Raw genomic sequence first — 57,167 nt, forward strand, 5'->3', positions numbered from 1 at the left:
CTATACTTTTCTATACACCGATTTGTAAAAAATAAAACCGAAGCCCAAGAATAACATTACATGGAAAATTAACATTCCAGAATCAAAAGGCATGTACCATTCATTTGCGGCAAACAATGTTTTAGCATTAAACGTGTAATTGGTGTTTTTGTCGTTTTCTCCAATATAACGTACCAACCATGCACTTACAATTCCAAATAAGAAATAACAACATAAAATCCCTTCGTAAACCACATTCTTAGAAGGTTTTTTACGAATGTATTTGTTGTTTTTCCAATTATCAGCTAAGGATTTAATATTGAATTTAGGTGTACGTACAAATTCACTTCTTTTTCTTCTGTGTCCCTCTATTACCGCTCCTGAATTATTTAAAGACAATCCCATAGCAACACTAAAAAAGGTAAAGAAGGTTCGTGTATATTTTACAAATAGTTTTAACCCTTTTTGCTGACGGATATTTTTGTACACATGCCAATAACAGATAAAAAAGATCAACGTACTAAGAGCAAAGAAACTCATGGCAATAAAGTAGACCTTAAAATCTGAGTAGTAATTTTTAATGTAAAGCATTGGTACGCTTAGAATACCCACTACAAATACATTTAAGAACATAGTACTGTTTAATAAGTGTAGTACACAATGTGCTTTGGTTTTAAAAGACAAGTCTGAGCTTACAATCTTGCGGAACATTTTTTGGAAATTTTCTGCTCCTCCTTTGTTCCATCGGAATTGTTGAGAACGTGCAGCACTAATTACAATAGGTAGTTCAGCAGGAGTTTCCACATCTACCAAATATTTAAATTCCCATCCTTTTAATTGTGCTCTATAACTTAAATCTAAGTCTTCTGTTAAGGTATCTCCTTGCCAGTTTCCGGCATCGTAAATACATTCTCTTCTCCAAACACCGGCTGTACCATTAAAATTGATAAAGTGACCTTTGGCATTTCTCCCCATTTGCTCTAATGTAAAATGCGCATCCAAAGCAAAAGCTTGTATTTTAGTAAGTAAAGAATATTCTCTATTAATGTGCCCCCAACGGGTTTGTACCACACCTATTTTTTTGTTTTTAAAGTAGGGGATGGTTTTGTACAACCAGTTCGTTTCTGGTAAAAAGTCAGAATCGAAAATAGCAATGAGTTCACCTTTGGCAATTTCTAAGCCCTCTTTTAAAGCACCTGCTTTAAACCCCTCTCTATTGGTACGAGTAATATGTACAATATCTAAGCCTGTTGCTGCTAGTTTTTCTACTCTTTCTTTGGTTTTTGCAACGGTTTCATCGGTAGAGTCATCTAACACTTGAATTTCTAGTTTCTCTCTAGGATACTCAATTGCAGCAATGTTTTTTAACAATCGCTTCATTACATATTTTTCGTTGTAAACCGGTAGTTGAATGGTAACATACGGTACTTCATCAAGTTTACTTAAATCATACTGCGGACAAGTATCGTTTTCTTTTCTATTTCTTTTTACAGCCTTTAGGTAATTAAAAAGCAAGTTTAATTGAGCCAAAGCATAGAAAAAGACCATCAGTAGAGAAATGATATAAATAATCATTAAGAACCAACTAAAGGTAAACCAGAAACTAAAATCTTCACTTAAAAAAAATAGTACAACTCCTCCCATTGTTATTATTTAAAACTGTATTTAAAAATCCAGGTTAATATCTTTACACCCGCAAAGATAGTCCCTTTTACTGTACCCGATACCTTAGAGACTCCTATTCTCTTTCTATATTTGACAGGTATTTCTGTATAGTTTAGTTTGTTTTTTACAGCTTTTAGCTGCATTTCTACGGTCCAACCATAAGTTTTATCTTCCATCTCCATGTCTAATAAGCATTGATACTTTATAGCTCTAAAAGGGCCTAGGTCTGTAAAATTAGCGCTAAAAAAGAGTTTCATTAAGAAGGTAGCCAGCCAGTTTCCAAAAACTTGTTGTGGAGTCATAGCTCCTTTTTCTACTTGCGAATTGTTTCTAGAACCAATTACAAAATCGTAATCTTGTGTTGTTATTGGTAAAATAAGTTCTGTAATTTGTTCTGGATAATCAGAGTAATCACCGTCTAAGAAAACTATAATGTCTGGTGTTAAGTTATGGCTAGCAACATAATCCATTCCTTTTAAACAAGCATAACCATATCCCATCTTTTCTTCGTTAAGAACGGTAGCTCCTGCATTTTTTGCTGTTTCAAAAGTGTTGTCAGTAGAGTTATTGTTTACAACAATTACTTGGCTAACTACATCTTTAGGAATGTCGTTAACAACCTTTGCTATAGACTCTTCTTCGTTAAAAGCAGGTATAATAACAATTACTTTATTCATTTATTTGGTTATAATCTTTTTGAAAGGAATTCCAATTGGTCCATTCCTTTTGTTGAACCCCTTTTTTAAAATATTTCCCTTTTACTATTTTGTTGTTTTTATAGTAAACACACAAACCGTCTATTTCTCCATTTTTCATTTCGCATTTATGAGACAATTTTCCCATAGCGTTAAAGAATACCCACCATTTACTTTTCTTATCTTCATAAAACTCCCCCTTTTTAAGTGGCAGTCCTTTAGCTGCGAAAAAATGCCAATATCCATCTTTTTTGTCATTTTTAAAATTTCCAGATGCTATTAAAACATTATGATTCGAATAAAATTTCCAGTACCCGTTTTTTAAATCATTTTGATACCAGCCTTCTTGTTTAAGTGTTTGGTTGGGAAAGTATTCTTTTTGATAGTATTTATTATTGGAATAAAACTTTTTTTGATGGGTGCGTTGGTTGTTTTTAAAATATTCCCAAGAACCGATTCTGTTATTTTGCTGATAGGTTCCTAAGGAATCTAAATGCTGGTGGGTAAAGTATTTCCAAACACCAGTTTTAAGTCCTTGCTTATAATTACCAACGGAGTCTATTTGTTGATGTGAGCTATAGGTCCAGCTTTTGTCTTTTTGATTGTTAAAAAAATAACCCATAGCGATTTTATTTTTGCCTGGATACTCTTTCCAAAAACCAGTTTTTTGATCATTTTTAAACCAACCCTCCGCAGTTAATATTCCAGAAGAGTTATAATTTCTTTGATAGTATTTATTCGTGTTTTTTGTATACGTTCTCCAATACTTAACAGGGTGGTTGTTTTGTGTATACCACTCGTATTGTAGGGTGCTATCCGGAAAATATTCTCGATGTAAGACTTCCTCTTGTTGCGAAAATGCAACAAAAGGAAGTAGTATATATATGTAGATTAGTCTACTAATCATTCTTTTTTGTCATGCTTAATAAATCTATGTCGTTACCAAAAACAACATCTTGTACTTCTACACGTGAAGCTCCTGTATCGGGTCCGTTTTCTAGTTTTAAAACTCCTCTAGGACATACTGCAGAGCAGACTCCACACCCTACACAAGAGGAACGTACTATGTTTTGTCCCTTTTGCGCATAAGACCTTACATCAATACCTTGTTCACAGTACGTAGAACAGTTTCCACAAGAAATACATTGTCCACCGTTGGTGGTAATTCTAAATCTAGATTTAAATCTTTGTACCAATCCCATATAAGCTGCTAACGGACATCCAAAGCGACACCAAACTCTGTTCCCCATAATAGGATAGAATCCTGTTCCAATTACTCCAGAGAAAATAGATCCAATAAAGAATCCATACCAGGTTTGTACATCGTATGCAGAAATACCAAAAGCCAATTCTTTCCAACTAGGAATTTCAGCAAAATAAACATATAAAGTTAACCCTGTCATAATAATAGCAAAAGCCAAAACTCCATGAATCAACCAACGTTCTACTTTCCAAGAGAATAAAGATTTATCGGACAATTGACGGTAAGGGTCTCCTAGAGTTTCTGCCAATCCTCCACATCCACAAACCCAAGAACAGTACCATCTTTTCCCATAAAAATAGACCATTACAGGAACAATTATTAATGTTAACACAATTCCCCAAACAAACATAAAAATCCCTAAGTTTCCACTCTGCATTAATCCGTTAATGTTCCAATCAAAAAAGAAAGTATAGTTTAAGGGCCAAGCATTTTTAAAATCGAACCATGGTTTGTTAAAGGCAACTAATATTTCTGGAATTAAGAAAGCAAATGCTACTTGAAAGAATAAAACAACAGCTGTACGGATTAATTGGTACTTGTTGTGACGGTATTTTATAAACATTCTGATGGCAAAAACAGTCATTACCGAACAGTACATAAATCCGTATAAAAACCATTGACTTGCAGCGTTTCCACTCAACGATTTACTAACTCCGTCTACTGCCAAAATAGGGTTTACAATATAGTTAGGGAAAAAGTATAAGAAAAAGTAAAATCCAATAAAAAAGAAAGCTGTTACAAAACCTAAAACCCCTCTGTTGGTAGCACTGTGCTGAAAAATTCCATTGTTTTTAATTCCCGCAGGTCCTAATAATTTGTAGTCTGGAATAAATACTAGCAAACCACCAATAATTGCCAATCCAAAGGTTAAGAAGAACCACAAAGCTGTGTTTTCTACAAACCATCCGGTAGCACTATTTCTAATTAATGGATAAATGTATTCTTTGTATGTTTTACTCCATTTAAGGTGTACTACTTTCTCCCATTTTATTTCTGGCTGACTTTTTTGAAAAGCATTAGAATCTTTTATATTTTGTATAATGCTACTAGACAATTGCCAAGAGTTTAATTCTTGGTTTACAATCTCTTTTTTAGTGTTTTCTATAAACACTTCGCTCTTGATTCCTTTGCTATTGATCCACTGATCATAAGCTTCCGGAGTTACTTTATATGTTCCTGTAAATAGGCTTCCAATAAAAAAGGTAAAGCCTAAAAAGGTGATTATATATCCTATATTTTTAATTGTTTTCATTCTTTTAGATATGTTTTAAGATAGACAGCTAAACAAATACACGAATCAACGATTAAACGTTCATAAAGATTCGTTTCCAACTTTTCTTTTTAGCTTTTAGTTGCGTTCCGTTTTCTGAGTTGAATTTTGATAAGATTTCTTCTTCGTGTTGTGCGTAGAATTCAGGGTCGAAGTTGGCATCCTTTAAATGTTCTAGCACATGATGTACCGATTGTTTTTCATTCAACCATTGGTCAAACTTTTTGTGTCTCATTCTAATTCCAAAAGTGTTGATTCCGATGAATTCTTTAGAATCTTTATCGTAATTAATGTGGATACACTTTTTACCGTCTTTGTGTTCCCAGTAAAAACGAGCTTCATTTTCTTTAGGTTTTGCCCATACCCAACCATAGGTTTGATATTCTATATCTAAGAATTTTGCAGAGTTAAACCATTGCCCAGGTTGGTATTCCGATGGTTTCCCACAAATGGTTCTAGCCACGGTTTCTCCCATCATTCTACCCGTGTACCAAACCGCTTCTATAGGTCTGCGTTCTCCAATACCCTCGTGTTGTTGGGCACAATCTCCAATAGCATATACATTTGGAATGTTGGTTTCTAATTGTCTATTGACCAAAACACCACGACCCAATTCAATTCCTGAATCTTTTAAGAAAGCTACGTTTGGACTTACGCCTGCGGTTAAACCTACCAGGTTACAGCTTATAGTTTCTCCTTTGTCTGTAACAATGGCTTTAGCTCTTCCATTTTCATCAGAAATAATTTCAGAAAGACTTGTTCCTAATTTTAAATCGATGTGATGTTCTTTAATGTGTCTGTTTACCATTTCCGATTCTCCATCTGGTAAAACTCCGTTCCAAAAACTACTTTCTCTTACTAAGAAGGTTACAGGAATTCCTTTGGAAACTAACATTTCTGCCATTTCAATTCCAATCAATCCACCACCTACAATTACTGCTCGGTGGCAATCTTTGGAATATTCCGTAATGGTATCTAAGTCTTGCTTAGAATACATTCCAGTAACCGCTTTTAAGTCTTGACCAGGCCATCCAAATTTGTTGGGTGTAGATCCTGTAGCTATAATTAAATCGTCGTAGTGTAGGGAAGTTCCATTGTCTAAAGCCAATTCTTTGGTAGTTGTATTCACAGAATTTACATAGGCTTTTACCAATTCGATTCTGTTTTTTTTCCAAAACCAGTTTTCGTAAGGTTGTGTATGTTCAAATTTCATGTGACCCATAAAAATGTACATCAAAGCAGTTCTGGAGAAGAAATAATCTGTTTCTGCAGAGATGATGGTAATTTTATGATCGGACTTTTTGCGGATGTGCCTTGCAGCGGTAACCCCTGCAATTCCATTCCCTATAATTATGACGTTTTTCATAAGTAAAAGCGTTTTTGATTCTCAATTTACAGGTTTTAAGTCGCAAGCTTTTCCAAGTTCTTAAAAAAAAAGTGCTATTTAGAGTTTTTACAAATTAAGTTTTGAGTGTAAGGAATTGAGGAAAGTGGTTTGCAAATAGCTTTTTGAAAAGATGAGCAACTTTGTGTAAGCCGATGGAATAAGGTATATTTGTAGTATGCGAGCAGTTGATTTACGAAATAAATTGGTACAGTTAATAAACTCAGTTGATGAGGATTATCTAAGAGAACTCTTTGCTTATACAGAACAAAAAGAAGCAGATAAAAATTCTGGGATTGTTGGGTATACGGTACAAGGAGAGCCTTTAACCAAAGAAATGTACCTGGAAAGAGTACAAAAAACAGAAGCAGCTGTTAAAGCAGGAAACTTTACTACAATTGAAGATTTAGAAAAAGAAGCTGAAAACTGGTAGATGACGGACAAAAAGGTTAGCATAATTTGGTCCGATCAAGCTAAGTTGGATTTAAAGTATATTCATGACAGAGTTCTAAAGAAAACCAAAACTCCTGCTTATGCTAAAAATGTTACCTCAGATATTATAAAAGCGAGTAAAGAAATAAACTTTATTACTCAATACCAAGTAGATGAAATTTTAGGAGAGCCATACAGAAGAATGATTGTAAGGCATTTTAAAATTATTTACAAAGCAGAAAGTAACACCTCTATTATCATTTTAGAAATTTTTGATTCTTACAGGAATCCTTTGGGAGTGAGGAAGTAAGTTTCAGCAGCGATATCTAATTATAAATTCAACTCTTTAAAAAGAAGTTGTAGACTATTTTTTTAAATTTTCAGGGAAATTTCATTTATAAATGGAAAGTTTTATAATAAATCCTTAAATTTACGAAGGCCTACTCGGAAGCCTTCCACTCATCATTGAAAAGTTGTACTAACACCGTTTACTTTACCATTTATATAATATATTCTCGCTTATGGAGAATGGTAGATGAGTGACATTTTTTCTAGCGATTTTTAAATATATTATCCAATGGAAAAAAGAGAGAAACATAACGTTGATTATGTAAAAAGACAAGCTAAAAAACTAGCAAAAGAAAAAAATATCCCTCACTATCAAGCCTTAGACCTTATTGCAAAAAAACTGAATTACAATAATTGGAAGCATTTCATCAATGAAAACAAAAATTATAACACATTCAAGGATTTATCAGTAATTCCGATAGAAGAATTAAATGGTTTAGGTATTAACGGATTTTTATATGAAACAGAAGTGTTTGATCCTAAAATCTTCTCTAAAACAAAAAGAATTGAGAAAATAAGAGCTGAGATAAAAAAGTACTTTACAAAAACAAAATCTTTTAACTCTACTATAGGCTCTAGAGGTTTAACACGTAATCTTGAAATACATATTGGAGAATATGTAGCTTACGGTGAGTTGATTTATGCTATGTATTTAGAAGGTTACAAGATAAAAAGATACCATCCTGGAATTAATTGTCATTTCAATATAAGTTCAATTGGTTTGAGAAATTTAGTAGAGTCAAACAAACTCCTAGAATCTTTAAACACATCATGGGAGTATGAACTTGAAGATTATCTGCGACTTAATAGAAAATTTAAAAAATACAAGTATCACTTTAACTTAATAATTAGACTTTTAGTAGGAGAGAATCTTCCTAAAAAGAATATTTATGGAATTATTGGAGCTGAAATAGGTGAAACTTCAGAAATTATTAGGGAATGGTTTTCTATTGAACAATTAAGTAGTGAATTAATTCCTGGTGAAAAATTAAGAAGATTATCTATGATTTTTGGATTTGAACCTGAAAAATTAAAGAACTATAAAAACAAAGTATAGAAACTCATGTTGTTAAATGGGGAATTGCTTTTTCAGTTCCTCATTTAACATTATATACATAACCATTAATTTTATAATGTATAAACCCCATTAAAAAATGAGGTCTTTTAGAAAATAAATACGAGTATAAAATTACACTCTATGTAATTTATAAGGATATACTTTTCCAGCATTCCACTGGCATACGTATAAGTTTTTATCATCGTCTACACATACGTCGTGGCAGTGTTTAAAGATAGGTTCGTCTTGCAATACCAATTCTAATTTTCCTTTTTTGTACTTTGGTTTGGTTCCTCCGGGGTTGGAAACTACTTTGTTGTTTTTATCCAGAATCGTAACAAAACCTTTGTTCATCGTCATATTATAATTACCTTCTTCCATTCCAAAACAGACCCCAGAATAGATGTTTTCACCATCAATTACGGGTCTGCTTACATAGGCTCCCGGAATGTAGATGGTTTCAATATACTTACCATCTAATGTAAAACGTTTAAAGGCATTTTTAATTCGGGCAGAACAGATTAAGGTGATATTATTCGGGTCACGGTTGTCAATAGCGATTCCGTGTGCTTGTTTGAATTTATGAGGTTGTAAAAAACTATCACCACCAAATTTTCTAATAAAGTTTCCTTTGCTATCGTAGTGTAACATAAACTGAGAACCATAACCATCCGCTACATAAATATCTCCGTTAGGGGCAATGGCAGTTTCGGTAGGGGTGAACTTTGCATGTGCTTTGTAAGCCCCCGTGATTTTCGGATTTTTCAATTCAAATAGAATTTTACCATCTAAGGTGGTTTTGATAATTCGTCCTCCATTATCCGTGATGTATAAAAACTCTGTTCCGTTTTCATCGTGTAAAGTCAAACCGTGCGCACGTTTTAGTCCCAAAGTCCAACTTCCTAGAAACTTTCCAGATTTATCGTAAATGATAATGTTGTTCTTAGGATGATCGGTTAACAAGAAGATTCGCTTTTTACTGTCCATCACCATTTCATGACAGTTCTTTACAGGTGTCTTTTTAGGATCTAGATTTCCCCAACCTGTTTCTACTCGGTATTTAAAATCTCCATGCCCTATAATTTTACTCTCTAGCTTAGGTCTAGAAGGTAAAATTTCAAAAGTTGAAGCAGCTATGGAAGGAGCTACAGTACTTGTTAGTGCCAATGCAGATGCTGATTTTATAAATTGCCTTCTTGAGTTGTTGTTTGTAGTGTTGTCCATGGAATTAAATACCTGTATTGATCGTTAATTTTGTTTTAGAAGCAACTTCTGCTGCTTTCTCCTTAGTAATTTGTGTTTGCCAAGCATAGACTTTTTTCAACAAAGGCATCTTACTTAACAAGGCCAAAGTTTCATCTGTGATTGCGTTTCTGTGAATGTTTAGGATTTCGAGATGAGTCAAATTACTAATTTTTTTCAAATGTGAATCGTCTATGTTGTTATTCGCTAAATTCAAATACATCAAATGATTGCACTGAGCGATAACACCTAATTCCTCCTCAGTTACGTTGAAGTTGTTGAGGTTGAATTTGTAGATGTTATCCTGAATTCCTAAATCAATAATCGTTTGGAAAGACGGTCTTTTTTTAGGAGAAATCGGAGTCATTTCTATCAAATGATTTTCTTCACTTAACATTTTTGGGTTCCAACCTGCTTGTCGTAAATCTTGATAATTTTCATCACTAATTTTAGTTACTTTGATTTTTTCGTACAAAGGTTTTGGTGTTAAATCCAAATTGTATTGGTCTAACAACACAAACTGAATTTCATCCGAAGTGTTGTCTGCGGATAGTACTAATTCTTCTCCTTTAGCCGTTTCTATCCAGTATTTTAACAAGGCCATTTCCTGATACGTCAACCGTTCTCCTTTTGGAGGCATTAGCTTTACATCAGACTTAGGTAAAATAACACGTTGAAAAATTTCATTGTCCCAAGTTTTGGTAAATAAATAGTGCCCGCTATCTCCACCTTCTGCTAAATGAGCTAAAGAGGTTAAATTCAAACCACCTTTCATTTTACCATCGTTGTGACAGCTGTAACATTTTTCTTCAAAAATAGGAGTGATTAAATGCTCGTAAAGTTTGATAGAATCACTTGATGCTAAACTGGATTCCTCATCATTTTCCTCTTGCGGACTCATCAAAGGTTCTGTTAAATAGGTAGCTCCATGAGTCAAAACCCCTCCGTAATGTCCCGTTAATGAAATCAGTGTAATAATGACTAGAGCACTGGTAGCGTATACTTTGTCTTTATCAAAAAAGCGACTCCAAAGAGCTACGAGTGCAAATACAGCTGTAATAATCCCAAAGATTTTATGCAATTGTAGCACATCAGATTCGTAACCACCTTCCCAAGACAGCAACCAGCCTAAAACAGATGCTCCTACTGATGAAAGAAATCCAAGAACTAAAATAAATAAGACACCAGATTTTAAGCTTTTTCTTTTTTTTCCTTTAAAAAAGAGGTCTATCAAAAAAGCAATCAATAAAAACCCGATGGGTAAGTGTACAATTAATGGGTGTAACCTCCCCAAAAATGAAATAATGTCCATTATAAAAGTTGTTCGTTTTACTTATGTTTTTAGTTGCTACGATAAAATATCTTTCACCACATGTCCATGCACGTCGGTCAATCTAAATCTTCTTCCTTGATGTTTGAAAGTCAATTTTTCGTGATTAATTCCTAATAAGTGTAATAAAGTGGCTTGTAAATCGTGAACATGTACTCCGTTTTCTACTACGTTGTACCCAAAATCATCTGTTTTTCCGTACACCATTCCTGGTTTTACTCCAGCACCAGCCATCCACATACTAAAACATCCTGGATGGTGGTCTCTACCGTAGTTAGTAGCCGTTAATTTTCCTTGAGAGAAACTTGTTCTACCAAACTCTCCTCCCCATATAACCAATGTATCTTCTAGCAAACCTCTTTGTTTTAAATCTTTAATCAACCCAGCAGCAGCCTGATCTGTTTGCTTGGCTTTGTGTTTCATCCCGTAAGGCAATCCTCCATGATGATCCCAACCTGTGTGATATAATTGTATGAATTTTACACCTCTCTCGGCCAATCTCCTAGCTTGTAAACAATTGGCAGCAAAGGTTCCTGGTTTTTTAGCATCCTCTCCGTATAAATCATATACATGCTCTGGCTCATTCTTTGTGTCTACCGCTTCGGGTACAGAACTTTGCATTTTGTAAGCCATTTCATACTGGCTAATTTTCGAATGAATTTCAGGATCTTGCCAATGATCAAATTGTTCATTATTCAATTGATTGATATAATCCAAAGCTCGTCTTCGGTCTTCTTTTTTAATCCCACTTGGATTGCTTAAATACAATACGGAATCTTTTCCTGATCTAAAGCTTACTCCTTGGTGGTTTGATGGTAAAAACCCATTTCCCCAAGCAGCAGAACTTAAAGGTTGACCACCTCCTCCTTTAGAGGTTAATACTACAAAACCAGGTAGGTTTTCGTTATCGCTTCCCAATCCGTAACTCAACCAAGAACCAATAGAAGGTCTACCACCTTGCTGAGAACCCGTTTGCATGAACATCACGGCTGGTTCATGATTGATCGCTTCGGTATACACCGAATTGATCACACATAAATCATCAACTACCGAAGCGGTGTGAGGGAATAACTCACTCACCCAAGCACCAGATTGTCCATGTTGTTTAAAATCGTAAACGGATCCTGCCATTGGAAAACTTGTCTGACCAGCTACCATTCCAGAATTTCTTTGTTGAGATTTTACGGAAGGTGGAATTTCTTGACCGTGCCTCTTTTGAAGCAATGGTTTGTAGTCAAAAGTTTCTAATTGAGAAGGACCTCCACTTTGAAACAAGTAAATTACTCGTTTAGCTTTTGCAGGAAAATGAGGTGATAGGATAGGTCCAGAACCTAGATTCCCATTTTCAAAATTCTTATCATGGTTTTGTAAAAACTTTTGTGCCTGTGACAATGTTGGATTCAATAGAGAAGTCAATGCAATAGATCCAAAACCTAAAGATGATTTTTTTAAGAAGTTTCTTCTCGATTCAGAAAATTGTAGATGTTTAAATTCGTCCATTTCTGTATATTTTATTTCAGAGTGTATCCCTCTGTAGTATTCATAATTCCGTTAATCACATTGGCCAAAGCGGCTGTTTTTACTGGATCTAAAGTCTTGTTTCTTTCCAAAGTTCCTGTACTTAAATAAGCAATGGCATCATCTGGAGTTTTGGTGAATTTATCCAATTCAGATTGGTAAAACTCTTTAATAACTCCTGTTTCTTTATCATTTGGTTTTCTACCCGTAGCCAATCTAAATGCTTTGGTTAGCTTGCTGTCAATAGTATCTGTAGTACCTACTAATTTTTCTGCCAATGCTCTTGCGGACTCTAAATAGTGCGGATCGTTTAGTAATACCAATGCCTGTAAAGGAGTACTTGTTTGTCTACGTTTTACGGTACAAACTCCTCTGTCAGGTGCATCAAAAATTAACATGGTAGGAGGTGGGCTACTACGTTTCCATACAGAATAAATACTTCTTCTGTATAGACCTTCATCTTGTCCGTGTTTGTATTTGTATCTCCATTTTTTGGTAGTCAATTCACTCCATAGTCCTTTAGGTTGATATGGGTATACGCTCTCTCCTCCTAATTTATTTACTAGCAATCCGCTAATTTTTAATGCGTTGTCACGTACCATTTCAGCCGAAAAACGATTGCTAGGAGCTCTAGCTAACAATTTGTTGTCGCTATCTAGTTTTAGCAATTCCTCTTTTACTTTTGAGCTTTGCTGATAGGTAGCAGTCATCACGATTTTCTTATGTAATTTTTTGATGTCCCAACCAGAATCCATAAAGTCTTTAGATAGCCAGTCTAGTAATTCTGGATGTGTAGGTAAATCTCCCTGATTTCCAAAATCATCCGAAGTTTTCACCAATCCTTTTCCAAAGTGCATTTGCCAAATACGGTTTACAAATACTCTAGATGCTAAAGGGTTCTTTTCATCAAATAGCCACTGAGCCAAACCTAAACGGTTTCTAGGAAATTTTTTATCGAATTTTAGAATACTTTCTGGAGTATTTGGGCTCAATTCTTCCTCTTCAGGGCTGTCGTAATTTCCTCTATTTAAGATGTAAGTAGGTCTTGGTTTTGGAAGATCTCCCATCACCATAATTTCTGGAATAGAGTCTAACTCAGTCGTTAATTCTTTTCTCAGTTTTTTCAATTTTTGATTTACTTCTAAGTTGTTTAGATCAATCGATCCTAGATAATATTTTTGGACAAACTCATTATTAGCAACCAACTTATCCAATTGTTTAGGATCGTAATTGTAACCCATTTCTAAAGGAGATAACTCTTTGTCAAAAATCTTTAAGTTGCTATAACCTCCGTTTTTTATAGGTTTTCCATTCGTGAATCCCAATAAAAATCCTTTGAAACCATAGGTATGAATATTCGGTTTAAAGTTCAGTGTTTTGTAAACCTTTTGCCCCGTTCTTTCTACAGGAATTGATTTTCCATTCACGTATATCTGCATTCCTTTAGAAGAAGCTGAACCATCATAAGTAACTGCTAAATTAATCCACTCTTTGGTTGGTAATGAATCCAAAGCAAAAGCTTCAATGGCATTTTGTGGCCAAGAACGAGCAATAATGAATTTAGGTTTGTTGTTTTCTAAGAACATAGAATATCCCTTTAACCCATTTCTACGTCCTTCTGAATGTGCCATCACACATACTTCCTCATAAATAGTATCTAGATACACGTCAAACGAAACACTAAAAGCATCCATATGATCAAAATTTCCGATAGGTTTTTCTAATACGATCTTCGTGTAACTATCAATAAAAGCCCCCTTTCGAGATTTTTTAGATTTGAAAATTCCTTGGGTTACTTTGACTGCTTTCTGTTTTACAAGTTTACTTGGAGAAGTGTGTATTACAGATTTCTTTTCCCATTTGTTCTTTTTATGGTCTGGTAAAAGCTTAAAACTGTTTAAAGGATAGTCTGCAACTAGGTGTTTTTTGTATTCCTTTTTAATAGACTGTTTAATTTGAGATTTGTTTTTAGACCAATCAATGAATTCCTTATTGTTACCAACTACTTTGGTCAATTGTTTTTCATGAGTATTAATTTCTCCGTTTAAATAATCTAATACTTTTTGTTTTTCCTTACTGGTTAATAATAAAGAGGGACCAGGAACCTGACCAGGACCGTAAACAGCTGTTCCTATTTCATGAGTGCTATTAAAGAAACTAAACAACTCAAAGTAGTTTTTCTGACTTACAGGATCGTATTTGTGATCATGACAACGAGCACATTCCATAGTCAAACCTAAGAAAGCCTTTCCAAACGTATTGGCTCTGTCTGCAACGGCTTCTACTCTAAATTCCTCGAAAATAATTCCAGCTTCGGAGTTTTTTCTATGTAATCTATTAAATGCAGTAGCTAGCGTAGTTTCTTGAGTAGCATTGGGTAACAAATCTCCTGCAATTTGTTCCGTAACAAAGTCTTTATAACTCTTATTTCTATTAAAGGCATCAATCACCCAAGTTCTCCAAGGACTCATGTCACGGTGTTTGTCATCTAAATATCCATCAGAATCCGTAAAACGAGCAACATCTAGCCATTCAGCGGTCATTCTTTCTCCATAACTATAAGAAGAAAGGAGTCTGTCTACCACTTTTTCATATGCGTTCTCAGAAGTATCGTTTACAAAGTCATCAATCTCTTCTAAAGTAGGAGGCAGCCCCGTTAAGTTAAAACTCAACCTACGTATTAAAATTTCTTTACTTGCTTTTTCAGATGGAGTCAATCCATTTTGTTCTAGTTTTTCAGCAACAAAATGGTCAATTTCATTTTTAGGCCATTCTTCTATATCAACGTCTGGGATGTCTACTTTTTCTAAAGCAGCAAAAGACCAATGCTTTTCATATTTCGCTCCTTGATCAATCCACTTGCTAATGATGGCAATTTCTTCATCCGTCATGGATAAGTGTGAATCTACAGGAGGCATTAAGATTTTTGTATCCTTTGTAGTCATTCTATGAATGATGGCACTTTTTCCAGATTTATTTGGATAAATAGGATAACTACCATCTTCTCTTTGAGTAGTGGCACCTTCATAAGTATCTAATCTAAGGTTTGCTTTCTGTTTTGCTTTGTCAGGACCATGACATAAAAAACACTTATCCGATAAAATAGGCCTAACATGGAAGTTATAACTAATTTCATCTGGAATTTTGTATCCAGTTTTATAGGTACTGTTGTTATTACACGATAAAAGGACAAGCGAAAGGGCGATAATCCCTCCAAGCATTGTTTTTTTCATTGTTTTAAGTAGTTCGTTGTTGTTTTGCTAACTAAATTATGTTTTCATTGATAAAATATAGGTTTTGCAGCATGTTAAACAGTTTAGTTAACAGTTAATTTTTTGATTTTTTAACAGTTAAACTATCTTTGATGAAAACAAAAAAGATGAAAAATGTAGACTCGGCCTTTTTGAAGAAAATTTTTGATAGCAATTCTTTTGGAAGTTCAACAACCTATGAGAATTTATTGAACTACTTGGTGGATTGTACTTCTAAAAAAGAAATTCCTAAGGAAACTACCATTGCATCTGAGGTATTTGGGAAGACAGATTTTGATCCTTCTCAGAGTACTTTGGTAAGAGTCTATTTGTACAATCTTAGAAAAAAGTTAGAAAAGTATTATGAGAATGAAGGAAAGAATGATGCTTTAATTTTACATATTCCAAAAGGTAGCTATGAAGTAGAATTGATAAAAAGAGACAAGCCAGAAAAAAAGAATAAGAGTTTTTTTAAAATAGGATTTTTTGCTTGTGTGGTCATTTTTGTAAGCGTAGTATCTTATACTTTGATTTTCTCCAAAACAGAAAAAGCTTCCAATAGCGTTTTATTTGATGGTTTCTTTGATAATGGGAAAAATGCAATGGTAATTATTGGTGATTTTCTGATTTTAAAAGAGACGGATACGCTTGGTAAAGAAGTAAAAGTGGTTCGTCATCAGAATATCAATTCAAGGTCTGAATTTGAGGAGTTTCAGGAAAAACAGAAAAATGAAGATTTAACATACAATTTGTTGAACTATTCTTTTTTGTCTAGCAATAGTGCCAATTGGGTGAAAGATATTAGTGGTTTGTTTCATGAGCAGGAACAAGATTTTGTAATCAGAAAAATGTCCGAAGTAACTACGAAGGAAGTTAGAGATTATAATTTATTTGTAGTCGGTTTGGTAAAAACGTTTGATTTTTTAAAGAAGTATTCTGACAATTCTGCAATTGAATTTATTAAGGATGGAATTGTTTTTACAGATAGCAAAACAGGAAAGAAATACGAATATAAACCAGGGGGGGACCCAGATTTGTATCATCAAGATTATGCGATTATAGCCAAAGTTCCAGGGGTGAATCAAAACCAAATTTATTTGTTAGGAGGAGTATGGGATACAGGTGCATCTCAAAGTGTAAAAATGCTAACGAATTTAAAGTTGCAAAAAGAAATTGAGGACTATTTAGTGGGAAAATATAAAGAGGTTCCAGACTACTTTGAGTTACTAATTGAGGTAGATGGTTTGAATAGAATGGAACTTTCTAAGAATAAAATTTTACATTCTAATGTGTTGGTTTATAGCGGTAAGTGACGTTGTTTTTAGATGCTTGGCATAAAAAATATTTTTTTGTTGTGTAAGTAAAAGAAAAAAAGGGCAACCAAATAGGTGTCAATAAAAACAATACAATGAAAAATAAAATCTTAGCAATAGCGTTTTTTGCAAGTACACTTTTAGCAACTGCGCAAAACCAAACTTCTCAGTTTTTTTCTAAAGCAGATGCTTTTTTTAAGACCTATGTAAAAGAAGGGAAAGTAGCTTATAACAAATTAGCTCAGAACAATTCAGACCTAAAAAAACTAGTTGATTTATCAAACAAAATCACTGTAGACAAATCCGATGCGACTACATACAAAGCTTTTTGGATTAATGTTTACAATTTAGGTGTGATTGATCAAATTGTGGACAGTTACCCCGTGAATTCTCCAATGAAAATTTCTGGTTTCTTTGATGGAAACAAAAGAAGCTTAGGTAGGAAAAATATTACTTTAAATGATATTGAAAACAAACTGCTTCGCGGAAATTTTAAAGAACCACGTTTTCATTTTGTATTGGTGTGTGGTGCCGTAAGTTGTCCACCAATTGTAAATTATGCATATACTCCAGAAGGTTTAGAAGGGCAATTGGAAAAACAAACCAAATTGGCATTAAACAACGATGAGTTCATTCAGAATAATAATGGGAAAACAGAGATTTCTGAAATTTTCTCATGGTACAAACAAGATTTTGGAGGGGCGAAAGCGAAAGTGGCAGCTTTTATCAATGGTTATAGAAGTAAAAAAATAACCAAAGACTTTGGATACTACACTTATAATTGGCAGTTAAACGAACAAAAAGAAGCTGTGGCTGTTGTAGCAGAAGCAACTACCTCATCATTATCGAACGTTCAGGCTTTTACTCCGTCTAAGTTGTTGGCTAAGAATCAGTTTGATGTGAAGTTTTTTAATAGTTTGTATACACAAACAAGACAAACATTAGGAGAATCGTCTGATGCAATAGATATTCCAAGACAGTCATTTTTTACAAGTACGTTGGAGTTTTATTATGGTATTACAGAAAATGCAAGAGTCAATGTTGGTTTTATTGCACAGGCAAGAGCTAACACTTATGGAGATTCTAATGCATTAAGCGTTTTTGGATTTAAAGATAATGGAGATGGAGCCGGTACAGCACGTTCGGGGTTCACTACTTTTGCACCTTCTATTAGAATTCAACCTTTTGCTAGTATTCCAACTTTCTCTTTTACATCTTCTCTATACTTACCAATTTTTGAAAAAGAGAAAGCTGGGTATTTAGATAAGAACAGTACTTTTTGGGAGACTAAATTCTTTTACGATCATACCTTTGGAGGAAACCAATGGCAGATTTTTACCGAGGTAGATTTAGGGTTTAACTTTGGAGATGATGAAGCCCTAAATAATGGTGAGAATTTTGCAAATAACAGTTTAGGGGTACCAGTGAGTGCTTTTTTAAGCTATTTTCCAGATAGTAAATCGACTATTTTTGTAAATGCACAACAATTTTTCTTATTTAGTTTAGGAAACGATTTTGAGCAAAACTATACTTCATTAGGTTTAGGAGGAAAATATCAAGCTACAGAACGATTAAATTTAGAAGCATCTTTTGGAAAATTTGTAAGGGGACACAATTTTCAAGGTTTAGGACAAACATTTAGTTTAGGACTTCGTTATTTATCAGCAAATTAATTCTTATTTTTCGGTAAAATAAGATGATACTTTATGAAACAGTTGATTTTAGTTTTAGTAATGTTTCTTTTTATGAATGGTTTTGCTCAGAAAGTAGTAAAAATCGACTTTAAAGGAAACAAAAAAACGAAATCTGAGATATTACATAAATTAACCCGATTAGAAGTTGGGCAAGAATTAGACAGCATTGTTTTACAAAACGATGCTGTTTTGTTAAGTAGATTGCCAGCTTTTAGTAAAGCGAGTTTTATTGTTAAGGATAACAATAACGGAAGTTACGATATTACTTACAAGGTAGAAGAAACCAATACTATTATTCCTTCGGTAAGCTTTTGGACAGCAGCCAATCAGCAATTTACGTATAGGTTGGGTTTGCAAGAGTTTAATTTTTTAGGAGAGAATAAGCGAATAGGAGGCTTTTATCAGAATAACGGATTTCATTCTTTTTCTCTGAATTATACAGACCCTCAGTTGTTTGGGAACTTTTGTGGAGCTTCTCTAACTGTACAGAGTTTAACTACTTTAGAACCATTGTATTTTGAGAGTGGAAGTGCAGACTATGAATATACAAACTCTTCCATAGAAGCATCGGTATTTAAGTTGCTTACTGTAGCCCATAAAGTAGAATTAGGAGTTAATCTTTTTGAAGAGAAATATCAATACAATAACGGTTTTCAGGATGCTGGGATACCTACCAATTTAGAACAAAATAAATTACTCTTTAAAGCTAGTTTTGATTACAATCGCTTGCAATACGAATATCAGTATGTGGATGGTTTTAGAAGTTTATTGTACGCACAGCATGTAATGCCAATTGAAGATGGTCAAGAAAAGTTTAATATTATTTGGAACGACTTTTACTATTATAAAAAAATAAAAGGAAGAGGGAATTTTGCTTCTCGTTTAAGAGCAGGTTTTGCCAGTAATGACGACAATCCTTTTGCTCCTTTTGCTTTGGATAATAATTTGAATATTAGAGGGGTTGGAAATATTATTGATAGAGGAACAGCTGTACTAGTTTTAAATGCTGAATATAGACATACCGTTTTAGATAAAAAATGGTTTGCCATTCAGACCAATGCTTTTGTAGATGCTGGAGCTTGGAGAACTGCAGGAGGAGAGCTAAGAGAATTGTTTATGATAAACCGAGCTAGAATTCATCCAGGTGTGGGATTGCGTTTTATCCATAAAAAGATCTACAATGCCGTGTTTCGTATAGATTATGGACAGAGTGTGTTTGAGGATAGAAACCAAGGAGGTTGGGTATTTGGTATAGGGCAGTATTTTTAGAGACGAAGTCTCATTTATTTTAGTCTTTCTCCTTTGTAGATGTACCCCATTTTTAGAGACTCCTCTTTCAAATGATTAAAAGAAATCCTTTTCGAGTCTTTTAAATAACCATTAAAATCTTCTTCAGAAGGAAAAGAAATCAAATGAATTTCATAAGGTTGTTCTTCTGTAGATTTACCTACATAGTTTTCCTTAGTAGGTCTTATTCTGTGAATTAAAATGCCATTGTATTCTTTTAAAATAGGCAAAACAGCATTTTCATATTCATGAAAAGCTGTTTCTTTACCTTCTTTTTTATATAACAAAGCTGTAATGTAAATCATAATGAGTAAATTTTACATCAACGATCAACTAAAAATTAACAACAGCCACCACCATCATAGTGGAACGTAGATTCAGAGAAATAAATATCATCTCGTCCTAAATCTTTTAAGGCCTGTGCTGTTTTATCACAAACCGCTAATGGTTGGTTCTTTAATAAAGTATGTCCTTTGCCATCGTCAAAGAAATCTTCATCACCATAGTAAATAGCAGCTTTTCCTGTAAATATACATGGACCATCTTCTGGCATTGGGTCTTTAATAGCAGCAACTTCAATGGATTCAATATAAATCAACTCATCCGTAGGATAATTTTTAGGATCTAGAATTCTATACGGTTTTCTAGCTCTAATTTCTATGGTTCCAAAACCAGCATCAGTAAGAGCTTTTACGTATTCGGCAATAGGTAAACTACCACTTAAACACAAGGCACGTAAACGTTCATCGTTACGCAATTCCTCGTTCATAGGTTGTTCGCAAGTAGGATCGCTCATTACCAAACGGCCATGCGGTTTTAATACACGATACATTTCTGCAATGGCTTTTTTAAGATCATCTGCTTTAAAAATGTTGAACAAACAGTTTTGTGCTGCAACATCTATTGAGTTGTCTTCTACGGGTAAGTTTAAAGCATCACCTTTTTTAAGGTCTACAAACTCTTTTTTAAACCAATCGTTTTTTTCTTCTGCCTCTATAAAGTTTTTGGCAGAAGCTTCTAGCATTTCATCCACTACATCTACACCAACAACACCTCCCTTTTGACGAGAGAAATATGAGAATTGTAATAGCTCCATTCCACCACCTACACCAACATATAAAATTTTAGGGCTGCGTGTTAAATCTCTTGCATGGACTGTAGAACCACATCCGTAGTTCATTTCTTGCATTATTTTTGGAATGGTTAGTCCTGGTAATTCCCAAATAGGGTTAGTGGTACAACACAATCCTACATCTGGAGTTAAAGCAGCTTCTTTATATACGTCTTTGGTGGTTTCTAAGTAACTCATTCGTTATGTTCTAAGGTTAAAAGTTAGAAAGTTAAAAGTTTATGAACTCTCGTAATTCGTAATAGATTATTCGTAATTAAAACCTAGACCTTACAGTCGTTCAATTAGTTTTGTGTACAATGTAATCAATTGCGGTTCTGCTTTAGCAGCCATGGCAAAGATTTCAGGAATATCAATCGGTTTTAAGTTTTCTGGATCACATTCGTCTGTCAGCACAGAAATAGCAACACAAGGTAAACCAATTTGATTGGCAACAATAACCTCTGGTACAGTACTCATACCTACAGCATCTGCACCTATAATTTTTAAATATTTGTACTCTGCTCTAGTCTCTAATTGAGGGCCTACTACAGATGCATAAACACCTTTGTGTAAATTGATGTTGTTGTCTTTGGCAATAATTTCTAATTGATTATTCATACCTGCATGATAAGGAGCAGACATATCTACAAAAATATTCCCAAATTCTTTAGCGTTTTTAAAAGCTAGAGGAGAACCACCTTGCAAATTAATATGATCGTCAATTAGCATTAACTCTCCTTTGTTAAAGTCTAGATTGATAGCACCTGCTGCATTGGAAATTAGTAATTGTTTAGCTCCCAAAGCCTTTATAACACGAACACCATAAGTAACTTCATTAAAATGATATCCTTCGTATAGATGAAAACGTCCATTCATCACTACGACCTCTTTGCCTGCGAGCTTTCCAAAAATCAATTTTCCTGCATGAGACTCTAAGGTGGCAGAAACAAAATGAGGAATATCGGTATAATCTATTTCATGACTAACCTCTATGTGATTTACTAATTGTCCTAAACCTGTTCCTAAAACAATTCCAACCTGAGGTGTTGGAATACCTTTTGATTGTAAAAAATCAATGCTTTCTTGTATGTCTTGTGCTGTCATTATCTATAATCTTTTACATGATGGGCTAAAAACGAATCTTCTTCTATATCTTCTAAATGGTCTATGTCATTTAATTCATCTAACAAAAAGACTTCATCGTTTTCAAAATTGATTAAAGTATCTCTTAAAACAGAGTCTGTTCCCCATTCTTTATTGGTGAAAACATCGGTTCTAGGTTCGTTTAAGCCTAACAGGTAATACCCTCCATCTTCTGAAGGACCTAGTACGTTCTGACTTTTAACTTCCGCAAAAGCATCTTCAATTATTTCTGAGGTTAAGGTGTCTATATCACTGCCAATAATAATTACTTCTAAATATCCGGCAGCAAATCCTTTTAGAAATGCAGCTTGCATCTTCTGCCCAAGGTCACCTTCAGCTTGAATCATTTTCATGAATTCTCCTTCATCCCATAAGTCATTGAATTCAATTTCATCGGTGTAGAATACCCATTTGTCTACAGCTAAGTCTTTGGTGATGCTGTGTGTATGTTTTAGCAAGTCGTTGTAAACATTTAAAGCGACTTCTTTAGAAGTGTCTTTTGCCAAACGCGTTTTTACCTTTCCTAGCTCGGGTCTACGCGTAAATATAATTAGTAATTGATTGTTCATGATTGCTTTAGGCAATAAGCTTTACGCTATATGCCTTTTTAATTTTTTAATTTATTTGAAAGTAAATTTAAGAAGCTTAGCGCATATAGCCTATAGCTTATAGCGGTTTTACGCAACAACTCCCTGACAACTACTTCCTGCACCAGCTGTACATCCATAACAATGCTGAGAGATTACTATTTGTCTATTTTGTAAAGCTTTGGTATCAAACTCTGATAAATGTTTACCAGTAGTGGCAACTTTTAAATCTAGTTGTTGGTTAAAATCACAATCGTATAAATACCCTTGCCAATCTACAGAGATTGTGTTTTTACACATTACACCTTCTACTGCAGCTGGGTTGTAGGCATCTACCAATTCATCCATATAATCTTCGTAGTTTTCAGAGGCAACCAAAAATTCCAAAAATCTACTGATAGGCAAATTGGTAATAGCAAATAAATTGTTGAATGTTATTCCAAAATCTTCTTTTAAAGCAGTTTTAAACTCATGTTCTAATTCTGCTTGATTACCAGGTAAAAAAGCTCCAGAAGGATTAAAAACTAAATCTAATTTTAGGCCTGACCCTTCAACTCCATATCCTACTTTGTTCAGTTCTTTTAAAGCTTCTATAGAAGCATCAAAAACACCGTCACCACGTTGTTTGTCTGTTTTCCCTCTTTTGTAAAATGGTAAAGAAGATACAACATGAACATTGTGTTTTTTAAAGAACTCCGGCATGTCGTAGTATTTCTTATTCGCTCTTAAAATGGTTAAGTTAGAACGTACAATAAAATCTTGAACACCAATTTTACTAGCTTCTTCTACAAACCACCTAAAATGAGGATTCATTTCGGGTGCACCCCCTGTTAAGTCTAATGTGGTAGCACCAGATTCTTTTAATTTATCTAAACACAACTGCATGGTTGCTGTAGTCATGATTTCTTTCCTATCTGGACCAGCATCTACGTGACAGTGCGCACAAACTTGATTACACATATAACCAACATTTACTTGGAAGATTTCCAGTTTTGTAGGTTTTAAGGGGTATTGATTGCTTTCAGAAACCTTTTGTTTGAATGTTGGTAATTCACCATTGGCAAAAATTCCACTGTTAAACAAAGCCAATTGGTTTTTAGGATCTGCTAAGCTATCTTTTCTTTTAGCGAGTGATTTCATTTTTAGTACTGAGTATTGAGTACTGAGTATTGAGTTGATTGTAGTACGTTAATCTTTGTACTAACTACTCAATACTCTGTACTAATTTTACATCGACAACTTATCGTATTTTTTCATCATTTGTACACCGTGAACTAAGGTTGCACCAGATTTAATAGCAGCAGCTACATGTACAGCTTCCATCATTTCTTCTCTTTCTAATCCTCGTTTTAAGCCATCTGAAGTATAAGCATCTATACAATAAGCACACTGAACTGTATGTGAAACAGCCAAAGCAATTAAAGATTTTTCGCGAGCTGTTAAAGCACCTTCTTCAAAAACTTTTCCGTAGTATTCAAAAAACTTTTCTCCTAGTTCCTGATCCCATTCACTAATCTTTCCAAAATCCTTTAAATCCTTAGGGTCGTAATATGTCTTTTGCATCTAAATTGTTTTTAATTATTGTTTGTTTAGGTTCCAATTATACGCTTTGTAGCTAACTTTAGCATTGCTAATTACTTTAATTTTGCTGTGTAGATTTATAAAATCTATTAGACTGCCTTTTTTAGTAAAATCGTCTTGGAACCAGTTAAAAATTTGTGATAACTCTAAAGTATCTTTTTTTATGCTATTTCTAACCGCATCGTTCACAAAACTTTTCATGTTTTTAGTTAACAATGCATCTATGTTTTTTTCTGTAAATGCAGTGTTGGGTAGGGCCGGACACGAAACAGAAGCACAGTTTACACCTACGTGAATGTTAGGGTCGCTGTATTGCTTTCTTAGAATTTCATGTTCAATATGATTTAACGTATAGGTTTTACCTCCAACTTTTGCAAAAGGAGTTTCCCAAGCATTTTTCCCATCTACTTTAATATCTAAAATGGATTTTAATGGATAGTGATTTAAAATCAGTTTGATTGTATATGCGTTGTAAGCGTTTATCCAAAAAGCTTTTTTAGCATTGTCAGATTTTAAGTTATTTGGGTTTGCTTTTTCTAAATAGTTAAGATAGGAGTCTAATTGAGTTTGGTCTTTTTTAAAACCATCGTAGTTAACCCAACCTTTATTGTCTACATGTTTTTGCAATAAGCTGTTCCAGGTTTTTGTTTGTGCTTGTAAAGAACTAATACTTATCAAAAGTATTGCTATAAAAGTGTATGCTATTTTCATATTGATTTACAAATTATTTGAATGAATGATGTGCAGATTAAAACGATACCAATAATTGTTTTAATCTTCTTTGTGTTTTTATTTGCTATGGTATTACCCAATTTAGCGTATAGATAAAGGGCTATTATTTTACCCAAATACACTGCTGTAAAAAATGCAATCCATAAAAAGATACTAGGAGAAATATGGTAATCTTTGTTTAGTGTCATTATTAGAAACGAGAAAACAACCACCCAATATGCCCAAACGGCTGGATTTACAATTCCTAATACCAACCCCTTTAAAGAGTTTCCAATTTTTATTTTAGGGGCCGTTTTTTCTTTTTTCTCTTTACTATAGATCAAAGCAAAACCTATTGTAATCAATACTATAGGGATTGCATATTGTATGCTTGGAAATTGCTGGATGAATTTAAAAATTGGTTTACTACTGATAAAAGCTATTATGGCAATAATTACTTCCGCAATACCTGCAAAGTAACTAATGGTCATGGCAGACTTTTTTGAATGGTAGATACTGTTATGTATCACAGCAAGGTTCACAGTTCCTAATGGAAGTGCTCCTATAAATGATGCGAGTAAACCAATACTAAAAAGTAATAATAAATTCATGCTCCTTTAGTAGTAGAAGCATTAAAGACATTACAAAATAGGTGTAGTGATTTCTTTTGTCCCTTTAATACCTATCTTTTTTCTAAGGTAAAAAACAATTAGGTAAAGTAGGGGAGTATCCAAAGAAGCAACGATAATTTTAAACAAAAATCCACTGATTAATAGTGTTTTAAAAGATGTCCATGGGATAACATCAAACGAACATAAAAACAAAAGAACTAATAAAGTATCTATAAATTGAGAGGTAAAAGTAGAAGCATTATTTCTTAGCCACATATGTTTTCCTTTGGTAATTTTTTTCCAAAAATGATATACTCTAATATCACAGAATTGAGCCGCTAAATAAGCCAACATAGAAGCTAATACAGCTAATGGTGATAACCCAAATACAGTAGTATAAGTAGCATCGTTTACACGAGACCAGCTAGTAGCAGGTGCAATATCTCCTATAAAAATGATCAATAACGAGAAAAAAGAAGCAAAGATTCCAGCCAATACCAACTTGTTTGCTTTCTCCTTGCCATAGATTTCAGAAATGGTATCTGTAATTAGAAAGGTAACAGGATAGGGAAGTAGTCCTACCGAAATTTCAAAATTGAACAATCCCCAAGGATTCCAATAAAAGAATTTCTGAAAAATTAAGTTAGAGGCTACTAAAGAGGCTATAAATAGAGCGGAAAGGGCTAAATACACATTACCAGCAAACGAAGATGATTTCATAAACAATTAGTATGAGTCAGATATGGAATAATATACGCTTAAAATAGTCTAATTTTCTTACTTTTGAAGTCTTAAATATAAGAAATAACATAAAGAATAAAGTATATGAAGGCATATGTATTTCCTGGACAAGGAGCACAGTTTACAGGTATGGGAAAAGATTTGTATGATAACTCTCCATTGGCTAAGGAATTATTTGAGCAAGCAAACGAAATTTTAGGGTTTGATATTACTAAAATTATGTTCGAAGGTTCTGCAGAAGATTTAAAGCAAACCAATGTAACACAACCTGCTATTTTCTTACACTCAGTAATTTTAGCAAAAGTATTAGGAGAAGATTTTAAACCAGCTATGGTGGCAGGACACTCTTTAGGTGAAATATCTGCTTTGGTAGCAAATGGGACTCTATCTTTTGAAGATGGGTTAAAGCTAGTTGCTAAACGTGCAGATGCTATGCAAAAAGCATGTGAAAGTGTGCCTGGAACAATGGCTGCTGTATTAGGATTAGAAGATGCCGTTGTAGAAGAAATTTGTGCTTCTGTAGAGGGAGATGTAGTCGCTGCAAATTATAATTGTCCTGGACAGTTGGTAATTTCTGGAGAATTAAAAGCCGTAGAAACTGCTTGCGAGGTTGCTAAAGAAAAAGGAGCTCGTAGAGCCTTATTATTACCAGTTGGTGGAGCTTTCCATTCACCGTTAATGGCACCTGCTAAAGAAGAATTAGCGGCTGCTATTGAGGCAACTCAGTTTAATGAGCCATCTTGTCCTGTGTATCAAAATGTGGTGGCTAAAGCTGTTACTAGCCCAAGCGAGATTAAAGAAAATTTAATTGCTCAGTTAACTGGAGCGGTAAAATGGACACAGTGTGCGCAAGCAATAATTGCAGATGGAGCAACAGAAGTAGTAGAGGTTGGACCAGGAAAAGTATTGCAAGGTTTATTTGCTAAAATAGACAGATCTGTGGCTAGAAGCAGTGCCGAGATTTAAGAATACTGATTTATAAAATATTGAACCTCAACCTTGTGTTGAGGTTTTTTTATGAACTAATTTTAACAATCGCTTTGAAAATAAGTTAATTAGTCATATATTTAAAATGAAAATTGCTATAGTATACTAGCTTAATTAAGCTGGTATATCTTTTGTATACCTACCAAATAACCCCACAAGCTATAGCAATTAAGTTCATTAACCCCTTAAATATTTGCTATGGAAAAAAATATTCTAAACAAAAAGGAAATCAATAAAGAGTTGCAAGTAAAGAGCATTTCTTTAAAACAAGTTGTGCCAGCAATTTGTAAGTTTAATATTGCTTACGAAAAATACAAGAGAAAGTTTGTTTATCCATGGAGTTTAAAAATTGAAATTAATTTAGAAAAGGAACGTTGCTTAGATAATGGTTTACCTAGTGCGGACTATAGGACTGAAGTTTCTATGGTAAAACATATTATATTAAAAGACTTATTGCAAAAGTTCCCCTCTTCTATTCATTATGTTGGATTTATATATCGTAATTACCGTTTGGAGTTGTTCTTATATGTAAAGGTACCTGTTCCTGTAAATCATTTCCTAGAACAAAAGAAAAATAATTCCGTTGAACTAATTAGTTATGAATTAAAGAGAGATGTAAAATGGAATCTAGTTAATGAATATTTTAAACGAGCTATCCAAAATATGAATAATCTGAATGAGAAGATTGATGTAAGATGGTACGATAGATTCTTGTCACGAAAATTGATATTTTAACGAATAAACTTAAAGTTACTAATATTTAATTAATTTGTTTAATTGAATGTATTACCCTATTTAACATTAGTAACAATGTATAATACCCACCCTAAAAAAATATTTGCTATGGAAAGTACTGCGATTTTAGAAAAAAATGGATTTAAAGAAAAGGATAAAATAAGAGAATTAATTCCTCTGAGATTTATAGAAAAAAGGATTTCTCTTCCTAATAACAAATCAGGAATTAGTTTGTTTAATTCGAGTTATAGAAAATTTAAAAAACGAAATGCTGCTTCTTGGTGTTTGAATATAACCGTTAGTTTGGATAAGAAGTTTTGTGATAAGGATGGATTACCTCTTATAGAAGAAAGTTTTATATCCAGTCAATTTGAAAAGAAATTGATTGTTGAGTTGATGAGTGAGTCAGATACGAACATACATTATGTTGGACATATCTATAAAGAATTTTGTCTAGAAATGTATTTGTATTTAGAATCTCCAGAAGAGATTTATGATTTTATGGAGGAAAAATTCAATCAAAAAAAATTAACAAGAGGATTTGTATACGAGATTATTAAGGACACTAAATGGGATTTAGTGAATAATTATATTGATGCTGTTGTCTTGGATGAAACAATAGCAAATGGAAAGTTGAGTTTTCCTTGGTTGAATAGAATATTTGTTGAACATAAGATAGTTTGAGGTTAATTAATATAGTTTGTAATAGCCTATTGATCTTTGGTCAATAGGCTATTTTTATTGGTTAAATTAATTAAATGTTATACTGTTGAAAGAAACTCAAAAGATATATGTTTTATGAAATTGTTAATACGTAGCTCTTTTTTTTAGTATTTTTTTAGAGATTTAAGTAATAAATTTTGAATCGTGAAAATTGATTTGTGGTTCAAGATTTTTAATTTAATTAAAGCTAAATGAAAAACTTATTATTTGCCATACTGTTTTCTCTTTTATTAGTAGGATGTACTAAAACGTCTAATGAATCTGCCATTAGTTTAGAAGGAACTTATAAAGGAGTCTTTAAGTGTAAAGGGAAAGAGGCAAATATAAATCTTAAGTTCTATGATTCTAGTTTTTCTGGTTATAGTGAGCTTTCCTCTGATTTTCCAGTTGTTAGGTATGGAAAGTATATTCTAAATCTAGATACTGAATCGATTACTTTTATAAACGAATCTGTTTTTGATAGCCAGCATCCGGATAGTTATGTGCTAAATGGAAGGTGGGAATATAAAGTAAATGATGGAGTACTCGTTCTAAGCAATGCAAAAAAACAAGAATATATATTGCAAAAAAAATAGGTGTATTGATATTAGAAATTAGGATTGTATCCAAAATCTTTATCTTGTAAGTAAATTCGAACAGTTCCCCTTTCATCTAAAATACTCGATTTAATAGAGGTTCTTGAATCTATATCGTAGGCAAAAAAGTTTGCTTGGCTTCCAGCATCATTTTGGTTAATAGCATATATAACATTATCACTAACAGCAATATCACTATTTGCATTTGAATCTAGAAGTTTTGTAGCACTAGAAGAGTTAACAGAGTTTGTTGCATTGGGTTGTATTCTATAGATATTAGGTTGCAAAGTATAATAGTAAGAGTTATTAGCAAAGTCGAACGATTTAGGTTCTTCTCTAGGACCGAAAGCTACTTTTATACTAATAGTCTCAGTGTCGATATCAATCTCATAAATTATCGCATTATTAGCATCATCCTCTACATCACCTGCACACAAAACAGCTGCATTTCCATTAGGTAACGAAATTAATTTTAAAGGTAAAGATGTGACTGGAATTACATTGTTTGATTCTGAGGCTTCAGGGTCTACAATTGATATAATGTTTTTATCTTGGTGAATTACTACAAACTTTTCGGATTGTAATACAAAACTGATAGGTTTTTCTTCATCTAAGTTTATAGTTTTAGTTGATTTTGGGAATTCATTTTGACCTATGCTAAGCGTTTCAATAAAAGCTTGTTCAGTAGAGGTTGCTTCATTTATTCCCCAATTAATTACATGTGCAGAACTTCCGTCAATAACTATATCTTTAGGTTGGTAAAGACCATCTTTAATATCAGTAATGGATTGGATATTGCCTTCCGAATCCTTTAGAGCAGTATCATGTAAAAATTTGAAATTATATGTAGTATAGAGCCCATCTTCAGTACATATATACCCCAGTGAACCGTCTCTTCCAAATGAAGTTGGATTGTTTAGAGTACGATCTGTATTTGTTCTATTGTAGATACCTCTTGTTAGCGTTCCAGTTGTAGAAATAAAACTTATAGAGCCAGATCCAGCTTTTGAAGCATCACCTGAACCTACAATAATCACATTTTTGTCAAAAATCTCAGCGGCACCTCCAGTACCTCCTCCAGATATCGGATCAGGTTTCAATTCCCCCTCAACATCTTTAGCTTCACAATTGATTAAAAGACTAATTAAAGCAAAGAAAAATATGGTTTTTAAGGTTTTCATAATCTGGACTTACTGGTTGAAAATAGCACTATATATACGGCAAATATACTGCTATTCTCTAACTTATTTTACGAATAAAACATTACAAATGTTAATAATAGTTAAATTCTGTTCTAAGTCCATCGTTTCTGTTAAAACCTTCGGTAGGTAGGTCGTTATTTCTCTTATAGCTAATATTGGCATCTTTAACTATATTGGGGGTAATACCAGAGCGATTGTTTATTTCAATATTAGAAAAGAAAAGCCAAGGGTATATAGACTTAAAAATCTCTGAGTAAGCTCCGTAATAGGGATTCTTTAATGTTTCGTAATTATAATTAGTGCTTTTTGAGGTTTCCGTTGGTAAGTAATCTGTTTCTAAGACAGAAACAACATTTCCGAGTGTATTATAATTGAATTTTTTTTCTGAAATTAGGTCAAAGTCAGAATCGTTACCATTAAAAGTTTTCTTAGTGATTACTCTACCTTCTGTATCTAGGGTTAATTCTACTTTTATATCTAAAATAGCTCCTTCTCTAACATCTAGTATAGATATTGTGTTGTTCTCATAGCTAAATTCTAATGGATCACTCACAGCAACATCATTTGCGAGTTCTGTAACAGAGATTAATTTGTTCTCTTCGTTATATTCAAAAGTAGTAGTTTTAGTTAAAGAGCTAGTTACGGTACTTGTAATTTTAGACAAATTACCTTCTAAATCGTACTCGTATTCACCAGCAAATGTATTAAAACCAAGTATTCTTTTTAAAGAGTCATCATCGTTGTAAAAGAAAAATTGATCTCTAGTGTCTTTTAGTTTGTCGGAGTTAACTACTTTAATAGTTCTTATGAGTCCATCTCCCTTAAAAGGGCTTTCTTCTTCTTTGGTACAAGAAAGGATTAAAAAACTCATTAAAATAAATACAATTTTTTTCATTTTTTTTGGTTGATTTTTTGTCTTTTTCATAGGGAGTCTTGTTTTTTATAAAACATTACAAAATACACTTAAAATATATGAATTTTAAGGTGTTGAAGCAATAGAATTGTCTTGGCATCTAAAATTTCTTTACCAATCATATTGTAAGCTTCCTCAAATTTAATTTCTAACACCTCTATATTCTCTGTTTCTTCTTGTAAACCACCTCCAGAACTTACTTTCATGTTCTCATCATATGCTGCTATAAAAAAGAATAAAATTTCTGTCACAGAGCCAGGAGACATATAGGAATGAAAAATTCGTTCCACATTTTTAACCCTATATCCTGTTTCTTCTTCTGTTTCTCTAACAATAGATGTGCTTGGGTCTTCTCCATTTTCTACTCCCCCTGCACAGGCTTCAATTAACATTCCTCCTTCGTTTCCATTAAAATGGGTTGGAACTCTTAATTGTCTGGTTAGAATAATATTCTTAGTTTCTAAATTGTATAGAATTATGGTAGAACCATTTCCTTTATCATAAGATTCTCTAGAAGTAGCTTCCCATTCGTTTTTTTGATTTAAAAAATGATAATTGACTTTGTTTAGCGTATGGTAATCATCCGAAAGAAGTTCTATTTCTTTAATTTTTAGGTGTTGGTTCATGCTGGTGTTGATTAATCCTTGTACTAAAGTAAAAAAGAAACCCTTTCTGTGTTAACAGAAAGGGTTTAAACTTTGGTTAAGTATAAAGAAAAGTGTATTTAATTACTTTTGTTTCAACTGCCATTCCCAAGCAGATTTTAAAGCTTCTTGTAAACCTAATTCAGTTTTCCACTCTAATTCTTTATTGGCAATAGTCGTGTCAGCATAAGCAGCAGTAATATCTCCAGCTCTTCTGTCTACAATTTTGTATTTTAATTTTACGTCGTTAGCAGTTTCAAAAGCGTTAATAACTTCTAAAACAGAACTTCCTGTTCCTGTTCCAACATTAAAAAACTCGTAAGTTTCTTTGTTTTTACCTTCAATTAAACGAGTTAAAGCAGCAATGTGTGCTTTTGCTAAATCTACTACGTGAATGTAATCTCTTACTGCAGTTCCGTCTGTTGTTGGGTAATCATCTCCAAACACAGATAATTCTTCTCTAATTCCAGCCGCAGTCTGCGTAATAAACGGGATTAAGTTCTGAGGAACTCCTAATGGTAATTCTCCAATTTTTGTTGTTGGGTGTGCTCCAACTGGGTTAAAGTAACGTAATGCAATTGCATTTAATCCATGTGCTTTAGAAGCATCTTGAATAATTTCTTCTCCAATTTGTTTGGTGTTACCATATACAGACTCTGCTTTTTTAACAGGAGCTTTTTCTGTAATAGGTAATTCATCAGCTTGTCCGTAAACAGTACATGATGAAGAGAAAATAAAGTTTTGTAAACCTCTATCTCTCATTTCTTGTAATAAGTAAACTAAAGACCCTAAGTTGTTTTCGTAGTAATCTAATGGTTTGCTCATACTTTCTCCAACAGCTTTAAAAGCAGCAAAGTGAATAATTCCATCAACTTGGTACTTGTCAAAGAAGTTCTTTACATCTTGCTTGATACGTAAATCGATTTGCTCAAAAGCTGGCTTAGTACCAGTAATATCTGCAATTTGATCTAAAACTTTGATAGTGGTGTTTGATAAATCGTCTATAACAACTACATCAAAACCTGCATTTTGTAATTCTACTACGGTATGAGATCCAATGAATCCTAAACCTCCGGTAACTAATATTTGCTTAGCCATGTTAATAAGTATTATTTAAGTAATTAAGTGTCTTTTTGATTATGTAATCTTGTTGCTCTTTTTGGAGCGCAGTATGCATTGGTAAAGATATTACTTGCGTAATTAATCTATTGGTATTCGCAAAGTTTTTGGCTACAACGTTTTCTGTTTTGTATGCTTTTTGATTGTGTAATGCTACAGGGTAATATATGGCATTAGGAATTTTTTCTTCTTTAAGAAACTCATGCAAACCATCTCTTTTTCCCTGTGTAATTCGTAAGGTATACTGATGATATACATGTGTAGAAAAATCCGATTCTTTTGGTGTAATAATGAATTCACAATCTTTAAAAGCTTCTGTATAATACATAGCAGCTTGTTTACGAGCTTGGTTGTAAGTGTCTAACAAAGGAAGTTTGATGTCTAAAATTCCAGCTTGTATAGTATCTAGTCTGGAGTTTATTCCAACTACATCGTAATAATATCGTTGGTACATTCCATGATTTTTAATTCCATTCATAGCATGTGCCAATGCATCATCGTTGGTAAACACAGCACCACCATCACCATAACATCCTAAGTTTTTAGATGGAAAAAAAGAAGTAGTTCCTATAGTTCCCATAGTTCCTGCTTTTTTTACAGTTCCATCACTAAAAGTATAGTCGGCACCAATAGCTTGTGCGGTATCTTCTATTACATGTAAGTTGTGCTCTTTGGCAATTTCTAAAATAGCTTCCATGTTTGCACACTGCCCAAATAAATGGACAGGGATGATTGCTTTTGTATTGGGTGTAATTGCTTTTTTTAGAGCGTTTATAGAAATATTAAAGGTGTCTTCCTCTACATCTACTAAAACAGGAGTTAATTTTAACAACTTTACCACTTCAACTGTAGCAGCAAAAGTAAAATCAACTGTAATTACCTCATCACTTTCCTTTAAATTCAAAGCCATTAAAGCAATCTGCAAAGCATCGGTTCCATTACCACATGGAATAACGTGTTTTACATCTAAGTAATTGGCTAAGTTTTGTTTAAAAGAAGTAACCTGGGGTCCGTTAATAAAAGTAGAATTACCTATGACTTCTTGGATAGAAGCATCAACTTGTTCTTTAATATCTAGGTATTGACTCTTTAAGTCAACCATTGTCAATTCTTTCATTTAAGATTGATTGAATTACAAATAAACAAAAAACTCCGAACTATTCCTATAAAACTACCCTAAGGATTCGTTATATTTAGCGTGCAAAAAAAAGAGAAATGAAAATACTCAAAAGAGTTCTATTGGGGCTAAGCTTACTGGTTGTGATTCTTGTATTATCAGTATTTGTTTATACTCAAAATTTAAAGCCACAATACAAAGGAACTGTAAAGTTAGCCGGGGTTAAAAACACAGAAGTTGTTTTTGATGAAATTGGGGTGCCTCATATTTTTTCTGATTCAGAAGTAGATGCAATGAAAGTTTTGGGCTATGTTCATGCCCAGGATCGACTTTGGCAAATGGAATTGTTACGTAGAATTGCATCGGGAAGGTTGGCAGAAATACTAGGGGAGGACTTGGTGTCTGTAGACGAATTCTTTTCGCATATGGGGATAGACGAAACCACAGAAAAGCAAGTAGCAAACCTGGAAAAGAACCCTAAAGTAAACCGTATTGTAAATGCGTACTTAGAAGGTGTTAATGCTTTTATAGATAACGGAACTACTCCAATTGAATTTACGCTCTTGGGAATTAAAAAGGAGCATTACACGGCTAGAGATATGTTTTATGTAACGGCTTATATGGGATTTAGTTTTGCCAATGCATTTAAAACAGATCCCCTACTAAGTTATATAGACCAGACATACGGAAAAGAATATTTAAAAGATATTGCTATAAACCCTGATGAGAATACAGTTTTTCAGGGAACGAATACAGAAAGAGAAATTAAAGTCTCTTTGGTAAATAATGTTTTAAGCAAGTTGCCCGTTCCTCCTTTTATAGGAAGTAATGGTTGGGTCATTGGAAGTGAAAAATCTGCAACAGGAAAAGTAGTCTTAGAAAACGATCCACATATTGGTTATGCACAACCTTGTGTTTGGTATCAGGCACATATTAAAACACCAACTTTAGAGAATTATGGCTTTTATTTAGGACTGTTTCCTTTCCCTTTATTGGCACATAATAGAGAATATGCATATGGGGTTACCATGTTCGAGAACGATGATATTAATTTTTATCAATTAAAAAGTCATCCAACAGATACAACTAAATATATAACGGCTAATGGAACTTATAATTACGAGTACATTGCCAAGGAAATAAAAGTAAAAGGAAAGCCTTCTAAAAACATCACCATTAAAAAAACAGTTTTGGGAACTGTATTTAATCAGCAACAAAAAACATTGGAGAGTAGCCAAGGTCCTATTACAATTCAATGGGTGTTTAACGAGCAGCCAAGTAAGGTGTTGCAATGCGGATATGGAATATCGCGTGCTAAAAGTATAAAGGAGTTCGAAAGTTCATTAGATAATTTAACTGCACCAGGGTTGAATTTTGTGTATGGAGATGCTTTAAACAATATTGCGCTTTGGTCTGTGGCTAAATTGTACGAGTTTGATGAAGATGTTAATACCAAGTTTATTTTAGACGGTATGAATCCTATAGAGACCAATAAAAAATGGTTGTCTTTTTCAGAAAACCCAAAGGCGATAAATCCTAAAAAAGGATATGTAATGACAGCCAATGTCCAAGCAGATACAATGAATGGGAGATTGTTTCATGGTTATTATTTGTCTAGAGATAGGGCTGTTGCTATTGTAAAAGGCTTAGAAGCTAAGAAAAAACTTACGGTATTAGACAATCAAAGTTTGGCAAATAACAATATTAACCCTATTGCGGTAGACAATATGCATGCAATTGCCAAAGGAATTCAATTAGAGGAATTATCGGATTATGAGGTATTGGTTTTGGATAGGTTGTTAAAATGGAAAGGAAATCATGGATTAGACAATGTGGGAGTAACCATTTACTATAAGTTAACGGCAAAATTGCTTAAGAATACATTTAGCGATGAATTACCAGAAGATTATTTTGAAGGTTTTGTAAATACCAACCTAGGGAAAAGGACGTTGAATAAATTTATATACAGACCCAATTCTCCGTGGTGGGATAATGTAAACACAAAAGAGAAAGAAGATTTTAAACAGATTGCAACGACTACTTTTAAAGCTTGTGTAAAAGAATTAAAAACTCAATTAGGAGAAAATATAGAAACGTGGAAATGGGAGAAAGTACACACTATTGAGCACGAGCATGCTTTGGCTAAAATGGAACTACTAAAGAAAATTTTTAATGTAGGACCTTTTCCAATAACAGGGGGGAATCAGACAATAAATAATACCATGTGGGATTATACAGATACGGGGTTTTATAAAACAAATGCAGGGCCTTCTACACGTAGAATTGTAGATTTTTCTGACATAGAAAATTCCTATGCTATTTTACCTACAGGGCAGTCGGGGAATTTTATGAGTCCTTTTTACGACAACCAAGCGGAAGACTATGCCAAAGGAAAATACCATAGAATGTTACTAAACGAAGCGGAAATTCGCAAAAGCAAAAATGTATTAATTTTTAAAGAATAGATGAAAAAGATAAAAGTAATAAAGTGCCTGTTGCTATTTTGTTTATTGATGAGTAACCAGTATTTAGAAGCTCAAAAGAAGTATGCAACTATGGGATATTTAGATAGTAAATCTAAAAAATTTGATGCCTTAATTGCTCCGGATACCAAAATTGAAATCCTTTCGGAAGGGTATACTTGGATTGAGGGACCTGTATGGGTGCCAAAATTAAACGCTTTGTTATTTTCTGATGTTCCTAAAAATACGGCTTATATCTGGACAGAAAAGGAGGGGGCTAAGGTGTTTTTAAAACCAAGTGGTTACTCAGGAGAGGGAAAAGGTAAAGGTTCTAATGGTTTGGTGTTAGACAATAAAGGAGATTTAATTTTATGTCAGACAGGAGATAGACAAATAGCCAAGTTAAAGTTAGATGATACACAAAAAAAGATTCAAGTTTTAGCATCTCATTACAAAGGAAAACGTTTAAACGCGACCAATGATGCTGTAGTAGATAGCAAAGGAAATATTTATTTTACAGATCCTGTATTTGGTAAAAAAGGAACTAAAAAGGAATTGAATTTTCAAGGTGTATATAAGTTAAATACTAAAGGAAAGGTGCAATTGGTTTCTAAAACATGGATAACCCCTAATGGAATAGGACTTTCTCCTGATGAAAAGACATTATATGTAGCATATTCTAACCCTAATAAATTGGTGGCAACTGATATTGCGAAAGACGGCAGCTTTAAAAATGAGCGTGTATTGTTTGATACGCAGCAATTATGGAAAGAGAGCAAGGCGAAACAAAAGCCTGATGGAATGGCCGTTTATACAGATGGAACTATTTTTATGACTGGGCCTGATGGAGTTTTGTTATTAAGTCCTAAAGGAAAATACCTTGGTACCATTAAAACAGAAACCAGAATAGGAAACTGTACATTTAACGAAGATAAAAGCATACTTTACATTACTGCGGATGATAAAGTACTAAGAGTGAAGATTAAATAATTAATGCTTTGCATTTAAACAAAAAAACAGCCTATTTCAGGCTGTTTTTTGTTGACATAGCTATGTTTTATTTCTCGGTAAAATTCTCGGTATTGAAATCTACGTTTTCTACAAAACGAATGTTTTTTAAAGTAGCCTTTCCTAGTTCTTGTGTTAAGCCCTCTTTTCTATTCCATCCCCAGAACGTCCAGTTACTAGAAAAAGGAATTCCTTCTACGGTTGTAAAATCGTTGTATTGAATGGCATGAGGATCTTCTTCTGCCTTTGCTTTGGTTTTTCCATAGGTTACAATATAAGAAGCAACAGATAATAAGTGGTTTTTAGGATTGCTGTACACATAGTACCAATCGTCTGGAGAGTCACCCACATTGTTCTCAAAAGTTAGTTTCTGAATGTTGTAAGCGGTTTCGTTTAATTTCTCATTTCCAAATTCCGACCAAAGAGTACCTTGATCTGAAAGTTTATAAGGTAGTGAGAAAAAGTAAGACCAAGTGTAAGCGTGAAAACGAATCATAGGGCTATCTTTCATTTCTGGAGAATGGTATACTTTGTCTCCAATAGCTATAATTTTGTTTCCGTCTTTCAATTCAATCTTTGCTTTGGTAGAATTGGTTAGTAAAGAAATGGTTCCGTCTAAAATTACGTTTCCTCCAAAAGCAATTTCAATATCAAAAGCAATAGCCTCTTTAGATAGAAAATGAGCTTTATGATGTGCTTGCTCTATTTTTTGAATCTCTGTTTCTTTGTTAGTTTCAACAGCTGGTTCTATTGTTTGAGTTTTTTTGTCTTTTGCTGGTTGACAAGACACAAAAAAAGCACTTAGAAATAAAGTGCTTAGTAAGATTTGTTTTGTTTTCATAATTGGGTGGTTTAATCAAATAAATCGGATGATAAATATCTGTCTCCTCTGTCGCAAATAATTGCTACAATTACACCACTTTCTAAAGAATTTGCTACTTTAACCGCTGTAGCTACCGAACCACCAGAGCTCATTCCTGCAAAAATTCCTTCTTCTTTAGCCAAACGTTTTGTCATGGCTCTTGCATCCGCTTCGGACACTTCTATAACTTGGTCTACTTTAGAACGATCAAAAATTTTAGGTAAGTATTCTTCTGGCCATTTACGAATTCCAGGAATTTTAGAACCATCACTTGGGTGTGCTCCTACAATCTGCACATTCGAGTTTTGTTCTTTTAAATAGGTTGAGGTTCCCATAATGGTTCCTGTAGTTCCCATCGCAGAAACAAAATGAGTAATTTCACCGTTGGTGTCTCTCCAAATTTCAGGTCCTGTAGTTCTGTAATGTGCTTTCCAGTTATCGTTATTGGCAAATTGGTTTAGCATAATGTATCCGCCACCAGCAACTTTGGCATCTGCATAATCTCTAGATCCTATAATTCCTGTATCAGCAGAAGTTAATGTTACTTTAGCACCGTAGGCTCTCATAGTTTGTACACGTTCTGCTGTAGAGTTTTCAGGCAGTACCAACTCAATATCAATATTTAAAAGTTGTGCAATCATAGCCAAAGCAATCCCAGTATTTCCACTGGTTGCTTCAATTAGTTTGTCACCATCTTTTATTTCTCCTCTTTCCAAAGCACCTTTAATCATGCTGTATGCAGCACGATCTTTAACACTTCCACCTGGGTTGTTTCCTTCTAGTTTTAGTAATAGTTTTACATTTGGATTAGTAACCAAATTTGTTGTTTCTACCAAAGGAGTATTTCCTATATATTCTAATAACTTGTGATACATAACTTATGTTGAAAAGGTTGTTTCTGAATACTCAGAAAAAATAGTTTCTTTTATTGTGGGCCAGTCTTCTTTAATAATGCTAAAATACACATCGTCTTTACTATTTCCGTTGGAGTCTATATAGTTGTTTCTAAAAACACCTTCTTTTTGCGCTCCTAGTTTCTGAATGGCTTTTTGCGATCTAATATTCTCTAGGTCGGCACTAAACTGAATTCGTCTAAAGTCCAAGACTTCAAATCCAAACTTAAGCAATTCGTATTTACAGGCTTTGTTTAGACCCGTTCCCTGAAATTCTTTTCCGTACCAAGTCCATCCAATTTCGCATTTGGCACTAGCTGGGTTTAAATATCCATATCTGGTGCTTCCGGCTACTTTGTTGGTTTGTTTATCGATAATTAAAAACGGATAACAAACACCAGCTTCTTTTTGGGCAAAAGTAGTGGCTAAATAGCTTTTAAAGTCTGCTTCGTTTTGAACATACATTCCCATATATTTCCAAATGTCATCGTCAAAAATAATAGAGGTAAGTTCCGTATTTCTTGAGTTTTCAAGAGGAACTAGTTTTACACGATTATTTTCTAAGATAATGTCAGCTTGTAAAAGCTCAATATGCATAGTTACCTTGCTTTTATGTTAGATTCTATTTTATTGTACACTACGGAGTTCTCTGGGACAGATTTCACCACCCAAACGTTACCACCAATAATGGAATTTTCGCCAATAACGGTTTCACCCCCTAAAACGGTTGCATTTGCATAAATACATACATCCGATTTTACGGTAGGATGTCTTTTAACATCTTGTTTGTCTTTGGTAACACTTAAAGCCCCCAAAGTAACCCCTTGGTAAATTTTAACACGAGGCTCTATAATACAAGTTTCCCCAATTACAATTCCCGTTGCATGGTCTATAAACACAGGTGCTTTAATTGTTGCTCCAGGGTGTATGTCGGTTCCTGTTTGGCTATGTGCATACTCACTCATTAAACGAGCAAATAAGTACAATTGCTGATGATACAACACATTGCTAAGTCTGTGAATGGCAATGGCATAAAATCCAGGGTATGCAAAGTAAATTTCTTCTAACCTACGTGCAGCAGGATCCGATTCCATAAAATAGCTAGCATCTTTGTTTAAATCTTCTAGTACTTTTGGTAATTTACTGGCAAAGGTCTCCCAAGTAGCATCGCAAATAGATTCTGGAGAAATGCACGATATTTTAGCAGCTTTTTTAAAAGGAACTTCTAGTTCTTTAAAGCCTTGTTTTAGGTCTATAGTGTCATCAAACAAAACCCCAAAAATCTTTTGAGTAAACTCTTCTACCAATGTTTTTACACTGTAGTTAAGATTTGTTTTTTGTTTGATAGCTTGTAATTCTGTAATGATTTTTTCCATATCAAAATTGTCTAAGCATAAAAGTAAACATTACACGCTTAGGAAAAAAAATGTTGTTGCACCTTTTGCGTAATTGTCTTGGCGAGTTTAAACTTAGACTCTACAGTCCAACCTGCAATATGCGGAGATAACAACACGTTTTCTGCGTTAATTAAGTACTTAAATGCTGTGGGTAACTGTTCGTTTTCAAATAGGTTTTCAAAAGATGTCTTTTCGTATTCTAAAACATCTAAACAGGCTCCTAAAATTTTACCAGCTTGTAATCCCTCTACCAAAGCATTGGTAACAACGGCTGTACCTCTTGCGGTGTTTATTAAATAAAACGGTTTTTGGAAGTTGTTAATAAAGTTTGCGTCCACCATTTGAAACGATTGTTCGTTGTGTGGTGTGTGTAAACTTAATACTTCTGTTTTCTTAAATAAAGTAGCTAAATCTATTTGTTGACAATTCTCATCGCCTACATTTTCTTTTAAGTCGTAACAGATTACCTCGCAATCAAAACCTTTAAGTTTTTTGGCAAAGGCTTTTCCCATATTTCCATAACCAATCAATCCAACGGTTTTTCCCTCTAGTTCTAAACCACGGTTGGCTTCTCGGTACCATTTTCCAGATCGTATTTCTAAATCGGCCCTTTTTAAGTTGTTAAATAAACTCAGAATCATACCCAATGCATGTTCCCCAACGGCATTCATGTTTCCCTCTGGAGCAGCAATTAATTGTATGTCCTTGCTTTTGGCATATTCGCAATCTATACTTTCTAAACCAGCACCCACGCGGGCAATGAATTTTAAATTTGGAGCAGCATCTATAAAAGTTCTGTCGACCTTAAAGCGACTACGAATTACAATACCATTGTAGGCTTGCATTTTTGCTTCAATTTCAGATTTTGTTGATGTATAGTCTTCGTGATTTTCACATCCAAAAGAAGCCAAGTCTTCCTTTAGTACAGGATGATTGCTGTCTATGTGTAGTACCTTCATTTTGTTATTGCTTTAGGCTCTAAGCTTTAGGCAGTAGGCGATTAATAACTTTGAAAATAGCATATGGCATAGAGCCTAATGCATATGGCAAAAAATTAATATTGTTCTTTCTCGTTCGGGAAGTCAACAGACTTAACGTCTTTACAGTATTGTTGAAAAGCGTTGGTCATTTCGTCGTACAAGTTTAAATACCTACGTAAAAAACGAGGGTGGAATTCATGTGTCATTCCTACCATGTCGTGCGTAACCAATACCTGACCATCTACATGAGAACCAGCACCAATACCAATAACCGGAATGGTTAACTGTTCTGCTACTGTTTTAGCCAAACTAGCTGGAATTTTTTCCAATACTAAGGCAAAACAACCTTTAGATTCTAAGAACTTAGCATCTTCTATAAGTTTTTTAGCTTCTTCTTCTTCCTTCGCACGAACGGTATAAGTTCCAAATTGGTAAATAGACTGTGGGGTTAATCCTAAGTGCCCCATTACCGGAATTCCTGCTTTTATAATTCTATCCAAAGCATGATCGGCTTCTATTCCTCCTTCTAACTTAACTGCATGTGCTCCCGATTCTTTCATAATTCGGATGGCAGAACGCAACGCTTCTTTAGAATCCGATTGGTAACTACCAAAAGGAATGTCTACTACAACCAAACTTCTTTTAGAGGCTCTTACCACACTACTTGCGTGGTAAATCATTTGATCTAGCGTAATAGGCAACGTAGTTTCGTGACCGGCCATTACGTTAGAAGCAGAGTCTCCCACTAAAATTACATCTACACCAGCATTGTCAATAATTTTTGCCATGGTGTAATCATAGGCTGTAAGCATAGAGATTTTTTCTCCAGTACTTTTCATTTCTATAATAGAATTGGTAGTAACCCTTTTGTATTCCTTTTTAATTGCCGACATCGTATTAATTCAAAAATTAGCAAATGTAAAATTACTCATTTTTTAAAGAATAGAATTCTTTTTTCTAATAGAACTACAGAAACTAGTTTTAAATATTAATGTTTAGAATTATTGATAAAATCATATCTTTATCCGAGCAAAATCACTCCAGAAAAATGTCTGAAGAAAATATAACACATACGTTGAACCCTGATAAGTGGATAGATGAATACGCAGATTATCTATTTAACTATACCATAGCCAGGGTAAATGATGCTGAAAAGGCTAAAGATTTAGTGCAAGAAACTTTTTTTGCAGGACTAAAATCTATGAAAAACTTTGAAGGGAAAGCCAGTGAAAGAACTTGGCTAATTTCCATTTTAAAGCGTAAAATAATAGATCACTACAGAAAAATTAATTCCAACAAAGGAAAGGCAGAGGTTCGTATGAATTTTTACCAAGATGGTGAAAACGAAGGAAACTGGATAGAAGAACGTGTGCCACAAGATTGGAGTAGTGGAGGAGCAGATGCTGATATTGAAACAGAAGAATTAGGCGGTGCCTTAAATGAGTGCATTGAAAAATTGCCTGAGAAATACAGAATGGTTTTCGAGATGAAAACGATTCAAGGATTTGATACCGAAGATATTTGTAATGAACTGGACATCACGTCGTCTAACCTATGGGTTATCATCCACAGAGCTAGAACTCAGTTAAGAAGATGTATGGAGGATAACTGGTTTTTAAAGTAGAAAGGCAATGGGAAAATTGAAAATTACATGTGAAGAGGCTACCATGATTTGTACAAAATCACAGTATGGAGAAGCTACACTTTTAGATAAGATTAAGTTGAATTTACACTTTGTTTACTGCAAGATTTGTAGAAAATTTAGCAAGCAAAACAACGAACTTTCGGGGATGTGTAAATTGGCAAAACAGCACCAAGAATTAAATAAGGGTTGTTTAAGTGAGGACGATAAGAAGGCGTGGAAAGAGAAAATTAAAGGATTCGAAAACAAAGAAGATTAATGCACTTTTTACCCGAGAAAATTGATGAGTATGCAGTAGCACATTCTCAGAACGAGCCCCAACTGTTACAAGACTTAAATACCGAAACTTGGCAAACCGTTTTAAATCCGCGTATGCTAAGTGGAGCTTACCAAGGACGATTGCTTTCTATGATTGCCAAGCTCGTAAACCCAAAAAATATACTAGAAATAGGAACTTATACCGGTTATTCTGCTTTGTGTATGTGCGAAGGAATGCAAGCCGATGGGCAATTGCATACCATAGACATAAACGAAGAACTGTACGACTTGCAACGCAAATATTTTGACAAGTCTAACCATGGTCCTCAAATACACCAACACGTTGGAAAAGCGTTGGACATTATTCCAAGTTTAGACTTAAAATTCGACTTGGTGTTTATAGATGCAGACAAAGCCAATTACTCTAACTATTTTGATTTGATCATAGAAAAAATGAACCCAGGTGGGGTTATTTTGTCTGACAATGTATTGTGGAGTGGAAAAGTAACGGATGAAGTTATCAACGAAAAAGATATAGACACTAAGGAGTTAATTATTTACAACAAAAAAGTAAACGAAGACCCTAGAGTAGAAACGGTCTTATTGCCTATTAGAGATGGATTAACGATTACGAGGGTTAAATAATAGTTCTCGATACTTCGATTTCTTTCTGCACAGGCTGCTAGAACACCCATTGATTTTAGGTCATCGAGCTGATCCCGAAGTTTTGGGAGAGATGCAAATGTTTAATGTTGTTTTAAACCCATTTCTCTATTTGAGATAGGAGTTCATTAGCTTCAATCACTCTCTCATTTTTTGAGTCTTGTAGAGATTTGTCAATTCTAGCATTCAATTCTTCAGTACTTATAGGTCCAAGTTCATCATTAGAAGATTGTATGTCCATGATATACAGCTTTTTCACAAAGATAACAATTCTAATATTGTTACTCAAAAGTAAACGAAGACCCTAGAGCAGAAACCGTATTGTTGCCTATTAGAAAGGGATTAACGATTACTAGGGTAAGGTAATGCTTCGTGTATGAAAAGTAGCAGATTTATCTGTGCCATGTTCAGTTAAAAACAAAAAAAGCAGTTAATAACTAAACTTTTATTTAGCTCTTAACTGCTGTTTTTTAGATGTGTTGTTGTAGGTCGTCTTTTTTCCTATTAAAATTCTAAATCTACAACTACATCAAATTCATCACAAATAGCTTTGTCTTTTAGATTGTCTAAAAAGCTAATAATGATACTACTCATGCGATTACTATTTTTGTTATTTTGTTTTATTGAACATGTAGCGAGCAATTTTCCATTCGCCACCTACTTTTTCTAAAACGAAGAGTTCTCTGTTAGCTTCTGGTGCTTCAACACCATTAGCATGTATTTTAACAGTCCCTTTAGAGCTTGTTACTGCAAAAGCCATATTCCCTTCTACTTCAATTTCTTCAATAAAGAATTCGATGTTTAATTGTATTTGAGAAAACACAAATTCATAGGATTTTAGAATGCTTTCAGAGCCTATTGCTGAAGGGGCTCCAGTTGGCATAAAAATTCCATCTTTTGTATACAGAGAAGTTGCTTTTTCTGCGTTAGATGTGTTTAATGTCTCTTTATAGATCATTAATAAACTTTCAATTTCTTGTTTTGCTAATTTTTCCATTGTTTCTGTGTTTTTAATTAAATTCTCTGATTTCTCTTTGTCTTGACAAGAGCTTAAAACGGTTATTGCAAATAAAATAATTGCTAATTGTTTCATTGTTTGTAGTATTGATTATTAACACTACAAAGATGAAATGAAATGGAAAGATGTACCCATAAGGTACTTTAAGAAAGCATCTTAATATAGATTAAGATTTTACTAATTTCTTGCGAAGAGTACTTAAAAATTCTGGAGTAATTCCTAGGAAAGAAGCAATTTGAACATTAGAAATACGATTGATGAAGTATGGATAACGCTTTATAAAATCAAGATAGCGCTCTTCGGCAGTCGAACTAATATTTTGTAAAACACGTCTTTGGTAAGTTATCAAAGCATTTTCGGTAAAGACTCTAAAAATACGATTGAATTTAGGGTAGTTAACAAATAAATCCAGTTGGTCTTGTTTTCTTATTTGAAGGATTATTGAATTTTCAATGGCCTCTATATATAATCTACTAGGCTCTTCAGAATGAAAACTTTCGATATCACCAATCCACCAATTTTCCACAGCAAATTGGATGTTGTGTTCTTTACCCTTTTCATCAACAAAATACATTCTGAAACAACCTTGAACCACAAATGTGTTTAGTTTGCATACATCTCCTTCTTGAAGAATAAATTGTCTTCGTTTAACTTTACGTTCTTTAAATACTTCTTTTAGAGCATCTATTTCTTCACTATTAATAGGTAGTATGTTAGAAAAGTAATTTATGATTGGTTCAGTATTCATATTTTAGGACGGGTCAAGATTACCTATAAGGGTGAGTATACGGTTAGCTCTAACTTTACATTTACAACTAAGCCAAATATAAATATTTTGCATTTATCTTCTCAACCCTAAATGCCCAACTTTATATTTGACGACATAGCGGATAAGCCCAAACCTTTTTGAACAAATTTAGACGGCCCTATGTTTTTAAATAGTGTTGTGGGGAGTAATTTTTATGTACAGTACTTTTTAAGTAACATTTTTTCTATTCCAATTATTTTACCAAAAAATGCGAAAATAGAAATACCTGCTTTTTGAATATAGTGAGGGACTTTTGGTGAAAACGCATCCATCATTTTTAACCCGATTGCTGTGTGAAAAATATTCTTAGGAAGCCCTTGTCTATTTGTTTTTCTATCATTAACTAGTCCATACATAATTTGTAGTGCATTAATCATTTTTGGACAGTTTAGAATTTCTACATCAAATATTACTTCCTTATTAGATTTGTTGAAAAACATATGATTAGTGTAAGGAGGAATAGAATACTCATCTCCCGCAATCATTTTTTTTTCATGATTATTTATTACAATGTTTAATTCGCCTTGAATAATTCGGAAAGTTTCAGATATTTTAGAGTGGTAATGTAGTTGATTCTGTCCTCCATTAGGCTCTAAAAATGTTCGAAATATCAATTTTTGATTTGAATTATTTAGTATTTCTATGCGGTCTTTGATTATTGAATTAGAAAACTCAATCTTTTTTTGACTCATAAAATTAAAATGTTATTCGGATTATTTTCAGCATATCTTTTTTTCAAATGCACTATAATAGTTTGGTATATGTATTGTTGCTTGTTTTAGCAACTAAATTAGTAAATACAAACCGAATAGAAAATCCGCGAGGATTTTCGTAAGTAGGCGAGTACTAGCTATAAATTATAAACTGTATTCTACGCAGTTTTTATTCAAAATTTAATTTATCGGTAAAGTCAAAATCGGTTTTTTCACTATGTGATGAGTTAAATCTGATTTTAAATTTCAGTCCGTTTTCTTTTACCTTTTCCATTTGTTTAATTATTTTGGAATTAGGTTTGTAACCCTCTTTTATTGCTATTTTTAATGCTGTATATGAATAAATTCTACCAACTGGATTAACTCCAAACAATATTTTTTCTAAAATGTTATATTTCTTTTGTTTCAAAAGAGGTTTGATAAATTCATTTGCTAAATGAACATAGTCTTTATCAACTTGAAAAGGCCCGAAATTATTCTCAACTTGATTCATATTATAATATGCGTTCAGTTCGTCAGGTGTATATTTGTCAATGTCAACCTCTAATGTGAAGTTTGGATATTTTTTTACGTATTCGGCTAAATTCTTCTCATGAACCTTATAATATTCCATATTTGCTCCACTACAAGTTAATGGAATTGTTATTTCTTTTAAGTAGATGTTTTCAAATACATCTTCTTCAACTTCAAACCACAATTTTGAATATAAGATGTTGTTTTTATAGGTTAGAATTGTTAAGTTAAAATTTGTATATCCACCATAAAAATCGTGAGATATTAACTTTAATTCATCTAATAATTCAATAGTATTACTTGATGTATTTCTAACTCTCTTTAATAATTCTGGATACACTTTTAGATAATCAGAAATGGTCGGTTTTAAATCCGATATAGGATTAACCATTTCTTTGAATCGTGATAAGTCGTTTACAACCCATTCAGGATTTGGATTCTGATTTTTGTCTTTCGGTTTGCAAGTATGACAATGTTCTAATTCCGCTTTATTTAATTCATAAACAGTTTGTCCGTTACACGGGCAAAGAAGTAAAAAAGTTAATATCGAAATTATGATTTTCATTAGTGTGGTCAAATTGCGTAGAATTTATTTGTTGTTGCCTATCTACTTTTTTTAGTTTCTAAGTTATTCTTATGGTTGCTGTTTTTTCTCCATAGCACTGAAATATATCGTAATTCACACACGAGATAAGTTCAAGAATTTTAAGAGCGTTAACCTCTTTCATTTCTATTTTTTTAATAGCTAAATTTTCATTTTCCAGTTTAAATTCTAACGTTTCAAGCTCTTTATATGTTTCTTCTCGGATTGTTCCTTTCAATGAAAAATTATCTAAACGCTTAATTTCAATATTCAATGAAGATTTTTTTCTAAGAACTTTAGTTTCAAATTCATTTTCGATCTGAATAGAAAATTGTCTAATTTGTTTTTCAATGATTTGATGAATAAAATTCAATAATTCATCACTATCATCATTTTCACTTTTTATTTTTTTAAGTTCTTTTATTTTACTTTCATTTAGAGCGATTTCCTTTAAATTACTTTCAAAATTATAAGGAGGGAATTCTTCACTTTCAGTATTTATTCTTCTCAGATTATTATTCCAGAATTCAAGTGATTCAATTTTCGAATATGCTGGATTTTTCAAGTTTTTTAAAGTTCTTAACTTTTGTTTGTTGTAGACTAATATTTTTTGAAGAGAATCAGCAGTTAAGAAGTCATTTTCCTTGATGCTTTCATTCAGTTCACTCTCAATTACCGTACATTTTTTTTCATATTCAAGAAGTAAAATTTCAAGATTATTCATAGCTTTTTTGTGAGTCAGTGAGCAAGTAGTAGAACGGGTTTACATAAGTTGGTTTTGCGCTTAACAAGCAAGGAACCTATCCGCCATGACAAAGCTTGTTTAAAATAGTGAGCTTTAAGCCAAGAACAAATCCCAAAATTTAGCTTATTTGATGTTAGCACTAGTTTTAATTTTGGAATGTTTTAATTAATTTTTGATGCAATTCGCTTTTATCTCTCACAAAATCAAAAATAGGCCATTCAAGATACCAATCAATATTCAGATCATCAACAACAACCGATTGGTTAAAAAGCTCCTCTAAATCATCGTATTTATCATTTAATATATTATGAGCTATTTTAAAAAGAGGTGTTGCTGTTCCGACCTTTATTGTTTTCAAAACTTGCTTTAACTCATTTGTTTTATTCTGTTTCTTTAATGAAATAGCGTTGTTAATTTTTATTCTAAGTATTATATCTTCTTGTTGTTCATTTTTTGGGTCTATTTGATCAGAATATTTGCAAGTTTTACAAACCAAGTCATAGTTTTTGGAGTTTATGTCTTCGAAAGTTTGAATCATTATTTCATAAATAGCATTATCAATATTGTCTTTATCCCAATTCCCCCAACAATTAAATATTAGCAATTGACCAGCTAATTTAAATTGTAACCAAGATTTAAAAAAATAATCCTTGTCGATATGAACTATATCTCCAATTTTATAATCGTAAGGGTTTTTCGTTCTTAAAATATATTTTTTGTTAACTACGGAAGAATTATGGACAATCAAGTGTCTTCTTTCTCTGACTTCTATTATTTCATCCCATTTAATCAATTGTTTTTCAAGTGAGATGGATAATTTGTCCTCAAAATGTTCTAAAAGCTCATTAAAAGACTTATCAATAATTAAACTCTCTACTTCTTTTATAATTAGATCCTTTGTGGCCTCTTCGATACTATCGAATTCATTAAGTTCTTTTAAAGTAAATTTGAACTCTTTTTCATTAAGTGAATTCTTATATTTATTATAATAGTAACTAAGTAGATCAGCTATTAAATATTCAAAATAGTTATTTAACATTAAAAAAGAACTACGAGAAAGAATGTCATAGTTTCTAGGTGATATATTAGGTTGTTTTTTTAACTTCCTTGCAAATTTGGTAAGATATATTTCGACTTCTTCTTTTGACAAAGAGTCATTTTCTAATTCTCCTTTCTCCTTTTTGATACTTTCCATTTCCTCTTTAGTTTCAGCTAAAGCAAGGTCAAAAAATTCTTTGGATTTTTCTTTTATAGATTCATCTTCACCAGAAGCTAGGTTTCCAAATTTATTAAAGTAAAGCTTAACACTATTTAGGTTTTCAAAAAATGTATTATAAATTGATTCAACGTTATAAACTTTTTCATTCTCTGAATCTTTTTCTTCTTTCATATTTTTTATAATTAGTGCTAACGTTTAGTATATAGCAAGTAGGGCAGTAGAAAGCGATAAACTTTCAAGTTTGCACTTAGCCAAAGCGTTGTATTTTGTTTTTAACTTTTTCATTTCTTAAAAGCCAAATCAACGATTTGGCGGTGTTGGTAAATAGCACTGAATTTTCGTAAACCACCGCACGCCCTATTTGCTATATACCGTGTTATCACCTTTTTAATCATCATCTACAATACAAATCATGAGCATCTCATCTCTATAAATGTTAATCAGTAGATAGGTCAATGAATAAATTGGGTTATGTCCAAACCATTTTGCCCATGGTTCATTGATTTTGATGTAGTGATACATTTTATAACCTTCTTTGAGATTTTGATCAATAAAGTTCTTTACAATCCGTAAAATTTCTTCGTTTTTCAGGTCTGATCCACTGCCATAACATCCACCTTGTTTAATTATTCCACATAGGTCACCGAGCAAATTGAATAGATTTCCGCCAACTCTAACTTCATTTTTTAATTCATATTCATTTTCGAAAGGAAGAATCTCCGTAATTTCTGCTTTCAGATTAGAATTATTTAAAAACTTCTGAGTGAACTGTTGCATTCCCATGCTTCCCCATAAAGTATCGTTATAGGGTTTGATTTTCAATTTAATTATCTCGATTCCTGCGAAATTCTTTTCCAGTTCAGCTCGGAAATAGTTTTCTTCATTTGTTGAAGCCAATTCAACTTTTTCAAATTCAGCTTTAGATAAAAAATCTAACTCAAGCTTTCTTCGTTCCTCAGTATTTATGTTGCTTAAGTCCATTTATTCATATTGGTGATAACTCGTTATAAGCATTGTAAAAGTAAGCTTATTCATTGAAATCCTTTGATAACCTTACCTTTTTAAGCTTTTTATTAATAGTTAAATAGATAAATAAACACAATAAAAAGGATGCCAAAAGCTCCATATACAATGTATGTGTTCCTTTGCGTACGTTTTTTATTTAGCAATCGTTTTTCTTCAAAAGCTTTGCGTTCTTCTGCGGTAAATTCGTTGAATTTAAGTTCGTTTTCCTTAAGTTTTAAATCCTTAGAATCTGTGTTCAGAAATTTTCGGTTTCTTAATTGCCCTCTGTTGCTTTCTACAGATTTTACCATGGCATTCCCTTGCGATAATCCTGCTAACATAGCTTTTCAATTTTTAACTAAATGTATTTCAATTTATCATAGAAAACAAATAAGTTATTTTTTCTCAATACTCCTCATCCCTCGTTTTATAATTTTAGCGGTTTCTTTGGTAGGAGATGCTGTTTCCCATGTGGCACAAAGGTCAGTTACAAAATTAGGTTGCGTTTTGCTGGCATCGTTTAACCAGTTTCCTACACTGTCTTGTACATATTTAGAAGTATCGGCTTTTAAAGGTTCTAAAATAGGTAGAGCTAACGCTGGTTGTTCCTTTAGAACATCAATATGTTTGCACCAAACCCCTCTAGGACGAGTAGCTTCGGTAGTAAAACGTCGTATGTTTTCGTCAGCATCGATTGTCCAAGTGCTTAGAATTTCAATAGTTTCCTCTATGTGTTCGGTTATTTCAGGACGTAAAGCCATCCAGACTACTTCTCTTACCCCAAAATGGCTATCTGCAATAATTCCTTTGGCTTTGTTCAGTTTTTCTTTAATGGTTAATTGAGAATTTAAACCAATCAAATAAGGAGCAAAACAACGAATGGCATCTGAAGTGTGACAGCTAAGCTGTGTTAATATATTTTCTAGTTGAGGAGTGTCTTGACAAGTTTCATACAAATAGTTTCCTACCAATTTGGTGCTATTCATGGTAGTAGGTTTCTTTTGTGCTTTAAGCTCTACAATAAGTCTATCAATAGCGTTTTTAGAAACTCCTATTGTGGGAAAAGTAGTTTCAATCAGTAAAACAAAGTCAATGGCCAACCATTCGGTTAAATTTACGGTTTCAATTTTTCCTTGGTTAAGAAGTTCTAAAACTTCATTAGGAATATCTTGTGCTTTTCTAGCTCCTTTTCTGTTAAGAATTTCTGGGTTCATTGTATGGGTTGTAAGATGTTTAAAGCTACAAAAAGCTTAAGAATTCATAGTCTTTATATTTTCTAACAATTCAAATATTTTTTCTTGTTTAATAATTTGTAGTCCTATGCGTTCTTTGGAAATTCCTTCTTTAAGAATATAATCAAAGGAAAGCTGGTTTTCTACAATTTTAGAGGTAAAGCAATTAAAAAGAAAATCCTCTTTAGGGTTTAGATAATCTGCAATTTCGCTAATATGTGAAGAAACAATAAACAAGCTATTTTTTAGTTGGGCAAATTGGTTCATTAGTCTTTGCGATGCTTCTAGTGCATCTTTAAAATTAGTTCCTTTAAAAAGTTCGTCAAAAAGCACAAAAGAGTTGCCTTTTTTTAATGCTGTTTCGGCAACTTCTTTAATTCGCATTACTTCGGAGTAATAATGGCTTTGTCCAGAAGTAATATCATCAGATAAATTAATAGAAGTACTAATGCAGTTGTGAAGTGTTGTTTGCATTTTTTTAGCCGGTACAGGAAAACCTATATGTGCTAAATACATAGCAATTCCTATAGATTTTAAAAAGGTAGATTTCCCTGCCATATTAGAACCTGTAAGGAAAATTACGTTTTTATGTTGATGACCTATTTCTAAGTTGTTGGGCTTTGGAGTTGCTAAAAAGGGATGCCAAACAGCCTCCATTTTAATAGTAGGCTGCTCTTGATGGGTGTACTCTGGTAGAGTAAATTTATGTTCTTTAATAACAGTACAAACCGAATTGAATACGTCTATTTGATAGATGGAGTTTAAAAATTCTTGAATAAAATTTTTCTCCTTTTTTCTAAATATAACATCTAATTTACTAATGCTTCTGTAGTGTATTTTCCCTTTTTTAGTTAGTTTGATATGCTTTTTTAGGAGAGCTGAAAGTTTAAGTGCTTTTTCTTGAAAATCAGTATAAAAAGGAGTTTGCTGATTGTTGGTATTTGCTTTTAAAAAAAGTGTTATTTCTAGATGTAGTTTATAGAGTTGTAAAATTCCGTTCTGAATGTTGTAGTAGTCGCTATTGGGTTTGTATTGGTACGATACTTTTTCAATCAAAGCATCAATAAAGTTGTCGTGTAAAGAAGCTCTTCCAATTCTTAAATAAAATTCAATATCGTTAAGTTGGTTGTATTCTAAGTAGAGTTTTTTTGAAGCATTAAGCGTAAAAAGAATGTTGTTTTTTCTCTCTTCTAAAAATGTAAGATCATTACTAGGTGTTTTTAGCATTCTTAACAAGCAATCACTACCGCCACCAGTTTTGGTTTTGTCAAAAATAGAAAATACAGATATCGCATTGTTTTTAGAGGGAAAAATACTGAGATCTTTTTTGGTTTGCTCATCGAGTTCAAAATACATAGCCTTCTTGTTTGTTGTTTCAGATTCAAAAATTATTCCGAAAAGATTTACAAGCGTATTTATTATAAGATAAGCTCTCTTATATACAAGGAATCTGTTTAAGTCTAGGTAAGTATGTTTTAAGGTAGTTAGGAAATCCATTTTCCATAAAAACAAGATTCTCTGCTATAGTAACTAAATGTTCGGGAGTATGATTATATCTGCTAGTTTCAAAAAGACTAATAATGTCAAAAAAGTCCCAATTCATATTCAAATTTTCAAACCCTAAGAAATATCTTTTTTCTACTTCTTTATCAGGAACAAAATGCCCGCCATTTTCAAATCGAATTCGAACTCTCTCTTTAGCTTTTTCTAGAGAGTCTAAACAAAAGAAAACAATCTCTATTTGGTAGTTGTTCGCTTTAAATTTTTCAGGCCAAAACAAAGGTGTAGAGTTAAAGTTGGTTTCGTAACAAAAGTCTAATTTATTTTCTAGATGGTTTTGAATAGTGCTTTCTAAATCTTTACGGGCCAAATTATGAGCCATTTGGTCTCTAAATTCAGTTTCAATAAGTGATTGATATTTTTGCTTATAAACCTTATCGTAATCATAAGGTGTTACATCATTTTTTGTAAAAGATTTGGAAAAAGAAGATTTTCCAGAACCATTACAACCTGCAATGATTGTTAACTTAGGCCTATTCATTAAATTGAGGACCTGGGATTGGATTTGGAGTTAGTGTACCTTGAGCCAATTTTCTTTCATATACACTAATTTCCTCTGAAACTTTTGGAAGTTCAAGTTCGAATTTAGCTTTTAAATTAGAAATATAATTTTGAATGTCTTCTTTGGTGCTCATATCACAAAAATACGAAAATTATTTTGCAAGTTTTATTATTGATACGTTCCTCTATCACACACATTTCTCTTAAGTTTGTTTTATTTCTGTAACTTCAAAGCTAAAAAGCTATGCGTTGGATTTCCAAATCGTTACCCAATTCTGAATCTGTAAATTCTTTGTCTAAATCTTTAGGGGTAGACAAAGTGCTTGCTCAATTGTTGGTGCAAAGAGGAATTGAAACCTTTAATGAGGCCAAAAGTTTCTTTAGACCTAATTTAGACGACTTGCACGATCCTTTTTTAATGAAAGGAATGGAGCAAGCGGTAAGCCGTATTTTTCAGGCCATAGAGAATGACGAGAATATGATGGTGTACGGAGATTACGATGTAGATGGAACCACAGCTGTAGCTTTATTATCTACCTATTTGTTGAGTTTGTACCCAAATGTGGTTACTTACATTCCAGACAGATACAAAGAAGGCTATGGAATTTCGTATCAGGGAATTGATTTTGCTGCCGACAATGATATTTCTTTAATTATTGCTTTGGACTGTGGTATTAAAGCCATAGAAAAAGTGGAATATGCCAAAGAAAAGGGAGTAGATTTTATTATTTGCGATCACCACAGACCTGGAGCTACGGTTCCCGATGCAGTGGCAGTTTTAGATCCCAAACAAGAAGATTGTAATTATCCTTACGATGAGTTGTCGGGGTGTGGAGTAGGGTTTAAACTCATTCAGGCCATTGCCCAAGTACAAGAGCAACCTTTTTCGGATTTAGTTCCGTATTTAGACATTTTAGCCATTAGTATTGCTGCGGATATTGTTCCCATGGATGGTGAAAACAGAATTTTGGCTTTTCATGGACTCAAAGTGATAAACTCCAATCCAAGACCAGGAATTAAGGCAATTTTGGAGCAGGTGCAAAAAAAGGAACTCACCATTACCGATGTGGTGTTTATTATTGCTCCGAGAATCAATGCGGCTGGGCGAATGAAACAAGGAATTCATGCTGTGGAGTTAATGACAGAAACCGATTTTTCGTTGGCTCAAAAATATGCTCGTGAAATAGATCAATACAATGCAGATAGAAAAGAATTAGATAAAAAAATAACCGATGAAGCTTTACAACAAATTAGAGAAAATTGCGAAGAACAAAACAGTACAACGGTTGTTTTTCATAAAACTTGGCATAAAGGTGTTATTGGTATTGTGGCTTCTAGATTGATAGAAACCTATTACAAACCTACCTTGGTTTTTACCCAGAGTGGCGATAAGTTGGCTGCATCTGCACGTTCTGTAAAAGGGTTTGATGTGTACAATGCACTAGAGGCTTGTTCGGAACATATAGAACAGTTTGGAGGGCATAAGTATGCAGCAGGTTTAACACTTTTACCAGAAAACTACCAAGCCTTTAAAAGTGCGTTTGAGAAAGTAGTAAAAGAGACCTTGCCAGAGGAGTTAAAAACTCCAGAAATAACAATTGCTGCAGAGGTAGACTTGATGGATTTAACTCCCAAATTTTATAGAATATTAGCACAGTTTGCTCCTTTTGGTCCTGCCAATATGAAACCTGTTTTTAAAGCTACTAGTTTACGAGACAATGGCTATGGAAAAAGAATAGGGAAGGTAGAAAACGAAGGCGATTTACCCGAGCACTTGCGTTTAAATATTGTGTATGGAGCAGATAAAAAAACGTACAATGCCATTGGTTTTGGAATGGGAGATAAACTAGAGCCACTCCAAGAAGCCGAAACGTTTGATGCTGCTTTTACCTTAGAAGAAAACTGTTGGAATGGCTATACTTCTTTGCAGCTAATGTTAAAAGATTTGAGGTTTAATGGTTAGTTATTATACTGTCACTTCGAGTTAATTTATGTAGCGTTGCGGAGTGAATTAGTATCGAGAAGTGATTTGGAAGTGTAATCTCAAAGTTGTTCTCGATACATTCTGAATAGAATTCAGAATACCCGAACAGATAAGGGTTTCCTACAAATGTCGTATAAATGTCGTGCTTAAAACGCTATCAAAATTAGAAACGAGTAATAGTTTTGTCCTCAGAAAAATAATTAAATACACATGGAAAGAATAGGAGATAGACTAAAACAAATTAGAGTAGAAAAAGGAATTTCTCAAGAAGATTTAGCAGAGTTAGCAAAAGTAAGTTCAAGAACAATTCAGCGAATTGAGAACAACGAATCAGAAGCTAGACCTAAAACATTGGCATTAATTTATGATGCGTTGGAAATAACGAAAGATGATGTGTTTGTTGAAGAAGAAAACGGAATAGATAAAAAGTATTTGATTGCAAGTGTTTTATTAACCTTGTTAATTATAGTAAGTTCATTTATGGGGTGGTGTCAGTTTGAAACTACTAGCGGTGAAATGCATGATATATTTGGAAAGATGAGAATGACTACTTATGGTTGGAGTGGTAGTCTATCTGTGAAGTTTATCCCAATAACTATGTATAATTGGTTTGTCAGTGTTTGTGCAATATCTGTGGGAGTATTAACTATATTTAACTCTTTAGGGCTACTTTTTAACAAACTAAGATATGTGATTTTTCAAAATGCTTTTATACTATTTTACTTCTTAAATATCATTGGAATGAAAGTTTCATCAATATATAAATCAGTACATTTTATCATTAAACCTGGATTATTTCTTGTAGTTATAGCTTCGATATTACTACTGGTTTTATATAAAAGAAAAAGAAGCATTTATATTTTTTAAGTTACGTTGACTTTGGAAGAAAACC

Annotated in this window: 59 protein-coding genes; 17 read left to right on the forward strand and 42 right to left on the reverse strand. The window is 33.3% G+C overall.

The genetic code is table 11. The features are described 5' to 3' along the window. From ACXHHC_RS14785 to ACXHHC_RS14805, 5 genes are all read right to left on the reverse strand, one after another. Positions 1–1,554, reverse strand: coding sequence for a cellulose synthase family protein (locus ACXHHC_RS14785; protein ID WP_458229264.1), 1,554 nt, complete (start codon positions 1,552–1,554; stop codon positions 1–3). Positions 1,555–1,628: 74 nt separating this feature from the next. Beyond that, positions 1,629–2,321, reverse strand: coding sequence for a glycosyltransferase family 2 protein (locus ACXHHC_RS14790; protein WP_458227139.1), 693 nt, complete (start codon positions 2,319–2,321; stop codon positions 1,629–1,631). Further along, positions 2,314–3,246: a hypothetical protein gene (locus ACXHHC_RS14795; protein ID WP_458227140.1), complete on the reverse strand. Its 933-nt coding sequence runs from the start codon at positions 3,244–3,246 to the stop codon at positions 2,314–2,316. Before ACXHHC_RS14795 ends, ACXHHC_RS14790 begins: the two co-directional genes overlap by 8 nt. Continuing rightward, positions 3,239–4,855: a 4Fe-4S binding protein gene (locus ACXHHC_RS14800; RefSeq protein ID WP_458227141.1), complete on the reverse strand. Its 1,617-nt coding sequence runs from the start codon at positions 4,853–4,855 to the stop codon at positions 3,239–3,241. The genes ACXHHC_RS14795 and ACXHHC_RS14800 overlap by 8 nt, the downstream gene beginning before the upstream one ends. Positions 4,856–4,907: 52 nt before the next feature. Beyond that, positions 4,908–6,239, reverse strand: a complete 1,332-nt coding sequence (locus tag ACXHHC_RS14805; protein WP_458227142.1) for an NAD(P)/FAD-dependent oxidoreductase — start codon at positions 6,237–6,239, stop codon at positions 4,908–4,910. A 196-nt stretch (positions 6,240–6,435) separates the two neighbouring features. On the opposite strand from ACXHHC_RS14805, the gene ACXHHC_RS14810 reads away from it, so the two are divergent. The 3 genes from ACXHHC_RS14810 to ACXHHC_RS14820 all read left to right on the forward strand — a co-directional run bounded on the left by ACXHHC_RS14810 (position 6,436) and on the right by ACXHHC_RS14820 (position 8,094). Continuing rightward, positions 6,436–6,690, forward strand: coding sequence for a hypothetical protein (locus tag ACXHHC_RS14810; RefSeq protein ID WP_458227143.1), 255 nt, complete (start codon positions 6,436–6,438; stop codon positions 6,688–6,690). Next, positions 6,691–6,999 carry a type II toxin-antitoxin system RelE/ParE family toxin gene (locus tag ACXHHC_RS14815; RefSeq protein ID WP_458227144.1) on the forward strand — a complete coding sequence of 103 codons (309 nt, stop codon included), beginning with the start codon at positions 6,691–6,693 and terminating at the stop codon, positions 6,997–6,999. Positions 7,000–7,266: 267 nt separating this feature from the next. Beyond that, positions 7,267–8,094 (forward strand): hypothetical protein, encoded by an 828-nt coding sequence (locus ACXHHC_RS14820; RefSeq protein WP_458227145.1) that lies wholly within the window; start codon positions 7,267–7,269, stop codon positions 8,092–8,094. Between the two features lie 132 nt (positions 8,095–8,226). Here ACXHHC_RS14820 and ACXHHC_RS14825 read toward each other — a convergent pair whose 3' ends face one another. From ACXHHC_RS14825 to ACXHHC_RS14840, 4 genes are read right to left on the reverse strand one after another with little or no spacing between them, the layout of a single operon-like run. Next, a complete protein-coding gene (locus tag ACXHHC_RS14825) occupies positions 8,227–9,318 on the reverse strand; it encodes a 6-bladed beta-propeller (protein WP_458227146.1) in 1,092 nt (363 codons plus the stop codon). A gap of 4 nt (positions 9,319–9,322) precedes the next feature. Then, a complete protein-coding gene (locus ACXHHC_RS14830) occupies positions 9,323–10,648 on the reverse strand; it encodes a DUF2231 domain-containing protein (RefSeq protein WP_458227147.1) in 1,326 nt (441 codons plus the stop codon). 36 nt (positions 10,649–10,684) lie between these two features. After that, positions 10,685–12,166 carry a DUF1501 domain-containing protein gene (locus ACXHHC_RS14835; protein ID WP_458227148.1) on the reverse strand — a complete coding sequence of 494 codons (1,482 nt, stop codon included), beginning with the start codon at positions 12,164–12,166 and terminating at the stop codon, positions 10,685–10,687. A gap of 11 nt (positions 12,167–12,177) precedes the next feature. Continuing rightward, positions 12,178–15,417, reverse strand: coding sequence for a DUF1553 domain-containing protein (locus tag ACXHHC_RS14840; protein WP_458227149.1), 3,240 nt, complete (start codon positions 15,415–15,417; stop codon positions 12,178–12,180). Between the two features lie 131 nt (positions 15,418–15,548). On the opposite strand from ACXHHC_RS14840, the gene ACXHHC_RS14845 reads away from it, so the two are divergent. From ACXHHC_RS14845 to ACXHHC_RS14855, 3 genes are all read left to right on the forward strand, one after another. After that, a complete protein-coding gene (locus tag ACXHHC_RS14845) occupies positions 15,549–16,748 on the forward strand; it encodes a hypothetical protein (RefSeq protein WP_458227150.1) in 1,200 nt (399 codons plus the stop codon). Positions 16,749–16,843: 95 nt separating this feature from the next. Further along, positions 16,844–18,421 (forward strand): DUF547 domain-containing protein, encoded by a 1,578-nt coding sequence (locus tag ACXHHC_RS14850; protein ID WP_458227151.1) that lies wholly within the window; start codon positions 16,844–16,846, stop codon positions 18,419–18,421. Between the two features lie 33 nt (positions 18,422–18,454). Next, on the forward strand, positions 18,455–19,711 hold the full coding sequence (locus ACXHHC_RS14855; RefSeq protein WP_458227152.1) for a POTRA domain-containing protein: 1,257 nt from the start codon (positions 18,455–18,457) through the stop codon (positions 19,709–19,711). A gap of 14 nt (positions 19,712–19,725) precedes the next feature. Here ACXHHC_RS14855 and ACXHHC_RS14860 read toward each other — a convergent pair whose 3' ends face one another. The 9 genes from ACXHHC_RS14860 to ACXHHC_RS14900 form a co-directional block, all read right to left on the reverse strand. Continuing rightward, positions 19,726–20,034 carry a hypothetical protein gene (locus ACXHHC_RS14860; protein ID WP_458227153.1) on the reverse strand — a complete coding sequence of 103 codons (309 nt, stop codon included), beginning with the start codon at positions 20,032–20,034 and terminating at the stop codon, positions 19,726–19,728. Positions 20,035–20,069: 35 nt separating this feature from the next. Beyond that, complete coding sequence (gene arsM, locus ACXHHC_RS14865; protein WP_458227154.1) at positions 20,070–21,038, reverse strand: arsenosugar biosynthesis arsenite methyltransferase ArsM; 969 nt, start codon at positions 21,036–21,038, stop codon at positions 20,070–20,072. 90 nt (positions 21,039–21,128) lie between these two features. Continuing rightward, the gene (locus ACXHHC_RS14870) at positions 21,129–21,944 is read right to left on the reverse strand and encodes a purine-nucleoside phosphorylase (protein ID WP_458227155.1); all 816 of its coding nucleotides are present in this window, start codon (positions 21,942–21,944) and stop codon (positions 21,129–21,131) included. After that, positions 21,944–22,552 carry a TIGR04282 family arsenosugar biosynthesis glycosyltransferase gene (locus ACXHHC_RS14875; RefSeq protein WP_458227156.1) on the reverse strand — a complete coding sequence of 203 codons (609 nt, stop codon included), beginning with the start codon at positions 22,550–22,552 and terminating at the stop codon, positions 21,944–21,946. Before ACXHHC_RS14875 ends, ACXHHC_RS14870 begins: the two co-directional genes overlap by 1 nt. Before the next feature lie 108 nt (positions 22,553–22,660). Next, positions 22,661–23,710, reverse strand: a complete 1,050-nt coding sequence (arsS, locus tag ACXHHC_RS14880) for an arsenosugar biosynthesis radical SAM (seleno)protein ArsS (RefSeq protein ID WP_458227157.1) — start codon at positions 23,708–23,710, stop codon at positions 22,661–22,663. A gap of 87 nt (positions 23,711–23,797) precedes the next feature. After that, entirely contained in the window at positions 23,798–24,133 is a 336-nt protein-coding gene (locus tag ACXHHC_RS14885) for an arsenosugar biosynthesis-associated peroxidase-like protein (RefSeq protein ID WP_073122529.1), read from the reverse strand. A 15-nt stretch (positions 24,134–24,148) separates the two neighbouring features. Beyond that, the gene (locus ACXHHC_RS14890; protein ID WP_458227158.1) at positions 24,149–24,862 is read right to left on the reverse strand and encodes a DUF547 domain-containing protein; all 714 of its coding nucleotides are present in this window, start codon (positions 24,860–24,862) and stop codon (positions 24,149–24,151) included. Next, positions 24,859–25,473, reverse strand: a complete 615-nt coding sequence (locus ACXHHC_RS14895) for a LysE family transporter (RefSeq protein WP_458227159.1) — start codon at positions 25,471–25,473, stop codon at positions 24,859–24,861. The genes ACXHHC_RS14890 and ACXHHC_RS14895 overlap by 4 nt, the downstream gene beginning before the upstream one ends. Before the next feature lie 30 nt (positions 25,474–25,503). Next, positions 25,504–26,193, reverse strand: a complete 690-nt coding sequence (locus ACXHHC_RS14900) for a queuosine precursor transporter (protein ID WP_458227160.1) — start codon at positions 26,191–26,193, stop codon at positions 25,504–25,506. Positions 26,194–26,298: 105 nt separating this feature from the next. Between ACXHHC_RS14900 and fabD the strand changes: the two genes are divergently transcribed. The 4 genes from fabD (at position 26,299) to ACXHHC_RS14920 (ending at position 29,234) form a co-directional block, all read left to right on the forward strand. Then, on the forward strand, positions 26,299–27,180 hold the full coding sequence (gene fabD, locus ACXHHC_RS14905; protein WP_458227161.1) for an ACP S-malonyltransferase: 882 nt from the start codon (positions 26,299–26,301) through the stop codon (positions 27,178–27,180). 219 nt (positions 27,181–27,399) lie between these two features. Then, complete coding sequence (locus ACXHHC_RS14910) at positions 27,400–27,936, forward strand: DUF695 domain-containing protein (protein ID WP_458227162.1); 537 nt, start codon at positions 27,400–27,402, stop codon at positions 27,934–27,936. 108 nt (positions 27,937–28,044) lie between these two features. Beyond that, on the forward strand, positions 28,045–28,620 hold the full coding sequence (locus ACXHHC_RS14915) for a DUF695 domain-containing protein (RefSeq protein ID WP_458227163.1): 576 nt from the start codon (positions 28,045–28,047) through the stop codon (positions 28,618–28,620). Positions 28,621–28,850: 230 nt separating this feature from the next. Beyond that, positions 28,851–29,234 (forward strand): hypothetical protein, encoded by a 384-nt coding sequence (locus tag ACXHHC_RS14920; RefSeq protein ID WP_458227164.1) that lies wholly within the window; start codon positions 28,851–28,853, stop codon positions 29,232–29,234. A gap of 11 nt (positions 29,235–29,245) precedes the next feature. Here the strand turns inward: ACXHHC_RS14920 and ACXHHC_RS14925 are convergent, their stop codons facing one another. The 5 genes from ACXHHC_RS14925 to ACXHHC_RS14945 form a co-directional block, all read right to left on the reverse strand. Then, positions 29,246–30,334: a hypothetical protein gene (locus ACXHHC_RS14925; RefSeq protein ID WP_458227165.1), complete on the reverse strand. Its 1,089-nt coding sequence runs from the start codon at positions 30,332–30,334 to the stop codon at positions 29,246–29,248. A gap of 172 nt (positions 30,335–30,506) precedes the next feature. After that, entirely contained in the window at positions 30,507–31,361 is an 855-nt protein-coding gene (locus ACXHHC_RS14930) for a hypothetical protein (protein ID WP_458227166.1), read from the reverse strand. Positions 31,362–31,399: 38 nt separating this feature from the next. Then, a complete protein-coding gene (locus tag ACXHHC_RS14935) occupies positions 31,400–31,975 on the reverse strand; it encodes an NUDIX domain-containing protein (protein ID WP_458227167.1) in 576 nt (191 codons plus the stop codon). A 102-nt stretch (positions 31,976–32,077) separates the two neighbouring features. Then, entirely contained in the window at positions 32,078–33,091 is a 1,014-nt protein-coding gene (gene galE, locus ACXHHC_RS14940; RefSeq protein ID WP_458227168.1) for a UDP-glucose 4-epimerase GalE, read from the reverse strand. A 1-nt stretch (position 33,092) separates the two neighbouring features. Beyond that, positions 33,093–34,229: a DegT/DnrJ/EryC1/StrS family aminotransferase gene (locus tag ACXHHC_RS14945; RefSeq protein ID WP_458227169.1), complete on the reverse strand. Its 1,137-nt coding sequence runs from the start codon at positions 34,227–34,229 to the stop codon at positions 33,093–33,095. A 98-nt stretch (positions 34,230–34,327) separates the two neighbouring features. On the opposite strand from ACXHHC_RS14945, the gene ACXHHC_RS14950 reads away from it, so the two are divergent. Both ACXHHC_RS14950 and ACXHHC_RS14955 read left to right on the forward strand, forming a co-directional pair. Beyond that, the gene (locus ACXHHC_RS14950) at positions 34,328–36,694 is read left to right on the forward strand and encodes a penicillin acylase family protein (RefSeq protein WP_458227170.1); all 2,367 of its coding nucleotides are present in this window, start codon (positions 34,328–34,330) and stop codon (positions 36,692–36,694) included. Between the two features lie 48 nt (positions 36,695–36,742). Then, positions 36,743–37,681 (forward strand): SMP-30/gluconolactonase/LRE family protein, encoded by a 939-nt coding sequence (locus ACXHHC_RS14955; RefSeq protein ID WP_458227171.1) that lies wholly within the window; start codon positions 36,743–36,745, stop codon positions 37,679–37,681. 67 nt (positions 37,682–37,748) lie between these two features. Here ACXHHC_RS14955 and ACXHHC_RS14960 read toward each other — a convergent pair whose 3' ends face one another. The 6 genes from ACXHHC_RS14960 to panB all read right to left on the reverse strand — a co-directional run bounded on the left by ACXHHC_RS14960 (position 37,749) and on the right by panB (position 42,724). Beyond that, positions 37,749–38,540, reverse strand: a complete 792-nt coding sequence (locus ACXHHC_RS14960; protein WP_458227172.1) for a DUF6503 family protein — start codon at positions 38,538–38,540, stop codon at positions 37,749–37,751. Positions 38,541–38,551: 11 nt separating this feature from the next. After that, a complete protein-coding gene (cysM, locus tag ACXHHC_RS14965; RefSeq protein ID WP_458227173.1) occupies positions 38,552–39,436 on the reverse strand; it encodes a cysteine synthase CysM in 885 nt (294 codons plus the stop codon). Positions 39,437–39,439: 3 nt separating this feature from the next. Continuing rightward, positions 39,440–40,051, reverse strand: coding sequence for a GNAT family N-acetyltransferase (locus ACXHHC_RS14970; RefSeq protein WP_458227174.1), 612 nt, complete (start codon positions 40,049–40,051; stop codon positions 39,440–39,442). Between the two features lie 2 nt (positions 40,052–40,053). Further along, positions 40,054–40,830, reverse strand: a complete 777-nt coding sequence (gene epsC, locus ACXHHC_RS14975) for a serine O-acetyltransferase EpsC (protein ID WP_458227175.1) — start codon at positions 40,828–40,830, stop codon at positions 40,054–40,056. Positions 40,831–40,868: 38 nt separating this feature from the next. Continuing rightward, on the reverse strand, positions 40,869–41,810 hold the full coding sequence (locus tag ACXHHC_RS14980) for a 2-hydroxyacid dehydrogenase (protein WP_458227176.1): 942 nt from the start codon (positions 41,808–41,810) through the stop codon (positions 40,869–40,871). A 95-nt stretch (positions 41,811–41,905) separates the two neighbouring features. Beyond that, entirely contained in the window at positions 41,906–42,724 is an 819-nt protein-coding gene (gene panB / locus ACXHHC_RS14985) for a 3-methyl-2-oxobutanoate hydroxymethyltransferase (RefSeq protein ID WP_458227177.1), read from the reverse strand. A 155-nt stretch (positions 42,725–42,879) separates the two neighbouring features. On the opposite strand from panB, the gene ACXHHC_RS14990 reads away from it, so the two are divergent. Genes ACXHHC_RS14990 through ACXHHC_RS15000 form a run of 3 tightly spaced genes read left to right on the forward strand, consistent with a single transcriptional unit; the run spans position 42,880 to position 44,376 of the window. Beyond that, on the forward strand, positions 42,880–43,455 hold the full coding sequence (locus ACXHHC_RS14990; protein WP_458229265.1) for a sigma-70 family RNA polymerase sigma factor: 576 nt from the start codon (positions 42,880–42,882) through the stop codon (positions 43,453–43,455). A gap of 7 nt (positions 43,456–43,462) precedes the next feature. Beyond that, positions 43,463–43,732 carry a hypothetical protein gene (locus ACXHHC_RS14995; protein ID WP_458227178.1) on the forward strand — a complete coding sequence of 90 codons (270 nt, stop codon included), beginning with the start codon at positions 43,463–43,465 and terminating at the stop codon, positions 43,730–43,732. After that, complete coding sequence (locus ACXHHC_RS15000; RefSeq protein ID WP_458227179.1) at positions 43,732–44,376, forward strand: O-methyltransferase; 645 nt, start codon at positions 43,732–43,734, stop codon at positions 44,374–44,376. Before ACXHHC_RS14995 ends, ACXHHC_RS15000 begins: the two co-directional genes overlap by 1 nt. 112 nt (positions 44,377–44,488) lie before the next feature. On the opposite strand, the gene ACXHHC_RS15005 is transcribed toward ACXHHC_RS15000, so the two are convergent. The 13 genes from ACXHHC_RS15005 to ACXHHC_RS15065 form a co-directional block, all read right to left on the reverse strand. After that, positions 44,489–44,635: a hypothetical protein gene (locus ACXHHC_RS15005; protein ID WP_458227180.1), complete on the reverse strand. Its 147-nt coding sequence runs from the start codon at positions 44,633–44,635 to the stop codon at positions 44,489–44,491. 369 nt (positions 44,636–45,004) lie between these two features. Beyond that, positions 45,005–45,487 (reverse strand): YybH family protein, encoded by a 483-nt coding sequence (locus ACXHHC_RS15010; protein WP_458227181.1) that lies wholly within the window; start codon positions 45,485–45,487, stop codon positions 45,005–45,007. A 91-nt stretch (positions 45,488–45,578) separates the two neighbouring features. Then, the gene (locus ACXHHC_RS15015; protein ID WP_458227182.1) at positions 45,579–46,160 is read right to left on the reverse strand and encodes a Crp/Fnr family transcriptional regulator; all 582 of its coding nucleotides are present in this window, start codon (positions 46,158–46,160) and stop codon (positions 45,579–45,581) included. Between the two features lie 212 nt (positions 46,161–46,372). Next, positions 46,373–46,912 (reverse strand): cupin domain-containing protein, encoded by a 540-nt coding sequence (locus ACXHHC_RS15020; protein WP_458227183.1) that lies wholly within the window; start codon positions 46,910–46,912, stop codon positions 46,373–46,375. A gap of 190 nt (positions 46,913–47,102) precedes the next feature. Continuing rightward, positions 47,103–48,011, reverse strand: coding sequence for a hypothetical protein (locus tag ACXHHC_RS15025; RefSeq protein ID WP_458227184.1), 909 nt, complete (start codon positions 48,009–48,011; stop codon positions 47,103–47,105). 58 nt (positions 48,012–48,069) lie between these two features. After that, the gene (locus ACXHHC_RS15030) at positions 48,070–48,753 is read right to left on the reverse strand and encodes a hypothetical protein (RefSeq protein ID WP_458227185.1); all 684 of its coding nucleotides are present in this window, start codon (positions 48,751–48,753) and stop codon (positions 48,070–48,072) included. A 166-nt stretch (positions 48,754–48,919) separates the two neighbouring features. Further along, positions 48,920–50,164 carry a hypothetical protein gene (locus tag ACXHHC_RS15035; RefSeq protein ID WP_458227186.1) on the reverse strand — a complete coding sequence of 415 codons (1,245 nt, stop codon included), beginning with the start codon at positions 50,162–50,164 and terminating at the stop codon, positions 48,920–48,922. Between the two features lie 216 nt (positions 50,165–50,380). Beyond that, on the reverse strand, positions 50,381–50,974 hold the full coding sequence (locus tag ACXHHC_RS15040) for a hypothetical protein (protein ID WP_458227187.1): 594 nt from the start codon (positions 50,972–50,974) through the stop codon (positions 50,381–50,383). Positions 50,975–51,066: 92 nt separating this feature from the next. Continuing rightward, positions 51,067–51,339, reverse strand: coding sequence for a hypothetical protein (locus ACXHHC_RS15045; RefSeq protein WP_458227188.1), 273 nt, complete (start codon positions 51,337–51,339; stop codon positions 51,067–51,069). A 54-nt stretch (positions 51,340–51,393) separates the two neighbouring features. Next, the gene (locus tag ACXHHC_RS15050) at positions 51,394–52,212 is read right to left on the reverse strand and encodes a DNA alkylation repair protein (RefSeq protein WP_458227189.1); all 819 of its coding nucleotides are present in this window, start codon (positions 52,210–52,212) and stop codon (positions 51,394–51,396) included. Positions 52,213–52,248: 36 nt separating this feature from the next. Beyond that, positions 52,249–53,586 (reverse strand): MutS-related protein, encoded by a 1,338-nt coding sequence (locus ACXHHC_RS15055; protein WP_458227190.1) that lies wholly within the window; start codon positions 53,584–53,586, stop codon positions 52,249–52,251. A 79-nt stretch (positions 53,587–53,665) separates the two neighbouring features. Continuing rightward, positions 53,666–54,271: a zeta toxin family protein gene (locus ACXHHC_RS15060; RefSeq protein WP_458227191.1), complete on the reverse strand. Its 606-nt coding sequence runs from the start codon at positions 54,269–54,271 to the stop codon at positions 53,666–53,668. Then, positions 54,264–54,425 (reverse strand): hypothetical protein, encoded by a 162-nt coding sequence (locus tag ACXHHC_RS15065; RefSeq protein WP_458227192.1) that lies wholly within the window; start codon positions 54,423–54,425, stop codon positions 54,264–54,266. The genes ACXHHC_RS15060 and ACXHHC_RS15065 overlap by 8 nt, the downstream gene beginning before the upstream one ends. Positions 54,426–54,535: 110 nt before the next feature. On the opposite strand from ACXHHC_RS15065, the gene recJ reads away from it, so the two are divergent. Further along, positions 54,536–56,254, forward strand: coding sequence for a single-stranded-DNA-specific exonuclease RecJ (gene recJ, locus ACXHHC_RS15070; protein ID WP_458227193.1), 1,719 nt, complete (start codon positions 54,536–54,538; stop codon positions 56,252–56,254). A 231-nt stretch (positions 56,255–56,485) separates the two neighbouring features. Next, positions 56,486–57,142: a helix-turn-helix domain-containing protein gene (locus ACXHHC_RS15075; RefSeq protein WP_458227194.1), complete on the forward strand. Its 657-nt coding sequence runs from the start codon at positions 56,486–56,488 to the stop codon at positions 57,140–57,142. The last annotated feature ends 25 nt before the right edge of the window (positions 57,143–57,167 follow it).

The organism is Wenyingzhuangia sp. IMCC45574 (assembly GCF_054182685.1).

Coding starts and splice junctions, on each gene's coding strand:
- ACXHHC_RS14850 (WP_458227151.1), top strand. CDS start 16,844: ATGAAAAATAAAATCTTAGCAATAGCGTTTTTTGCAAGTACACTTTTA.
- ACXHHC_RS14845 (WP_458227150.1), top strand. CDS start 15,549: ATGAAAACAAAAAAGATGAAAAATGTAGACTCGGCCTTTTTGAAGAAA.
- ACXHHC_RS14805 (WP_458227142.1), bottom strand. CDS start 6,239: ATGAAAAACGTCATAATTATAGGGAATGGAATTGCAGGGGTTACCGCT.
- ACXHHC_RS15040 (WP_458227187.1), bottom strand. CDS start 50,974: ATGGACTTAAGCAACATAAATACTGAGGAACGAAGAAAGCTTGAGTTA.
- ACXHHC_RS14830 (WP_458227147.1), bottom strand. CDS start 10,648: ATGGACATTATTTCATTTTTGGGGAGGTTACACCCATTAATTGTACAC.
- ACXHHC_RS14990 (WP_458229265.1), top strand. CDS start 42,880: ATGTCTGAAGAAAATATAACACATACGTTGAACCCTGATAAGTGGATA.
- ACXHHC_RS14810 (WP_458227143.1), top strand. CDS start 6,436: ATGCGAGCAGTTGATTTACGAAATAAATTGGTACAGTTAATAAACTCA.
- ACXHHC_RS14915 (WP_458227163.1), top strand. CDS start 28,045: ATGGAAAGTACTGCGATTTTAGAAAAAAATGGATTTAAAGAAAAGGAT.
- ACXHHC_RS14960 (WP_458227172.1), bottom strand. CDS start 38,540: ATGAAAACAAAACAAATCTTACTAAGCACTTTATTTCTAAGTGCTTTT.
- ACXHHC_RS14935 (WP_458227167.1), bottom strand. CDS start 31,975: ATGAACCAACACCTAAAAATTAAAGAAATAGAACTTCTTTCGGATGAT.
- fabD (WP_458227161.1), top strand. CDS start 26,299: ATGAAGGCATATGTATTTCCTGGACAAGGAGCACAGTTTACAGGTATG.
- ACXHHC_RS14820 (WP_458227145.1), top strand. CDS start 7,267: ATGGAAAAAAGAGAGAAACATAACGTTGATTATGTAAAAAGACAAGCT.
- galE (WP_458227168.1), bottom strand. CDS start 33,091: ATGGCTAAGCAAATATTAGTTACCGGAGGTTTAGGATTCATTGGATCT.
- recJ (WP_458227193.1), top strand. CDS start 54,536: ATGCGTTGGATTTCCAAATCGTTACCCAATTCTGAATCTGTAAATTCT.
- ACXHHC_RS15010 (WP_458227181.1), bottom strand. CDS start 45,487: ATGAAACAATTAGCAATTATTTTATTTGCAATAACCGTTTTAAGCTCT.
- ACXHHC_RS14970 (WP_458227174.1), bottom strand. CDS start 40,051: ATGCATATTGAGCTTTTACAAGCTGACATTATCTTAGAAAATAATCGT.
- ACXHHC_RS14980 (WP_458227176.1), bottom strand. CDS start 41,810: ATGAAGGTACTACACATAGACAGCAATCATCCTGTACTAAAGGAAGAC.
- panB (WP_458227177.1), bottom strand. CDS start 42,724: ATGTCGGCAATTAAAAAGGAATACAAAAGGGTTACTACCAATTCTATT.
- ACXHHC_RS14995 (WP_458227178.1), top strand. CDS start 43,463: ATGGGAAAATTGAAAATTACATGTGAAGAGGCTACCATGATTTGTACA.
- ACXHHC_RS15060 (WP_458227191.1), bottom strand. CDS start 54,271: ATGAATAGGCCTAAGTTAACAATCATTGCAGGTTGTAATGGTTCTGGA.
- ACXHHC_RS15025 (WP_458227184.1), bottom strand. CDS start 48,011: ATGAAAATCATAATTTCGATATTAACTTTTTTACTTCTTTGCCCGTGT.
- arsM (WP_458227154.1), bottom strand. CDS start 21,038: ATGAGTTACTTAGAAACCACCAAAGACGTATATAAAGAAGCTGCTTTA.
- ACXHHC_RS14815 (WP_458227144.1), top strand. CDS start 6,691: ATGACGGACAAAAAGGTTAGCATAATTTGGTCCGATCAAGCTAAGTTG.
- ACXHHC_RS14795 (WP_458227140.1), bottom strand. CDS start 3,246: ATGATTAGTAGACTAATCTACATATATATACTACTTCCTTTTGTTGCA.
- ACXHHC_RS15055 (WP_458227190.1), bottom strand. CDS start 53,586: ATGTATTTTGAACTCGATGAGCAAACCAAAAAAGATCTCAGTATTTTT.
- arsS (WP_458227157.1), bottom strand. CDS start 23,710: ATGAAATCACTCGCTAAAAGAAAAGATAGCTTAGCAGATCCTAAAAAC.
- ACXHHC_RS14900 (WP_458227160.1), bottom strand. CDS start 26,193: ATGAAATCATCTTCGTTTGCTGGTAATGTGTATTTAGCCCTTTCCGCT.
- ACXHHC_RS14895 (WP_458227159.1), bottom strand. CDS start 25,473: ATGAATTTATTATTACTTTTTAGTATTGGTTTACTCGCATCATTTATA.
- ACXHHC_RS14910 (WP_458227162.1), top strand. CDS start 27,400: ATGGAAAAAAATATTCTAAACAAAAAGGAAATCAATAAAGAGTTGCAA.
- ACXHHC_RS15075 (WP_458227194.1), top strand. CDS start 56,486: ATGGAAAGAATAGGAGATAGACTAAAACAAATTAGAGTAGAAAAAGGA.
- ACXHHC_RS15065 (WP_458227192.1), bottom strand. CDS start 54,425: ATGAGCACCAAAGAAGACATTCAAAATTATATTTCTAATTTAAAAGCT.
- ACXHHC_RS14800 (WP_458227141.1), bottom strand. CDS start 4,855: ATGAAAACAATTAAAAATATAGGATATATAATCACCTTTTTAGGCTTT.
- ACXHHC_RS15045 (WP_458227188.1), bottom strand. CDS start 51,339: ATGTTAGCAGGATTATCGCAAGGGAATGCCATGGTAAAATCTGTAGAA.
- ACXHHC_RS14875 (WP_458227156.1), bottom strand. CDS start 22,552: ATGAACAATCAATTACTAATTATATTTACGCGTAGACCCGAGCTAGGA.
- ACXHHC_RS15035 (WP_458227186.1), bottom strand. CDS start 50,164: ATGAAAGAAGAAAAAGATTCAGAGAATGAAAAAGTTTATAACGTTGAA.
- ACXHHC_RS15050 (WP_458227189.1), bottom strand. CDS start 52,212: ATGAACCCAGAAATTCTTAACAGAAAAGGAGCTAGAAAAGCACAAGAT.
- ACXHHC_RS14840 (WP_458227149.1), bottom strand. CDS start 15,417: ATGAAAAAAACAATGCTTGGAGGGATTATCGCCCTTTCGCTTGTCCTT.
- ACXHHC_RS14835 (WP_458227148.1), bottom strand. CDS start 12,166: ATGGACGAATTTAAACATCTACAATTTTCTGAATCGAGAAGAAACTTC.
- ACXHHC_RS14825 (WP_458227146.1), bottom strand. CDS start 9,318: ATGGACAACACTACAAACAACAACTCAAGAAGGCAATTTATAAAATCA.
- ACXHHC_RS14945 (WP_458227169.1), bottom strand. CDS start 34,229: ATGAAAGAATTGACAATGGTTGACTTAAAGAGTCAATACCTAGATATT.
- cysM (WP_458227173.1), bottom strand. CDS start 39,436: ATGTATCACAAGTTATTAGAATATATAGGAAATACTCCTTTGGTAGAA.
- ACXHHC_RS14855 (WP_458227152.1), top strand. CDS start 18,455: ATGAAACAGTTGATTTTAGTTTTAGTAATGTTTCTTTTTATGAATGGT.
- epsC (WP_458227175.1), bottom strand. CDS start 40,830: ATGGAAAAAATCATTACAGAATTACAAGCTATCAAACAAAAAACAAAT.
- ACXHHC_RS14950 (WP_458227170.1), top strand. CDS start 34,328: ATGAAAATACTCAAAAGAGTTCTATTGGGGCTAAGCTTACTGGTTGTG.
- ACXHHC_RS14930 (WP_458227166.1), bottom strand. CDS start 31,361: ATGAAAAAGACAAAAAATCAACCAAAAAAAATGAAAAAAATTGTATTT.
- ACXHHC_RS15030 (WP_458227185.1), bottom strand. CDS start 48,753: ATGAATAATCTTGAAATTTTACTTCTTGAATATGAAAAAAAATGTACG.
- ACXHHC_RS14785 (WP_458229264.1), bottom strand. CDS start 1,554: ATGATTATTTATATCATTTCTCTACTGATGGTCTTTTTCTATGCTTTG.
- ACXHHC_RS14860 (WP_458227153.1), bottom strand. CDS start 20,034: ATGATTTACATTACAGCTTTGTTATATAAAAAAGAAGGTAAAGAAACA.
- ACXHHC_RS14870 (WP_458227155.1), bottom strand. CDS start 21,944: ATGACAGCACAAGACATACAAGAAAGCATTGATTTTTTACAATCAAAA.
- ACXHHC_RS15000 (WP_458227179.1), top strand. CDS start 43,732: ATGCACTTTTTACCCGAGAAAATTGATGAGTATGCAGTAGCACATTCT.
- ACXHHC_RS15005 (WP_458227180.1), bottom strand. CDS start 44,635: ATGGACATACAATCTTCTAATGATGAACTTGGACCTATAAGTACTGAA.
- ACXHHC_RS15015 (WP_458227182.1), bottom strand. CDS start 46,160: ATGAATACTGAACCAATCATAAATTACTTTTCTAACATACTACCTATT.
- ACXHHC_RS14955 (WP_458227171.1), top strand. CDS start 36,743: ATGAGTAACCAGTATTTAGAAGCTCAAAAGAAGTATGCAACTATGGGA.
- ACXHHC_RS14790 (WP_458227139.1), bottom strand. CDS start 2,321: ATGAATAAAGTAATTGTTATTATACCTGCTTTTAACGAAGAAGAGTCT.
- ACXHHC_RS14885 (WP_073122529.1), bottom strand. CDS start 24,133: ATGCAAAAGACATATTACGACCCTAAGGATTTAAAGGATTTTGGAAAG.
- ACXHHC_RS15020 (WP_458227183.1), bottom strand. CDS start 46,912: ATGAGTCAAAAAAAGATTGAGTTTTCTAATTCAATAATCAAAGACCGC.
- ACXHHC_RS14890 (WP_458227158.1), bottom strand. CDS start 24,862: ATGAAAATAGCATACACTTTTATAGCAATACTTTTGATAAGTATTAGT.
- ACXHHC_RS14920 (WP_458227164.1), top strand. CDS start 28,851: ATGAAAAACTTATTATTTGCCATACTGTTTTCTCTTTTATTAGTAGGA.